Genomic DNA, 48,735 nt, shown 5'->3' with positions numbered 1-48,735 from the left:
GGTGCCTGGGACTCGCGCTTGCGAAGTTGTACGGGTGCACCCAGGAGATGGAGCTGCTCGAAGGGGCTGTGCGGATGGCACGGGAGGCAGCAGCACTCACGCCTCGCAGCCACCCCAACCGTCCGCAGACCCTCTCCACTCTAGGGGGCGTGCTCCGGCTCTGGTGCGCACGGACAGGGGAGTTGAGTACTGCTCAGGAGGCGGTTGAGGCTCTGCGTGAAGCGATCGCCACCACACCCCGTGATCACCCGGAGCGCTGTGATCGGCTGAACAACCTGGGGGCGGTCCTTCTACGCGTGTCCGAGCACACCCGAGAGAAAGGTGCAGCCGAGGAAGCAGCACGGGTTCTGCGGGAGGCAGTAGCCAGGACACCTCGCGACAACCCCGAGCGCTCTGATCGCCTGGGCAATCTGGGGGAGGCCCTGCTACGTGTCTCCGAGCACACAGGAAGGGCAGACGGAGCCGAAGCGGCAGCTGATGCCTTACGCGAAGCACTATCCGCCACAGACCCGGACGACCCGGGGCGCCCCCAGCATCTGGGCAACCTGGGGGCGGCCCTCATGCGCATGGCTGAGCACTCCGGACAGAGGGAGGTGTGGGACGAGGCAGTGCTGCTACAGCGAGAGGCGGTGGCCATCACCTCTCCGGACGACCCTGATCGTCCCGCGTACCTGTACAACCTGGCGAGCGCACTCGTGCGCATGGCTGAGGGCACCGTGGACACGGCGGTGGTGGAGGAAGCGGTGCGCCTCCATCAGGAGGCCGTGGACATAGCGCCTCCGAACGCTCCCCAGAGTCCCATGTACTGGAATGGCCTCGGATCTTCGTTGGTGGCGCTCTTCCAACACACCGGGAAAGTGGAGGTGTTGGAGGAGGCGGTCCGAATTCACCGGGGGGCCCTGGCAGTTACCCCCCACGACCATCCAGATCGACCAGTACGTCTCAGTAACCTCGGATCTGCTCTCCGAGAGATGTCGGACAGAAGCGGGCAGATGACAGTGCTGGAGGAAGCCGTCGGAGTATTGCGAGAGGCGACGGTTACCACTCCCCACGATCACCCCGCCCGCCCCTACCACTTGAACAGACTTGGGATCGCGCTCGACCGTCTGTTCCAGCGCACCGGCCGGATGGCGCTGTTGGAAGAAGCGATTGACGTCCTACGGCAGGCTTCCGAGACCGCCCCCCGCAAGCACCACGGCCGCCTCTCGCACCTGAACAATCTCGGGACCGTTCTTGTGGACCTGTTCAGGAGCACTGGGCGAATGGAGGCGCTGGAAGAGGCCGTCGGGGTCTTGCGGCGGGCCATCGAAACGGCCCCCGATGACCATCCCACCGTTTTGTTTAGCCTCGGGACCGCCCTCCTGAGCCTGTTCAGGCGCACTGGGCGAATGGAGGTGCTGGAAGAGGGGGTCAGGCTCTTACGGACGGTTGCAGCCAGTGTTCCCGACGATCACCCGACCCGACCCGTTCACTTGAACAATCTCGGGTCCGCTCTTCTTAGCCTGTTTGAGCGCACTGGACAGACGGAGGAGCTGCGAGAGGCGGTTGACGTCCTGCGGGCGGCCGCCGAAACCGAAGCAGACAACCACCCCAATCGCCCCATGTACCTGAATAGCCTGGGGACCGCTCTCAAGGACCTGTACGAGCGTACGGGGCAGTTGGAGAAGCTGGGCGAGGGGATCGAGTTCTTGCGGGAAGGCGCGGAGACCGCCCACCACGACCACCCTATGTGCTCCACGATCCTGTTCAACCTCGGGACAGCTCTCGAAAGCTCATTCGCGCGAACCAGGCGTACAGCCGTCCGGGAGGAGGCACGCGACTGCTACCGCCACGCCGCAGACAGCGCCACAGGTTCCACAATCAACCGTATCGAGGCGTACAGGCACCTTGCGCGCATGGCTACGGACCCCCAGGACGCACAAGAGGCGTTGTGCGCTATGGAATCGGCCATCGACCTGCTGACCGCCCTCGCTCCGGGGACTCTCATCCGTGCGGACCGCGAGCATCAACTCGGCAAAGTATCGCAACTGGCAGGTGAGGCAGCCGCGGCGGCACTGACCGCGGGCCGCCCCGATCAAGCTGTGGAACTGCTGGAGCAAGCTCGCGGCATCCTAGCCGCCGAGACCCTCGCCACGAGAAGCATCGAAACGGCTCGGCTCCGAGAGCAGCACCCCCATCTGGCAGACGAACTCGACCGACTGCGCAACCGACTCGCCATTTTGGATCGTCCCCACTCGGCGCCAGCAGAAGCCCCCGCGGTGCCCTCGCTCGAGGGATCTTGGAATGAAAACCGACGCCTGGCCGCAGAGCGCCAGGAGGCGCACCAGGCTTGGCAAGACCTGGTCGACCATGTTCGCGGACTCCCAGGCTTCTCGGACTTCTTGCAGGCACCTTCCGTCGACCAACTCAGGCGTCACGCGCATGACGGACCAATCGTGATCACCATCGCCACCCGAACCCGCTGCGACGCCCTCATCCTCACCGATACCCCCGGCACTCCGGTCCAGGTTGTCCCCCTGACCAGCCTGAGCTACCTCGCCGTCCTCGAACACGTGCTGCGTCTGCGCGAGGCACTACGCGCCACTACCGATCCCCATCTCCACCCAGCGGCGCGAGCCAAGGCACAGCAGGACATCCTGGCCACCCTGGGCTGGCTTTGGGACACCGTCGCCGAACCCGTCCTGACCCACCTCGGCCACACCGCCGTTCCGGCCCCGGGCGAGCCTTGGCCCCGCGTGTGGTGGTGTCCCGTAGGGGTCATCGCCGACCTCCCCCTCCACGCTGCCGGCCATCACGCCGAAAGCCCTGACGCCCCGATCGGTCGGCACACCGTCCTCGACTATGTCGTCTCCTCCTACACCACTACCGTGCGTGCCCTGGGCCACGCCCGCTCCCGTCAACTTGATACCTCTGACGTGGCGACGCTGATCGTTCCAGTCGCAGACGCCCCTGGCGCCACCCGGCTCGGAGCCGGTTACGAGGCTGCCGCGATCACCGCTGTTGTCCCGCACGCTCATTTGCTTGCCGAACCCACGCGCGACACCGTCCTCCAGGGCCTGCCCAATCACCAGATCGTCCACTTCGCCTGCCACGGCTACGTCGACTTGGACGATCTCGCCAACAGCCACTTGCTCCTCACTGACTACGCCACCAGGCCACTCACCGTCGCCGACATCCGTGACTTGAACCTAACCGCAGCTCTGGCCTACCTTTCCGCCTGCAGCACGAGCGTCACCGCGCCTCGTCTGGCCGACGAATCCCTGCACATCACCGGAGCTTTCCAGCTCGCTGGCTACCGGCACGTCATCGGCACACTGTGGCCAATCGACGACCGCACTGCCACCGACGTCGCCACCGACTTCTACGCTTATCTCACTGACAACGGCGCTGCTCAGGTCCAAACCGATATGACCACCCATGCCCTGAACTACGCCGTTACTCGTCTGCGAGCCCGTTACCCCAACACTCCTACGCTGTGGGCCGCGTACACCCACACCGGCATCTGAACGGGGCCCGTCTCCGGTACCGCCGATCAGCCTGAATGAAGATCCACCATCGTGAAGTCTGCCCTTGCCGAATACCTCATCCACGCAGGTGGGATCGGGTTTCGGCGTTGGCCGAGGCCGATCGAGTCGCCGGTGTCGCGCGGCGCCGGTTGGCGCGGCACGATGATCGGTCGTGCTGCTGAGACTGGCGTACCTGGGTGTGACGAACGCGTTCGCGATGCTGCGACTGCTGCCGATGAGCGACCGGGAGAAAGATGCCGAGATCCTGGCCCTGCGCCACCAGATCGGCGTTCTGGAACGGCAGCTGGACGGGCAGCAGGTCCGGTTCCACGCGAGCGACCGGGCGTTTTTGGCGTCGCTCCTCCATGGCCTGCCACGGGAAGTGCTGCGCCGGATGCGGCTGCTGGTGCGGCCGGACACGGTACTGCGCCAGCACCGCAACGTCATCGCCCGCCGACACGCTTCCCAGTCCCGGCCGAAGCGCGGAGGCCGGCCCCGCACCGTGCACTCGATCCGGGCGCTGGCGCTGCGCCTGGCCAGGGAAATCCACGTTGGGGCTATCGGCGCTTGCACGGTGAGCTGCTCGTACTCGGGGTGAAGGTGGCAGCATCCACGGTCTGGGAAATCTTGAAGGAGGCCGACGTCGACCCGGCGCCCGAGCGCGCCTCCAGCACTTGGGCGGACTTCCTGCGCTGGCAGGCCGACGCGCTCCTGGCGTGCGATTTCTTCGAGGCCGTCACTCTGTCCGGGGCCCGCTTGTACGTGTTCGCCGCGATCGAGCACGCGAACCGCCGGATCCGGATCCTGGGCGCGACCGCGCACCCGACCGCGTCCTGGGTGGTCCAGGCTGCGAAGAATCTCGTCATGGACCTCGAGGACGCCAGCTGCCGGGCTCGCTATCTGATCAGGGATCGGGACGGGAAGTTCCCACGGCCGTTCGACGAGGTGCTCAAGGACGCGGGTATCGAGGTGGTGCTCAGCGGCGTCCGGATGCCGCGCATCAACTCGATCATGGAGCGGTGGGTGCGGACCTGCAGGCGAGAGCTGCTGGACCGTACGTTGATCTGGAACCAGCACCATCTCCTGCACGCCCTGCGCGAGTTTGAGACGTTCTATAACGAGCACCGGCCGCACCAGGGTCTTGCGATGCCCGCCCCTCCACTCACTACCCGCTCCGATCGAGGCCCCGGACCGGATCGCCCATCTGGACATACGACGGCGAGCGCGACTCGGCGGCACCCTCCACGAGCATCAACATGCTTCCTGACCAGCATGGAGGAGGTATTCGGCAAGCGCAGGGTCCACGAGCCCCTGGCTCCGCCCACCGATCCCGGAGGTCACCAGGCCGTTGGCACGGTCGATAAAGAGGACAACTCCGTTTCCTTCGCGACCTGTTCGGCGATGAACCCGTTGGTGGACACTGTGCTCACGCATCGGGTGGGGGTGAGACCTTGGAGTGGCAGGCGCTTCTATCCGGTGCGCTGAGTGTGCTGGCTCCCGGGCTCGCGGGCGAATACGACCGACACCTCGGCGGGGAACCGCCAGGCTCGGGAGTTCTGGCGCGTGTCCGGGCGAAGTACGAGGCCCTCGGGCCACCGCCGGACAGGGTGGCGGAACAGCACCTGCCCCGGGGCTTCGGCGGTCGCGCCGACAACCTGCGGAAGCTGGCACGCGAGTACGCGGCCCAGGGCAGCCATGCCTTGGCGGTCCGTCTGTTCGAGCAGGCGCACGAAACGGCGCCCGCCGATCCCGACGCCCTGACGGAACTCGCCGACGCGCTCGCCGCCGCCGGCCGCCCGGCCGAGGCGGAAACGACGTTCCGGCGGGCGCTGGCCATGACGGCGGACCGCCCGGTCGCCCTTCGCCCCCTCACCGGGCTCGCGTGGCTGCTGCGGTCCCGCGGCAGGGCCGAGGAAGCCGATACGCTCCTTCGCCCGGGTCTGACGCAGGAGCGTCTGCATGAGGTGATGGACGCACTCGGACCCCCGGGGACTCCCGCCGCATACCGGCGGGGTGCGGAGGCCGCGGCACGGCCGCGGACCGCGACACCCGAGGCCGAGGCGGAGACCGTGGCACCAGAAGGCCTTGCGGGGGATGGGACGTCCGCCGCACCGCCTCGGGAAGCAGCTGCGGCGTTTCTGGAACCCGCTGGCCGGAATCAACAGCCGGATGGCTCGGACGTGCGCCTCCTGGAGGCCGAACGCAGCGCTCTCGAGCGCTCTGTCGAGAACCTTCGCGCCCTCGAACGCGAGTATCGGGCGCGGATGAAGGCATTTCTGGAGACCCAGTTGGGACAGTTGGACGGTCTGGACGCGGATCCGGAGCCGGAGGGACCCCCGCGTGTTCGGGAGCCGATTCTCGTGGGCTCCTCCACCTGGTTCTCGGATGCGCCCGACGAATTCGAGTCCCCGGGCGACGCCGGGGGATCGGGCCGGCATCGCTTTCGAGCTCAAGAAGCCTCGGCGACAGGATCTTTCGCCGTGCCGGACCGGCCTCCGGCCTCCTCAGCGGAGGACATGACGCCGTCCGGGCTTCCCCGCAGGGTCCCGCGCGCGAATCCGATTGCCGGTTCGGGCCCTCCAGGCGAAGTGCAGCACCCACTCCTGAACGCGTACGGCGAACAGGAGCCCTTGCGCCGGGCTCCCGCGGACGTGCGGGGACGGTTGACCAACCTGCGTCGCGGCATCGAAGCCATCAGGCGGCGGGAGGCACAGAGCACGTCGTCCGCGGCGCCGCCGCCCGGCGCATCGCTGAGCAGGCCGGAGAACAGTGGGGAGGAGGAGAGATAGTGGCCCGTCAATCGGCCAACCGCTGGAACGACATGCTCCCTCCGCCCAAGGCCGCTCAGGAGTGGGAGGCTCTCAAGCCTGGGTTGGCAGCGGAGATCTTCCGGGAGTCGCTCGCGGAGGAACGGCACCGACGCCGGATGGAGACGTTGCGCGCCGGTACGAAGATCCTCGGCCAGTTCCTCGCCCTCGGTTCGGTCGGGCTCATGGTGCTCTTCGCCAAGTACGCGCTGGACGCGGGCGAACCCATCGTCGCGGGCTTCGCGATAGGAGCACCGTCCGTCTCGCTCGCCGTCATCTTCGCCCTGTCACGTGCACCGGGGAGGCGGCTGGAAGAAGGGGTCGCGCGTGCCTCCCACCGGGGCATCAGCGCCGTGTCCGCCGCTCAGGGAGCTCAGCCAGGTATCCCCGGCCAGGCGCTCCCACCGCCGAGCATCTTCCCTCAGCCAGCTCCGGCACCGGCACCGGGCCTCCTGGCGCAAGCGACTCCGCCACCGGCCGACCCCGCCCAGACGATGTAGGCCGATTCTCGGCACACATCGAGTGGAGATCGGACATTGCGGGTGCCGATAAATCATCCACCCAGGTGGAGGCCTTGATCGACTGGCCTTTCAGGCCGCGCTCGTCAACAACTCCGATGTCTTCACGTGGACAGACGCGGACGGCATCATGATCTGTCGTGCTGCTGCGCCTGGCCTACCTCGCTGCGACCAACACCCGGTCGCTCCTGCGCCTGCTGCCAATGAGCGACCGGGACAAAGACATCGAGATCCTTGCCCTGCGGCACCAACTGCTCGTACTGCAACGCCAGGTCGGCAAGCCAACGTTCACAGACCGCGCTGTCCTCGCCGGCCTGCTCCATCACCTCTCGAGAGAGAAGCTGCGCCAGCTCCTGCTGCTGGTACGCCCGGACACGATCATGCGGTGGCATCGCAACCTGCTCAAGCGACGACACGCAGCCACCTGCGTGCCGAAGCGGCGCGGACGCCCGCCCACGGTCCGCTCCATCCGCGCCCTGGTCCTGCGCCTGGCTCACGAGAATTCCTCGTGGGGCTATCGCCGGATCCACCGGAAGCTCGCGGTGCTGGGCATCAAGGTCGCCGCCTCCACCGTCTGGGAGATCCTCCGCGAGCACGGCATCCCACCCGCGCCCGAACGGCAGAGCACGACCTGGGCCCACTTCCTGCGCAGCCAGGCCGGCGCGCTGCTCGCCTGCGACTTCTTCGAGACCTGCACCCTGACCGGGGCGCGTCTGTACGTCTTCGCCGTCATCGAGCACTCCACCCGGCGCATCCGGATCCTCGGCGCCACCGCGGACTGGGTCGTGCAACTCGGACGCGGTCTCCTCATGGACCTGGAGGACGCGGGCAGCCAAGCCCGATTCCTGATCCGCGACCGCGACCGCGACGCGAAGTTCACGCAGGCTTTCGACGCCCTGCTGGCCGACGCCGGACTGACAGTCGTCACCACCGGCATACAAATACCCCGAATGAACTCCATCGTGGAGCGCTGGATACAGACCTGCCGCAGCGAGCTCCTGAACCGCACCTTGATCTGGAACCAGAACCACCTCCTTCATGTGCTCCGCGAGTTCGAGACCTTCTACAACTGCCATCGGCCGCACCGAGCGCTGAACCAAGCCGCACCACTCCGATCGCTACCCGAACCGATCAGCGTGCCGGCGCAGAGCAGGTACCTGGAGGTCCGCCGACGAGACCGACTCAGCGGAATCCTTCATGAGTACCGACGTGCCGCGTGACCAGGCCAGATTTATCGGCATCCGCAACTTCGTCCGGTGGGCGGCGGTGATCTGTGTCACCTGCGGTGGGGCGCAACCTTCTGATGGTGCCGGAAGTCTCGTTTCCGGCCGCCCCGTTGTCTGGGCACGGTGCGTCATCCGGTCTCGCTCTCACACAGCAAGGACGTCACTGATCCGATATGGGTAGACCTCGATACCTCTGGGGTGCAGCTGTTCTGGCCACGGCGGGGATAGCCGGTGCGCTCGTCGTCCAAGGAGGCGTCGGCTGGCCGGCGGACGCCCCGAGCGGGGACAGTAAGGCCTCTCCGGTCCGCAGCCAGGTCCGTACGGCCGCGCTGAAGATCACCGACCAGGGTGCGGGGGCCGCGCTGACGCAGCGGGACACCGAGCGGTTCAGCATGCTCGGCGTCACCTGGACCGACCCGTCGGCCCGGATCACGGGGACCGTCGAGGCGCGTACCCGTGCCGTCGGGTCCGGGCGGTGGTCCGACTGGCTGCGGTTGGACGGCGACAGCGGTCAGGGCGAGTCGGCGGCACAGCGCGGCGGCACCGAACCCGCCTGGGTGGGCCTCTCGGACGGCGTGGACGTACGCGTCACCGCGGGCGGAAAGACGTCCGGCACCCTGCCTGCAGGGCTGCGACTGGACATGATCGACCCTGGCGGAGTCGGTCCTTCGGGCGACATGGAGCCGGCGGGGTTCCAGGCCGACGCCACACCGGAGACGACGCCGTCCACGGACCCCGGCGACTCGCAGACCAGCGAGTCGCCGACCGTGGAGAACGCCCCGAGTTCCACTGGCTCTCCGAGCGACGACACCACCGTCGGTCCCACTGAGCCCGAGACGTCGTCCGCCCCGGCGCCCACGAGCGAGGCACCGACCTCGTCCGCGCCGCCGTCCTCCTCCGCGTCGCCCTCCACGTCCGCGAGCCCGAGTGCCACGGTGCCCCCGGCGCCGCCGTCGACCGCCCCGCGCCCGGCCATCACCTCGCGTGCCGGATGGGGCGCGGACGAGTCCATCAGCCCCGAGGAACCGGGCTATCTGCCGGGCGGGAAGATCAAGGCAGTGGTGGTGCACCACACCGCCGAGAGCAACGACTACACCTGCGCCGAGGGCCCCGCTGTCGTGCGCGGCATCTACGCGTACCACGTGAATACGCTGGGCTGGAAGGACATCGGCTACAACTTCCTCGTCGACAAGTGCGGCACCGTCTATGAGGGCCGAAAAGGCGGCGTGGACCAGCCGGTGATGGGCGCCCACGCCTACGGCTTCAACGCCGAGACCACCGGTATCTCCGTCCTCGGCACCTACACCGACGTGGCGCCGAGCGAGGCCGCTTTGGTGTCGGTGGCCAAGATCGCGGCGTGGAAGCTGGGCCAGTACGGCGTGAACCCGACCGGCACCACCACGCTCACCGCGGGCGCGGACAGCACCAACTACTTCCGCAAGTCCTGGACCAAGGGCACCCATCTGAGCTTCCCGGCCATCCACGGCCACCGCGACGGCTACAACACCCAGTGTCCCGGCGACCAGCTCTACGGCAAGCTGGCCACGATCCGGAGCTGGGCCGCCGGGCCGGTCACAGGACTCGCGATCAAGTCGGTCACCGGCGCGGGCCTGTCGGGTACGACGTACTACACCAAGGCCAGCATCACGGTGAACTGGTCGGCCACCACACCGTCCTCGCTGATCTCGAAGTACGAGCTCCTCGTGGACGGCCAGACCGCGGCCACGGCCGCGGGCACCGCCACTTCGGCGAAGGCTACCCTGTCCGTGGGTACCCACCAGGTGCAGGTCCGCGCGACCCACCAGTCCGGCAAGACCGCCACCTCCCCGATCGCCACGGTCGTCGCCGAGACGACGGCCCCGACGTTCACGACGAAGCCGAGCCTGGCCCTGCGTACGGGGACGGTGAACACCACAGCGGTACCGGTGAAGCTGAGCTGGAAGGCGGCCGACAATGCCGCGCTGAAGGAGGTCAGGCTGACCGCCCCGGTCACCGCGACGTACGGTCCGACGACCACCGCCGCCAACCGCACCGCCAAGTCCGGCACGGCGACGACCTGGTCCATGACGGCGTACGACCAGGCGGGCAACACCGGCTCGGCCTCCGTCTCCCGTACGCCGGTCATCCTCCAGGAGTCCGCGGCCACCAAGTCCGGGACCTGGACGACGAAGTCCTCCGCCAGCTACCTCGGCGGCAAGTCCTACTCGAGCTCGGCCAAGAACGCCTCGCTGACGTGGACCTTCACCGGCCGTTCGGTGGCCTGGGTGGTCTCCCGGGCCGCCACCTCCGGCCAGGCGTACGTGTACGTCGACGGCACCAAGACGGCCACGGTCGACCTGAAGTCCTCGACGACCAAGTACCGGGATGCGATCTGGACCAAGACTTGGTCGTCGAGCGCCAAGCACACGATCAAGATCGTGGTCGTCGGCACCTCGGGCCGCCCAACGGTCACCACGGACGGCATCGTGTACCTCAAGTAGCGCCTCAGGCCGCTGTCGTCCATATTGCCGAATGCCGGAAAGCAGTCACGCAGGCCGTCTGCCGCCCTCGGTAGATGAGTACCCGTGTCCGGGCAGTCATCATGATGAGCCGGGGGCGGTCCCGGCGTTCCGGAGCCCGCCGAAGGCGAGAGGAGCGGCGGAGTGCTCGGGACCGTGACGGATGTGTTCGACAGGGTCGTGGACGTGCTCAGTGTGGCCTTGGGGCTGGGCTCCGTGTGGCTGGGATGGCGGGCAGTGCTGCGGCCGCGTCAGCCGCCGCAGCCGATCCAGGGACCTGTGTGGGTGGTCCGTGCCTGGGGGGTCGGCTATGTGCTGCTGGGGATCTCGCTCTCCGTCGATTCGGTGATCCTGATGGTCGGCGGGAAGCCTGACTGGCCGGTGGACGTGATCCGCTGGGTTGCCGGGCCGCTCGTGGTCGGCTCGCTCTTGGCGGCGTTCGGGTCCCGGTGGCAGGGGCGCTGTCGGGCCCGGGCCATCGCCAAGGGGCGGCAGGCGTGAGCCGGGCCGTTTCCTGGAGTGAGGCGGTACTCGTGGCCGTTGCCTGCTGGGCGGTCAGCGGCCTGGGATACGCAGTGCTCACCGCCCTGGACGAGCCGAGTCTGTCCGTTGCACCCCTCGTCGGCATGGGGCTCGTCCAGTGGTTCTGGGCGCGCCACCGCTCGTGGCCGACCGGGGTCGCGGCGGGCCTGGTGGGGACTGTCACCCTTTTCTGGCTCGTCGACGTACTACGTCCTCACCTGGGCCGGTACGTCGCGGGCGCACTGGCCACGGGTGCCGCGGCGACGGTCGCCCTGGCCGTCTTCACCCTGGTCGCGCGCGGAGGGGAACGCCGTTATGACGCGGCACGCTGACCCGTTCACGGGCGACCGCCTCAGCCTGCCGCCCGCGCAGGGTGCTGTCCGGAGACGTACCGTCTGGCACCGAACCTGGGGGCTGTGCGCGACCCTGCTCGGCATCGCGGCCCTCCTCCTCGGCGCCCTGTCACTGGCCGCCGTACCCGACCTGATCGAGGACGAGAAAGCATTCGGCGCCGCGACCGCGTGCACCGCCCTGTCCTCTCCCCACGACGACTGCCTGCGCTCGTTCGACGCGACCGTGACCCGCACAGTGATCAGGGAGCAGGCCAAGTCATCCGAGTACCTGCTGTACCTGAACGGCCCGGCGCAGGTACCGCACAGCATCGACATGAGCGACTCCGGGCCACTGCTGAAGCACCTGCAGCTCGGTGACGACGTGACGGTCACCATATGGCGGGACTACGCGACCACAGTGCAGCACGGGAAGATCTCCCAGGAAACCGCCGACACCCCGGAGGGCGAGCCAACCTTCGTGTGCGCGCTCGCCCTGGCCTTGCTGTCCGGCGGCGCGTACGGCCTGTACGCGGGAGGCACGGCCCTGTGCCTGGCCCGGCGCCATGCGGTGAAGGGCCTGCCCGCCACGCTCGTGACACGTGGCAAGGAGGCGGCCGGAGCGGCCCTGTGCGCGCTTCCGGCCCTGGTCGTGGGCGACTTCACGAACGTGCCGGTCATGCTGGTGGTGTGGCTGGGGCTGCTACCCCTCGTCCGGTGGGTCGTACACCGGCTGCAACAGCCCGGCAGGGGACGGCACGCCCGGCCGCCCGCGCACACGGCCTGACGGCCCCGCGGGACCATCGCAGTTCCGCTGGCCGTGGCCAGTGCCGCAAGGCACACCCACCCCGAGCCAGGCGTCCCGCTTCTGATCCTCGGACTGGCCGATCCCATCGCCAGCGGGCAGGCGCCTTTGGGCTTCCTCGACAGCCGGGCGCCGTTCGGCCGGTTCGGGTCCGGGCAGGGCCGTCCGGCGCAGTGCCGCTCACTCGTTCGGAGGCCCAGGCCGTGGGCCCGCGGCCTTCCCCGTGTCGATGATCCGATGATCATCACATGCGGCCGGGCTCGCCGCTCGATCGGACAGCACCGTCATACGCAGGGAGTTCACGGGTGTGGAGCACAGCGCACATGGTTGCGGCAGCGGTGGCCGGAGCTCTGTCCCTCCAAGGCTCCCCCGTGCCACCGGCGCCCGACGGGGACGGCCCCGCGCAGCCTGGAATGGCCCAGCCATACAGTGAAGAACACCTCGTGCACGTCACGCCCGACCATAGGGCCGCCACGCTGCGCACCGCGGACACCCGGCCGTTCAGCCTGCTCGGGGTCACCTGGGACGATCCCGCTACACCGCTCACCGGAACGGTGGAGGTCCGCACCCGGGGACGCCGCCACCGGGACGTGGTCCGAGTGGCGGCTGCTGGACAGCGACAGCTCCCGTGCCGAGGAGACCGCACGGCGGGGCGGAACCGACCCGCTGTGGGTCGGCCCCTCCGACGGCGCCGAGGTCCGCATCACCGCGGACGCCGACACCGTCTCCGGCCTCCCCGACGGACTGCGGCTGGACCTGATCGATCCCGGCCCCGGCGACGTCACGCCGTCCGCTCCCGCCGGCCTTGCGAACACCGCCGTTTCCGATGCGCCTGCGGTGGCGTCCGCACCACGCCCGGCCATCACCTCGCGTGCCCGGTGGGGCGCCGACGAGTCGATCAGCCCCGCAGCACCGGGCTATCTGCCCGGCGGGAAGATCAAGGCGGCCGTCGTTCATCACACCGCCGGCTCCAACAGCTACACCTGTACCGACGCCCCGGCCGTCGTACGGGGCATCCACGCCTACCACGTCGGCCAACTGGGGTGGAAGGACATCGGCTACAACTTCCTGATCGACAAGTGCGGCACGATCTACGAGGGCCGCAAGGGCGGCGTCGACCGACCGGTGCTGGGCTCCCACGCCTACGGCTTCAACTCACAGACCACCGGCATCGCCGTCCTCGGCACCTACACCAGCACCACTCCGAGCAAGGCCGTCCTGACCTCGGTGGCCAACCTGGCCGCCTGGAAGCTCGGCCAGCACGGCGTCAACCCAGCGGGCACGGCCAAGCTCACCGCAGGCGCCGACGGCACCAACTACTTCCGCAAGTCCTGGAAACTGGGCGCCAACTGTCGTTGCCGACCATCCACGGCCACCGCGACGGCTTCAACACCCAGTGCCCTGGAGACAAGCTCTACGAGAAGCTGCCCGCCATTCGCGATCTCGCCTCGGCCACCACCGGGTGAGCCGCGTCTTGCGCACCCGGCGGTTCGAACTGGAGCCCGTAAACGTCCACCTTGTGGTGAATCCTCTGTGTGGCACCCGACTTGTCGCCCCGCTCTCAGCAGGATGGAGCCTCGCCGCTCGCCTGCCGGGTCCCCGGCAGGCAGCGATGCCCCCCCTCACCGCGCGCAAGGAAACAGACGTTGACCGGACTTCCGCCCCTGACTGCCTACGCCCGCTGCATCGCCGCCCTCACGGCCTGCGGCTTCCTCATGGCCGGCCCGGCCCTCACAGCTGAAGCCGCTGCCGTTCCTACCACCGACAGGGCCAAGGGCACCGCCACCGCAGCGGCACTCCGCGCCGAGCTGGACGTCTCCCGCCTCGAGGCGACCGGAACGATGCCCTTGCGCGCCTCGCTCAACGAGGTTCAGGCGCGGGCAACAGCCGAGAAGAAGACCCTCGACGTCACCCTCGACGACGTCAACGGCGATCGCCCGGTCCATCTGCTGCGCGCCGACGTAGCCTTGGCCAGAGCCGACGTCGCCAAGGGCCGAGCGGAAGGCACGTCCCACCTCGTACGAGCCCGGATCCATCTGCCCGGCCTGCCGATGCTATCTCTGCTCGAGGTCGAAGATCTGACGGCGACGGCGACGTGCCTCGCCGGACAGGAACCCGCTGCCACATCCGAGGTCGTGGGCCCCATCACCGCCCTCGGCCAACCGGTCTCGCTGGCGCCCGACCACACCGCCACCGTCGAAGCCCCGGGCCTGGGCACAGTCCGGCTTTCCCTGTCCCGTAAGGAGGTGACCAGCAGCACGTCCGCCGCCACCTCACTCCAACTGCAGGTCTCCGCCGACCCCTTGAAGCTGGGTGTCGCGAAAGTGGAGGGCACTGTGACCCTGGCGCAGGCCACCTGCCGGTCTCCACAGTCGGCATCCGACAGCCCGGCACCGTCCGCCACAAAGTCGATCACCCCCGCGGTCACACACACCAAGGAGGACCACCTGGCGAAGACCGGCCGCAGCCGCCTCACGCCCTACATCCTGGCAACGGGAGCCGTCCTCGTCACCGCAGGGGCGACAGCCATGGCACTCACCCGCATTCGCCGCAGGCACAACCCCTGACCCAGCACGCGGTGATCCAGCCGCGGACAGCCAGCGGAGGCAGGAGCCAATGAAGCCTCGGCTGCGGTGACGGCGGCGAGCGGTGTCGAGGCCTGTCGGCGACGGGTGAATTCAACCGCCGTCGACAGAGGCCAACTCGCACGGCTTCCTGGCTGGTTGGTCCGGGCGAGAACGATGACCATCGCCGCCATCAACACGCACGCAGACCGCTCGCACACACCCTGAGCCGGCCATCGCCCTCGCGACCGCGATCCATGAGCCCGAACTCAACAGCCTCGGCCACGGTAAGCGGGAGTCGTTCGGCCCGCTCGAGCAGCGCCCCTCACGGCCTACCCGGCTCTGGGCCCGCGTGTTCGGTACGTTCTCAGACGCGCAGGTGGCCCGCCGAGGACGCACCTGGCCGTCGACACATCAACGCTTCGATGAACCCATGATGAAGATGCCGCTTCTACAGGTGAACGCCCTGGCGGGGATGGTCGTATCGAACGGAACCGGAACCAACTCACTGGCGGACCGGTGAGATGCACGGGGAGGATGAACGGTGTGACCCATCCTGCCGACATCATCATGGTTTTCGACCGGGACGATGAGCTCTCGGCGTTTCCCTCACTGCGTGCCGCGGAGACATGGCTGGAAGCGATCAACGTCGAGGACGGTGAGTACGTGGCCTACACCGCCGACGGACATGTGGTGGATCTCCTCGCACCGGCGGCGCGGAGGGCCCGGTCGTCGCTGCGCGAACCGACGACGAGGACCGGGCGGATCTTGAGCGCCGAGTCGCTCGCTACTGGTACCGGCACGCCGACCGGTCGGCTCTGGGGCCGGAGGAGACCGCGCGCCTGCTGCTGGAGCGCGGCCTGCGTCCAGCACGTCGCGGGCTGCGCTGGCTCACCGGGCTCTTCAGGCGCACTGGAGCCGCGGCCCGACTCGCTTGCCCCGGCGGGTTCTGACGGCCACGGGGCGCGATCGGACAAGATTTCTTCACCCTTCCTGCACAAGTCTCGATTGGGTGCGTTATCCTTCGCTTGGTCCTGCCGTCCCCCCGTCGGCGGGACCACCACCCGGCTCATCGCCCACAGCCTCGCCCTTTGCTCAGCCGCTTCCAGCCCTGCCGCCTTTCTCCAGGCGGAGCGGCTTGCATCTGTCGCCCTACCGGCACCGACTGAGGCCCGCTACGCGATAGAGGACCACCAGGCCGAGTACCGAACCCAGCAGCACGACGGGCCGCACCGCTCGGTGCCGGGGCTGGTTCAACAGCGGTATCGCCATCCCTGAGCCGTTGCAGCGCCGGAAGCACCGTTCACCGAGGTGCATTGCCGCGCGGCTCACCTGCGGGTGCCGATAACCCATCCGTGCAGGTAGGAAGCCTGCGAGCTGCCAACTTGAGCGTTCGCCGGATGACTAAATTGAACGCGTTCAACTATCAGCGACGAATCGTTGAGCGCGTTCAGTCTCTGCCTCCGCCACGCACCTGTACAGGCCGCTCCCAGGCTGCTGATCTGCGCGGATGAATTATCGGCACCCGCAAAGTCCACCACGCGCGCAGCGGCGCGGCTGCCTGCAGGGAGCGGTGGGTGCGGTGCTCGTTGTAGAACCGCTCGTACTCGCTCAGGGCATGGCGCAGGTGGTGAGCGTTCCAGATGAGGGTGCGGTCGAGGAGCTCGCGGCGGAGGCTGAGCACCCATCTCTCCATAATCGAGTTCATCCTTGGCATGCGGACGCCGGTGAACACGCTCTGGATGCCGACGTCGGCGAGGATCTCGTCGATCAGGGCAGGGTATTTCGCGTCGCGGTCGCGGATCAGGCAGGCGGCGTGCGCGCCCACGTCCTCAAGGTCCATGACGAGGTTCTTGACGGCCTGGGTCACCCAGCCCGCGGTGGGGTGCGCGATGGTGCCCAGGACGCGGATGCGGCGGGTTGCGGCTCGATGACGGCCAGGATGTACTGCCGCTGCCCGGTCAGGGGGACGGTTTCGACGAAGTCCATGGCCGGCAAGGCGTCGGCCTGGGAGCGCAGGAAGCCGGCCGAGGTGGTGGCGGTCCGTTCCGACGCCGGGTCGACGCCCTCGGCCTTGAGGCTCTCCCAGACAGTGGACGGGGCGACCGTGATGCCGAGCATGGCCAGTTCGCCGTGGATACGGCGGTAGCCCCAGCCGCTGTTCTCGCGGGCCAGGCGCAGGACCAGCGCCCGGATCGAGCGGACGGTGCGCGGCCGTCCGGGCCGCTTGGGGCGGCAGATGCGGGCGTGCCGCTGCTTCACCAGGTTGTGGTGCCACCGCAGCACCGTGTCCGGACGTACCAGAAGCCGGAGACGACGCAGCACCTGGCGCGGCAGCGGTGCCAGGAACGCGGCGAGAAAGGCCCGATCCTCGGGGGCAAACTTCACTTCACCCTTTTCGGGCCGAGTTGGCGCTCAAGGACCGTGATCTGGTGGCGTAGGGCCAGGATCTCGGCATCCTTGGCGCGGTCGCTCATCGGGAGCAGCCAGAGCGCGGCGAAGGCATTCGACACAGTCAGATAGACGAGACGCAGGAGCACGAGTGGTCATCATGTCGTGGCAACTGGCAGCGGCCGCAAGCGGGATGACCTGCGCGAACGAGATTCTCGGCACGCAAAGGGGCCGGTCACGTCAGGGGTGGACAGCCGCGATCTCGGCGGCCTTCTCCTCCGTCGGGCCGATACCCGTGTCGCTGCTCATGACGCGTATCAGCCGTCCTCCGGAGTCTGTGTTCACTCCACTCACAATCATGTCGATAACCTGCTCGCCCTGCTGCCCGCCGACCTGCTCGATTCCGTTGAGGCGTATCTCGGTTCTGCTCGACTGTGTGTCGGCCACCGTGATGTCATACGCCAGCGATGTCGAGTCGTATCCCATGGTGAGACGGGGACAGGCTTCCGCGGCGTGCTTCAGGTGGGACGAGAGGTTGCCCGGGTCTGGTACATCGGGTTGGTCGATGGCCAAGAGATAGGAGCCGGTTGTGGAATTACGGAATCCGATTGCGTGCGCGTCGGCGCCGTTGGCCCGATTCAGCAGCTGGAACAGGTCCTGGCATGCCGCCGGGCGGGCATCCCGGCTCTGAGATTCCATCCCTTTGATCACTGGTTCTTCGACCCATCCAGCTGCCGTCAACTCCTGAGTCATTGACTGCTCGGAAGATTCGGCGGTGCAGCCCGCAACCGAAACTGCGCAGAGCGACAGAGCGAGGCAGATTAATGGCCTCTTATTGCCCGCCATACAGGCCCCAGATACTCGGAGAGTTCCGATTCTTCGCGGCGCGCCAGTTCGACCAAGTCTGAATTCCGGAGGGCATCCTCTCCGGACGTCACGATCTCCTGCACTTCGTCGGACATCGGCAGCATCTCCGGTGAGAGCGACGCGGCCGCCGAGTCCTCCACTTCCTCCGCCGAGCGAAGGAAGTGGAGGATCAGCGCAGCCAACGCGACATCTCTGACTTCGAGTTGCTCAGCGTCTCGAAGCCTGGCAGCCTCCTGAGCCATGACCATGAGGTCGCGCGCGTCAGCCGTCATGTCTCTCATTGCACCCCTAGTGCACTCGTGTCAGCGTGCGGACCGGCGAATAGTAGGTCGGCAGCGACCATATATTCCCATGCTGCCCGAAGTGAGTGCCCTTGGTGCGGTACTTCCAGGTGCCAGGCCGTTTCAGGGTGTCATCGTTCACCTGAATGACCGCACCCTTGTTGTGGCTGACGATCGGGTCGCCACGGTCCTTCCAAGAGCCGTCATAGATCTGAATGTGCGCCTGCGTGTTGGCTTCGTCCAGCTTGTCCGTGCACCTGACTCGGACGAAACCCTTCACCGTCACGCTGTTGGGTGCCCACGGTGTTCCGACTCGTTTGTCCCACGAGCAGGTGATGGTGTGAAGTGGGCCTCCCTCGGCGGCCGCGGCTATCGGTGCCGGTCCGACAACGACGATGCCCAGAGCGAGCGGCGAAAAAACGCGGCAGCTCTAATCCGTGTGTGCATGGTTGACTCCCCGTTCCGACACGAGGGGAGTATCCGCCCCTGGCCGGGCTGACCCCTTGCAGATACTCAGAACGCTATGGTCAATTCCCAACGATCGCAAGTAAATTCGAAAAATAGGCAGAAGGAACAACAGGACCAGGAAGGCGAGTCCTGTCGTGCAGGACGCGCCCAGGTGGACCGCGTCGGCGACCGTCGGCGCGCAGGTGTTCGTCGGAAGTGCCCGAGTCGGTGGCGTCGCCAGCGCCGCCGAGCCGCGCGGCCAGCACTCCGTTGGCGACCGCTCCGAACAGGGCCGTGCCGGCTTCGGGGAACAACGAGGCCGCCTCATTGTTCCCCGAAGCCGCGTTCAACGCGAGTGGATCACGTCGCTGATCCCGGGTTGATGATGCGGGCTTCGAGGTCGGCGACGTGCCGGTCTTGGAACGGGCCCCGAGTCCACACCCCTCCCCCGGCCCCGCGGACCACTCCACGCGAGCGTCCCTCACACTCAGGTGACGGTAGGTAAAGTCCGTCACCCTCACACGCCAGAACGTCGGAGGGGCAACATCGCTGCCGAAGTCAGCGAGGACAGGCGTGACCCTCGGCACGGTGCCCATCCACACCGCCACGTCGCATACCCGCAGCGCACTCACCGTCTCCGGCAGCCCCGCAACCTGGCGCAGCGCCAGCAACTGACGGTGCAGGGAACGGTCGTCCGCGCGCAGCGCGGCACGCAGCGCCAGCCAGAACGAGGAGCGCGGGCGGCCCAGAGCGCACCGCACCACCGGGTCGTAGACCGGCAACAGCCGCGGACGCTTACGAGCCAAGAGCTTCCCGGCGATCACCGAGTCAATTCCGTACCGGGCGCAGAGGAGGTGCCGGGCCCGGTCCGCCGGCGAGCCCTCAGCCAAGACGTCCGCTTCGGTGTCGACCATCTCGATGTCCCTGGGAATGGCGCTCAGCAGACCAGACAACTGCGTGCGGAGGCGGCCCTCCAAAATGTCCAGCGCAATAGGCGCCGGAACGGTGACCGACAGGGCCTGCACCGCGATCAGGTCCTCCGCCGTGATCCGGTCGGCGATCTCCGACCGGTCACCCCCCAGGGGCCGTTGCATGATCACGTTTCGTCCGGAGTGCCGTGCTGGCCCGCCCTTGGAGGGGACATCCCGGTTCGGGCAGGGGGCGGAAGATCGAAAATTTTCTGCACCACGTCCGCGACCGCACGTTCCGCGAGGACGACTCCAAGATCCATGTCGGCTGTCTTCCGCGCATCATGGCCGGCCTGCGCAACCTCGCCATCGGCGTCCACCGTCAAGACGGCCACACCAACATCGCCGCCGCCCTACGTCACACCGTCCGCGACTGGCGAAGGCCCCTGGCCGCCCTCGGCCTCACTGGATGAATCCGGACAGACTTCGATCATGCAAAGGCCCCTGGGTCACCCCCACCGCGCAGATCCACAATAGCTCGAGCATCGGCGACGAAGGCGTGCAGCCGCTCCAGGAACAGCCGGGAAAGATCAGCTGAGGACACCATCAGCTCCGGTTCTGCACGGGGTTGCAGAGGGGCAGCTGCGCGGCATGGTCCGCGACAGCGCCACCTTGCTGGCGGCTGCGACACCGGACCGTTCTTCTCATCGGAGACGGTGCAGCAGGGCGTCGACGGTACGCCGGGCGCAGAGCAGCCATCGGCGTACCGCACGGCACGAGCAGCAGGCCTGTTATTCGGGATCCTCCTCGGGATCCTCGCGGGGTGTTTCCCTGACGGCGCTCACTGCGGTCTCCCCTTTGCGCCAGGTAACTGTCACCTTGAGCGTAGCCTTGCCTCCGGCCTCCGTCACGACGCTCACCAGCTGGCCGCTCTTGGCTGCGATTTCGATGCCGAATTCGAGCGTCACTTCGTCCGGAGCTGCGCGCCGCAGTCCGGACCTGACACTGCGCGTGACGGTCTCCAGGGTCTGGGGGAGATCGCCGAGCTGCCGTGATAGGCGGTCACCGAAGCCGGTGTCCCGGGGCCCCTCGTCTTCGTCGTTGACGCGCACCCATATCGAGGTTCCGTCCGGCATGACTGCCTGGACCGCATCGGACACGTGCCCTCCTTCTGTTAGCTCGTCAACTCTCCTGGGAAAGGATGCCCGTTTCCAGGACGTCCGGCGACCTGTCACCTACAATCACCTAACAGTTACGGAGGGGAGTGGTCATGGTCGACCAGCATGCCCGGTTGTCGTCAGAGAGGGTTTACCTCTCCGACGTCGAGATCCATCGGCAGTCCCCTATCGCAAGCGCCGAGGATCTCCGGGCACGTGTGCTATTCCACGTTCTACTGTCCGACACTCTGCTCGTTGGCGATTCGCAGTCGCTCAACACGCCCCTCTTCCGTGCTCTGGTGTCCTCTCAGGAAGCCGTCGGCCACGCCGTAAGATCGGATCTCGCGCCGCTCCTGGACAGCGGCCGCATCCGGGTCGCGTGCCGGGACGGGCAGACACTGACGGCCGTCCGGGATGCTCAAAAGCTGCGGCAAGTCGAACACGTGCCCAGTGCCGCATACGCGGAGCTGCTGGACCGCATGACGCATGCGCACACGGTCACCTACCGCCTTGACGCCGTATCGGCTGCCTTCAAGTCTGGAGTGATCCGGCTGCTGGAGGAGCAGACGCAAAACGCCACGGGAGAGACGCGCGCAACGGTTGAAGCCGCGCTGGAGTTCGTGAGGGGGCAGGAGCCGTTGTACTTCAAAACCATCAGAGATTGGGAGGAGTCCTTCCGGACCGGCTCGTCGGGAAGCACGGAAGTCCTGCTCGCCCTGGCCACCGTGGACCGTGCCGCGGGCGAGTCGTACCGCCAGGCACTCCCCCATGTGCTGGGAGCCGGGACCGCTGCCCCGCGCAGCGTCGAACTACCCGCCACCACTGCCGCCCGCACGGTCCTGGAGCGCACCACGCTATCCGCCGGCATTCTCGACGGTTTCTTGCTGGGCAGACTGCCGGTCGAGGTGTTCCTGGAGGCCACCGAGCAGCCGTCCCGCAGCGTCCTCGTTCGCCAACTGGGCTTGCTGCGTCGAGGCAGCCAACCAGACCTGTCCCAGCTGGTGGAGGCCATGGCCGAGTTCAGCACGCGGATGCAGGAGGCCTTCGTCCGTGCCTTCCGCGATACCGATGAACGCGCGCGGGCGGTCCTGGACGGCAACCATAACTTGATGCGCTTCGCCATCTCCCAGGACGCGCTGACCGGCGCACTCGGCGCCGGACTCGATGTGCCGGCGGCCGACGGGGACGAGGACTACCTCGACCTGCAGGTCGTCGACCGGAGTATGCCAGCTGCAGGCGGCGCTGCCGACATCGGAGAACTCGAACCACGGCAGATGCGGCAGCGCGTAATCACGGGTGCGTATGTCGGCTGAGCCGAATGCGGCTCACATCGGCGACCCGGAGCTGGTGCCGCAGCCATCTGCGATAGCAAGCGCCAGGGCAGCCAGCGTCACGCCACAGGTGACGCTGCCGCTCTGCAGCCACTTCACCACCTCCGTACGCGAGGCCCAGACCGGCTCGGCCACCGACTCCATGGCCTCCGGCTCGGCGGCCGACGGGGCGCCTGCCGATCCAGTGGGGTGGACTTCGGCGGCGAAAACGTGCACGTCCGATTCGATCAGGCCTGTCTCAGCGTGAATGACGCCCAGCGGGCGCAGCGCGGACGGGGCGCAGTCGAAGCCGGTCTCCTCCCGTAGTTCCCGTACGGCCGCCACTGCTGGATCCTCATCCGCTTCGCAACCGCCCCGGGGGAATTCCAGGGAGACCTCGCCGATCGGGTAGCGGTACGTGGGAACGAACGCGAGGCCGTCTGGCCCCATAGGGACGATCACCACTCCGCTGTGGGACCACTGCCAGCGCAAATAGCGGCCCTGTTTGCCCGACGGCGAGAGCACGTCATCGTTGAACAGCGCGCCGAAGCGGTTGCGGAAGACCTCCACTGCCCGCTGCCGCAGGATGGGTGGAGGTTCGGCGTGGGCAGACGCTTCGTTGTCCATCGGCGCCGGACCCCTCTCAGCTCGTGCGACCGTCCAGCACAGTCTTCATCTGCACCCATGATGAGCGTTCGTGTCTGAATTCGTCGAGTTCGTCACTGAGTTGGAGCAGCACCTGAAGCACCAGCGCCTGATGCTCACGCAGTCGCGGCGAGGCACGCAACGGTAGCACCGCGCGCTCCGTCGCCGCCCGGCTCAGCGCCTGGTAGGCCTCGCTGAAACGCCCGGCCCGGATCAGCCCGAAGCCATGGCGCTGCAGTGTCTCGGGCAGCCGGGCGAGATAGCGGCCAGGCCGGAGCCTGAGCAGCTCCTCCAACCGCTCGACCGCCTGCATGCTGGCGGTGAGCGCCTCCTCGGTCTTGCCTATGCGATGGCGGCACTCGGCCAGGGTTTCCAGGCAGGCGAGGTACACCTCGTCATCACGAGCTCCTTCAGGCACCTGTTCGCACCGCATGACGCCCTCGGCGGCATCACGGGCCGCCCCGTTGACCTGTGCATCTCCAAGGCGCAGCAAGGCCAGCATGCTCAGCGCACCCGCCATGTCCATGAGGGTGCGATGCCGCATATCGGGATTGCTCCAGATGAGCTGCCGGTACAGGGACACAGCCTCGACGCTGAGTTCCAACGCCGACTCCGTCTGCCCGGACCGGTGCCGCAGCAGGCTCAGGTTGTGCAACGCCGCGGCGTAGTCGGACCGATACAGCGCGGACCTGCGGACAAGATCGCGGCTGAGCAGAACCGCCTCGTCGGCTGCCCGCACGGCATCCTCCCGGCGTCCGCTCTCCTCCAGCCGCAGGCTGTACCTGCGCAGACGCCTCAGACGGACGTGCCGACTGGCGTCGTCGCTTTCCGCGTCAGGCAATTGGAGAAGCCGCTGGAGCACGAGCGCCGAGAGGGCGGAAAGGCCGGACGGATAGCCGGGAAGACGGGGTTCGACAAGGCAGAGCAAGTCGGTCTCGCAGGTCTCCAGCACTGGTTGGATCAGGTCCACCAAGGGCTCGGCGTGCGGCACGCGGGCACCGACGGTGACGAGGGCCGGCACCAGGATTCGGGGATTGTCGCGCACGACCTGCGCAAGCGCCCGGTCGATGACCGCGTGGGCAGGATGGTCCGTCACCCGGCCCACGGTCGTGCAGCCACGGGCCCGAGCCAGGACGTCGAGTGTCTCCAAAACGGCCCTGGTCCGCTGCCGCTTGTTCCGAAGCGTAGATACATCCAGAACAGCCCCGAGGTAGGCGACGACGTCACCTGAACTCTCAGGCTCCGCCAGCACGCGCCGCACCAGGATCTCGCCCAGCCGGTCAGGCTCAAGGGCCGCGACGTGGTCGTCTTCCGTTGCGGGATACAGCGCGCGAAAGCAGGAATGCACCGCGGGGGCGTTGACAGGCGGCTGCCCGGGGAAGGCAGTGCTGCGCACGGACGTCAGCAACGCGGTCAGCTCACCCCCGTCTCGCCGCTGGGCCAGGGTCGGCACCGGCAAGAGGCCTTCCGCCATCAGCCGTCCGGTACGCCCCGCCAGAACACCGCCCGCCCCGAGACGGTCCTCCAGCAGCGTGTACCACCCCGTGATCTCATGCTGACAGATCCGTGCCAGCGGATCGTCACTTTCCTTCCACTCCTCGCCCTGGCGCAGGGTAAGGACGGCGTCGAGGGCAGCCGCAAGCATTCCCAGAATCGAGTCCTGCTGGCCGGCCCGGCGCGCCAGAGACGGCGGCATGAACACCCGCGGGCATTCCAGCAGGCGCGCGAACTCCCCGAACGCCTCGGTGACCAGGGTGCCGGGATCTTTGGCGCTCAGCGTGTTGGGCAGCCTCTGTGAGCTCGCGCCCCTCAAAGCCCAGTCCTCGATGTAGCATGCTTCGAACTCCTCCTTCAGCGCACGCCACAACGGCTCCTCGGAACGTGCCAGCAGCAGCACACGCAGGGTGATGCCATCAGGTCGGTGCCGGCGGACACGCGCCATGAGAGCGCTGATGTCGTCGAGCCGTGCTTGGGCATAGTCGAACACCACCAAGCATGGGAAACCTGCGCCGAGCGCGGCGGTGAGGCCTTCCAGCCACTGGGGTCGGCACAGAGGGTTGCCGAGCAACTCCCTGTCTGCGAATCCGGCGATCCAGCCCATGTGCCGCAGTCGGTGGCACAGTTCGGCGGCCAGGCGGGTCTTGCCCGAACCGCCCGGCGCGTACAACAGGCGCAGCAACTGATCGTCGGGTTCATAGCACCAGTTCCGGAGCTCGCTGAGCTCTGGGCGGTCCACGAACGGCATTGCTCCGCGTGCCAGCATCTGCGCTGGCGTGTTCCTCGAAATCGGACCGCCGGGCTCGGGACCGAAGAGGTCTGCCTGCCGTCCCCTGCGGTTGCGGGCGAGATCGAACCAGACCGTCCCGGGCCGGTGCGCGGCATGGTTACGTTCCAGCAGCCCCGGCGAGAATTCCTCCACGGCGTCGACGGGAATCAGCCATCCCCCCGACATTGCCTTCTCGTGGCGTGACGCCTTGAGCACCCCGCACACACGCCCCGTCGTCGTATCGAGCACCGGACTGCCGCTGAATCCCTGGACCACCTGGTCCCACTGAAGCCGCACGAAGCGCCCGCTCCGACCAGCCACCGTGAGGTGCAGAGTGTCGGGCTGGACGCCCGGTTCCAACGTGTGCCCGCTGAATCCGTGGATGGACACAGACGCCGCCTGCGTTGGACCCGCACTACCAAGCCAGACCCCCTGCACATCGTGTGCGGGCTCGCTCAGCCGCACCTCGGCGAGATCCGGAAAGCCGTAGGTGCTTCCTCCACCCTTCGCCTCGGGCATAAGACGCATGACCTCGATCGCGACGGTGCGTCCCCCGACCGTCGCCGTCACGCTGCCCTCCTCGCGTCCGGCCACCACGTGCGCACACGTGAGGGCGGTGTCAGGCGTCACCAAGAACCCGGTCCCGCAGAAAGCCTCGCCAGCCCAGATGCCCACGACATTCTGCTCGGTCAGGATGCGCAGCCGCTCCAGTGCCTCACCGTCCAGGCCATGGTGTGTCGTCATCGATCTCCCCCGAGCGGCCTTGCACAACGGACTCATTGACGGGTGACTTTCCGACCCTATTCTGCCGTCCCGTCAGCTACGGCATCGCTTCGTTCTGCGCTTCGGCGTGCTGCGCCGGCACAGCAGAGCGTCGCCGGAACACCTTCGACGACATCGACAGCCAACCCAACCGCTGCAACCGACAGACCAAACCCATACCAAGCATCACGCACATGTACGACTGTCAATCCCCTCGCAGCGTGGAGACGATCTATGCGGCCAGTCCCTCGGCGAGGGTGGCTCGGTAGTCACGTTCGTAGTCGATCGGGCTCTTGACTCATCGGCAAGAGACGCCTCGGCATCCTGCGTTGTGCCATCGTCAACACCCTGCAGCAGCCCACCGAGCCCCTCAACAACTGAGTGACCGGGGCTGACCTGGCGCCGCGGGGCGCTGTCCTTGCTCGGCGTAGGTGTTGTCCCCTGCTGGCGAAGACAGTCCATCCGACGCAACACTGTGAAGGGCAGGATTACTCTGCCGTACTCGCTCCCCCTGAGGTGGCCCCTCAGGAGATCTGCCACGGACCAAATGGAGTCCGCCAGCCCGTGGTTCCCGTCCCCACCCACTCGCCCTCCCCATCCCTGGTGTACGTCCGCCACCTGGGCGTCGCTCATCGTCTCATCCGGCAGTGCGTTGGCGGGCGCTGCTGCGCAGAGGGGATGTCGGCCTGCCGACCACGCCCGGACCAGCGTGGTGACCTGCTGGTTGGCGGACAGGCGCAGGATTGGGTGCGGGCGGTTGTCGGATGGGTTGTCGCCGGGGATGTGGGCCTGGTCCACGGAGGTGTTGTCGCTTCGTGACCGTGGTCGGGCCTTCGTGGTCGGTGGTCCGGTCGGGGCCGGCTGCTGCCGTGACCGGTACGCGCGGCGCCGGGCAGGACGGCGTTGCGCCGGACGGGAAGCAAGCAGATCCGTGATGATCGGTGTGGACGCGCGCAGCGGGGTGGAGAAGTTACGGCCACAGCGATCAGGCGATGACGTCGAACGGCGCCGGCGTCGAGGCGGTGCGCCAGACCTCGGGGGCGGTCTCCCCCGGTCCGGACAGGGTCAGCCATGAGGGCCGTGAGGAAGGCGTCGGCAATGAAGGAGAAGAGGCCGTGGCGGCCTTGAGCAGGGCCTTGCTTCGGTCGGCCTCGGTGGCGTGTGCCGAAGCCCGGCGATCGGCCTCGGCCTGGCACGCGACCGCGCCCTGAATTGGCCTGTGCGAGCGCGGCCAGCCCGCCGGAGAGCGGGGCCGCAGGGATCAGCCCCAGCCGGGCGAGTACGTTGCCAGCAGCTGGGCGGCCCTGCGGGCTTGGGTCCTATCGGTCCTCGCAACACCCGACATCCGGGGACGCGATGGCTTTCGAGATCCGCAACCGCCGCTCGACGCAGGGACGCAGGAAGCTGGTCCGTGAGCGGGAGTAATTCCGGCTCATGGATCAAGGTGTAAGCGGCCCGGAGGCGTGCCGGATCGTCGGCGTCAACCGGCCGACCGGCAAGCGGTTGCGCAACGGCACGAACCCAATGGCCGCGGCACCGAACGCGTCCGCGACGCGCTGGTGGAGGCCATGATGAGGGACCTGCCGGCCCATCGCACACGCTCACTGACCGGGGACCAAGGACGCGAGAGGGGCCGACACCACGAGTTCACCACCGCCATGGACATCCCCATCTACTTCTGCGATCCGGCCAGCCCATGGCAGCGCGGTTCGAACGAGAACACGAACCGACTGCCGCGGCGGTACTCTCCGACTTGTATTGGCGTCAGTGGTGTCGTGATCGGGTTGGCCGCCCACGCAAAACACTCGGCTGCGAAACCCCGGCCGAGCGCCTGCGTCAACTCCTCTGAACCGGCACCCGCTGTGCTTGCCGGGCCTAAGGTGATGGCATGCCTGCGTCAGAATGGGAACGACTCACGCGCGCCCGTGGAATCGGGCGCCTGAAGTTCATCGCGCGGCACGTCTTCCGACGTCCCGTGTTGATCGCCGGCCTCGCCGGTCTGCTCATCCTGTTCAACCTGGTGAAAGACAGCTTCCCACTGGCCTACGGGCTTGCGGCACCGGCCGGAGCCGTTCTGATCATGGCGAGCATGGGCCGCTTCCGCACTCCCACCGAAGACCCCACACACGAAGAAGCTTCACTTCCCGCCGACCCCGACGGGAAGTGAAGCCGAAACGCCACAGCAGGCGCGCACCACTACCAAGGCGTTGCAACAACCGCTAGAAACCGCCGGTCCGCCGCGACCTGGTCAATGCAACACCCCTCAGGGTCTGGTGTTGCGACCACCTCTAGAACCCAAGCCCGGTCGGCGGGGCTCCTGCCGGGGAGCGCCGCCCGCCGGGGACGCCCTGTTGGACGCTCGCCGAGCGTCGGCCGGTTGCAGTGCGGCCGGCCCCGGCTCGGCCACGGCACGTTGTGTGATGCCCAGGTGAGGCATGCGCCCGACGGCGGTGGAGCACCGGGCTGCCCTCGTTCTCGACGGGACATCCAGCGCGCCCACTGGTCGGTGATGTCGCCCCCGACAGGCCGTGGCGGGGATTCCTGCTCACCGTCACAGCGCCTACGCCGCGACCGCCGTGGGCCGGCCCCCAAGCCTGGCACACGGCTACTGCACCAACCCACACCTCACCATGCTGCGCACGCTAAAGGCTCACCGTATTGGGAGTGGATCTTGACAAACGATTCCGCATGATGGCGTGTCAGTCGCGCTGCTCATGCCGTCCCCTTCCGGATGCCCAGGTGCGTGACGTAGGCGGCCTGGCCGTCGAGGAATCCGTCGGCGTACAGCTTCCGGGGTGTGAGCACCGCGGTCAGGGTCAGTCGCCATCGGAACCTCGCCACATCGTGGTCCACCAGGGAGTGGGTGGCTTCGGGGTATCGCGCGATCTTCAAGAACGGGGCCGGTATGACTTTGCGGTAGGCGGCCTCGGTCTCGGCGACATCCACGTTGGTGTCGTGTCCGGCCAGCACCAGCAGGACGGGCGTGCCGCGCATCGCCCTGAGGTCCGCGGTCGCGTCCGACCGGTAGTTCCTGGCGATGAACGACCACCGCGCGGACGTCATCCCGTCCACGTCGCCGACCGCGTCCCGGTACTCGGCGAAGGACGCGCCCCGCTCCAGCAGGCGCAGGGTGGCCTCCCGGCGGCGCAGCGCCGCTTCCCGCCGCTCGGAGGTCGCGCCGTCGCGGTCCAGCTCGGCGAGCAGGTTGTACCGGCCCTGGCGCAGCCAGTTGACCGCCGGGGAGACCGCGATGACGAACTGCAGGCGCGGATCGCGCGCGGCGACCTTGGGCAGCACCCAGCCGGCTTGGCTCGCTCCCCACAGGCCGATGCGCCGTCCGTCGATGTCCGTCCGGCCCCGCGCCCAGGCCACGGCAGCCCGCGTCTCTGCCGCCCGGTCCCCCATGCTCTGCTCCAGCCAGTCACCCTCCGAACCGCCCGTGCCGGGCTTGCTGAAGGACAGCGAGGCGTACCCCGCCCTGGCGAAGGACTCCCACATCGGCCGGTAGAACGTCTCGTTCGTGGCGTCCACCGGTCCGTCGCCGTGGACGAAGACGACCAGGCCGAACGGCCCCTCACCTCTGTCGGGCAGGGCGAGCACGCCCCTGAGCAGCGTCCCCTCGTGTCGCAGTGACACCGTCTCCTCCCGCAGCGCATAGGTGTTCTGCCATACCGCCGCTCCGGCCAGTGAGGCCGTCACCACCAGGGCGCCCACCAGCGTCCACACCACCCAGCGCCATCCGCGCCGCCTGGGCATTCGAACTCTCACGAACAGGCCTCACTCTTCAAATTGCTCATACATCAAACGCTCGTTGCTAAAATGAACGTACTGTAGGTGAACAGGCAAAGCGATCCTGCACAGTGATCGAGCGACGGGAGGAGCGGCATGGAGACGGCACAAGGCGGGCCGACGGCCAAGAGCGACCAGACGGTGGTGCGCCGGGCAGTGTCCGGAGGTGATGAAGCACGGGTGGCAGAGCTCTACTGGGAGGCGTTCGGGCGCAAGCTGGCCCCCGCGCTCGGCCCGCCGGAGACAGGGCGCCGGTTCATCGCCACACACCTCCACCATGACCGGGGCCTCGTCGCACTCGCCGGCGGACGGGTGGTCGGCGTGGCCGGGTACCGGCTCGGCGGCCGCGCCCTGACCGGCGGCGGCGTGAAGGACGTACTGAAGACCTACGGCCTGTTCCGGGGCCTGCCCCGCCTCGCGGTCCTCGCCCTGCTCGAACGCACCCCCGCCGAGGGCGAACTCGTCATGGACGGCATCGCCGTGGACGCGGCGCACCGCGGGACCGGTGTCGGCAGCCGGCTGTTGAAGGAGATCGCGTCCGTGGCGGCGGACCACGGCTGCCGACGGGTCCGCCTGGACGTCATCGACGTCAACACCCGCGCCAGGGCGCTGTACGAACGGCACGGCTTCACCGCCGTCCGCACCGAGCGGACCCCCTGCTTGCGCGGCCTCATGGGCTTCGGCGCGGTCACCACCATGCACCGCGAGGTCACCGCGGCGGACGCGCCGGAAGCGGGGAGTGCGCCGTGAACGCGCTCAACCCCGCCTCGCCTGCGGGCGATCCGGCCGGCGCGACGGAGATCCCCACCCGGCTGCTCGTGCACGCCCTTGTCCGTGCCGACGGCACCGTCGACGCCGACCAGCTCTACACCGTCGCCGCACTGCTGGGCATGACCGACCAGCAGGTCAGACTGTGCGTCAGACGCCTCGTCGGCGAGGGCCGCTTCATCCAGGAGGGCCGCGGCCGCAAGGCCACGCTGCGCGCCGTCGCCGACGTCACCGGGTCCCTGGCGCCGGATGCCGCCTACGTCCGCCACGCCTACCGTCAGGATGCCGGGCTCGCCCCATGGGACGGCACGTGGCACCTGTACGCCTTCGCCGTCCCCGAAGCCCTCCGCACCGCCCGCGACGCCCTGCGCGAGCACCTCCTCCATCTCGGCGCGGCGCCGGTCCAGAGCGGCCTGTACGTCACCGCCAACCCCGTCGCCGAGCTCGTCCGGGCCTTCGCCGCCCGCCTCGGCGTCCTCGACACGCTCACCTGCCTGACCACCACCGACCTGCGCATCGGCGACACCACCGAACCACGGGAGCTGGCCGCCACCCTGTGGCCGCTGGAGGACATCGCGGCCCGGCACACCCGCCTCGCGGCCTTCGCCGAGACCCGCCTCGACCGGCTTGCCCACGGGCCACAGCCCTCGGACCCGGAACGACTGACCATCACCGTGGAACTCGCCGCCCGCTTCACAACGGCGATGGCTCCCGACCCCCTCCTGCCTCCCGAACTCCTGCCCCCGACCTGGCCCGGCCGCCGCGCCCGCCGCCTGACCGCCGACTGCTGGAGTCGCCTGCGCACCCCCGGACCAGCCGGCCGCACCGCGGACCTGCGCCTGTTCGCGCTGTACGCGGACGCGCTGCACCCGGCAGACGACGTGTAGCTCCCCGGAGAGACCGCGAGTCGAAGAGACCGCTGGCCGCCCTGCGCCGCGGCGCAGAAGGTTCTCGCGAACCCTGACGCTTACGCACGCCTGGACACCCAGACAACAGGACTGGCAGCAGCGCTACTTCCATCGATTCCCTGCCCTCTACGTAATCGCTTGACTACTCCCGGAGCATGATGCAGCTCTTGCGCTCGCAACATCGCTGTCGGCGGACTACTCACGGACTCGACGGCCACCATGATCGGCGCGGTGATCATCGCGCCGCTGTCCACACCCGTCATAGGCATCGCCCTGGGATCGGTGCGGCGCCGCCCGCCGCACCGGATCGGTCGAGGTCGTCCTCCTCGCGTGCTTGCTGGTGACCGCGATCGGGATGGCCACGCCGGTGGCCCTCCCCGGTGACTACGACCCGCCGTCCAACAGCCAGAGCTCGTCACGGACGTCGCCGGGCCTGATGGACCTGATCACGGCCCTGGCGACCGGCTTCGCCGGTGCGGTGGCACTGGCCCGCCGGGACGTGGCCGCTGTGCTGCCGGGCAGCACGATCGCCCTTTCCCTCCTCCCGCCCTTGCTCGTGGCCGGAGTATGCCTGGGGCAGCTGTCGCAGTGACTGACGCCGGGCGCGCTGAAGCTGTTCGCGTCGAACCTCTTCGCCCCGGTTCTCGGGGGCATGGTGGTCTTCGCCTCGCTCGGCTGCGCAGTGCAGGCCGACAAGGCAGCCGGACGGCCCGCCCGAAGGGCATATGCGGCCATGATCCTGCTGTTCGCCGCCGTGTTCGTTCCGCTGGCGGCCAACACCGTGGTTACGCTCCTGCTCCACACGCGGACCGACCGGACCAAGGACGCAGCACAGCAGTCGGCCTGCCGACGTGCCGGGCACGTCCGTCACGAGCGTCGACGCGACGTCCCAGACGATGTACGTCCACGTCCGCAGCCCCGGTGACCTCCCGCCAATGGAGTCTCTGCTCGACCGGCGGAAAGGACAGTCCCGAACGGTATCCCCGTGGTGGACGACACGCCCGGCCGGCGCATCGACGCCGGAGTAGTCGGCGGCTCAGCGCCGCGCCGGGCCGGGCCGTCCATACCGTCCGCCGGGGCACAACGGTCGTGCCTCGTCCGGCACTCCGGCTCCCACCGCGCGCCGCCATCACCGCTCGGCGCACCGCCGTCAGCTCCCCGGAACGGTGATCGGGGCTTTCGCAGCCGCCTCGACCGCGCTCGCCGGTCGCCCCCGCGTGTCGCCACCAGGGCCGTCCGGTCCCGCCTCGGTCACCTGAAGGGGTGATGACAGCGCCGTGCGACGGCGGCTGGGGCGCGTCCGCGCCACGTCACTGAAACCGTGAGCCCTCCAGCCAAGCCACCGAAATCCGCCGACGGAACGCCCCGGCGGCACCCTGTTCCTGCCCGAGATATGGAGTTCTCGTGCGTCGTCGCACAGCTGCTCTAGTCACCGCTCTTCTGTCCTCCCTCGTCGTGGGGGCTTCGTATCCGGAGACCACGGGCGGATCATCACCCGGACACGGCACGCCGATTCAGCACGGCACCGTGCGCAGCGGCAGCCGGCCCATCGCAGCCGCCGAGGTGACGCTGTTCCAGGCCGGGGACCGCCTCGGCGCCCGTGCCCGGCCGCTGGCCCGCACACACACCGACACCGACGGTCGTTTCCGGCTTTCGTACCGGGCCCCGACCGACCCCGACGTCGTGCTCTACCTGGCCGCGGAGACGGGACCGGCCGGCCCCGGGCACCCCCGCACCGTGCACCGCGTGCGGCCGGTCCGGCTGGTCGCGATGCTCGGCACCGGCCGCCGTACCGGCAAAGTGGTGCTCAATGAGCGCACCACGGTCGCGGCGGGATTCGCGATGGCGCAGTTCACCCGCCAAGGGGAGGTGGCTGGGCGCAGCCCCGGGCTGCAGAACGCCGCGGCCGTCTCCCACAACCTGGCCGACATCACCAGCGGCAGGGCGGCCAGGACACTCGCCACCGCCCCGAACGGCAACCAGACGTCCACTCTGCGCGCCTTCAACACGCTGGCCGACATCCTGTCCGGCTGCACCGCCGGACAGACCTGCCGCAGCCTCTTCGACCTGGCAGGACATCCCGGGGCACCCGCACCCCGAGAGACCTTCCAGGCCGTTGCGGACATCGCCCGGTTGCCCGGCAACCACGTCACCGAACTCTTCGCGCTGGCCGACGGCCGCAGCACCTACCGGCCCAGACTGACGACGGCACCCGACGCCTGGACCCTCGCCCTGCGCTATGTGGGCAACGGCCGCGAACTGGACGGACCGGGCAACGTCGCCTTCGACGCGCAAGGCACCGCCTGGATCGGTAACAACTACGTGTACAACCCCGATCCCCGGCAGTCCGTCTGCGGTTCCCGCATCCTGTCCCGGCTGACTCCGACCGGCCACGACGTCCCCGGCTCCCCGTACCGTGGCGGGGGACTCTACGGCGTGGGATTCGGCACCGCCGTGGACCCCAAGGGCCATGTCTGGGCGGCCAACTTCGGCTTTCAGGGCACCGGTTGTCCCCTGGACGCCAGCCGCCTGTATCGCAGCGTCTCGCAGTTCACCGCCGACGGACTGCCCCTCTCCCCTCCCCAGGGCTGGCGGCAGGGCGACATCGTCCAGCCGCAGGGCATCGTGTCGGACCGTCAGGGCAACATCTGGGTCGCCAACTGCGGTGGCAGAAGCGTGACCCGGATCCCGGACGGGAACCCTCGAAGGGCCCGGAACATCGCGCCCCGCGGCGACAGTCTGATCAAGCCGTTCGGTATCACGGTGGACATTCGGGGACGCGCCTGGGTGACCGGCAACGGAAGCGACAGCGTCATGCTGCTGTCCCCGCAGGGCACACCCCTGCGTTCGATCACCGGCGGCGGGATCAAGCGCCCCATGGGTGTCGCCTCCGACAGCCTGGGCAACGTGTGGGTCGCCAACGGCGGCGCGGTGGTCGCACCCTGCGAGGGCACCACGCCCGCCATGGTCGCCGAGGCCATCGAGGACATCGTCACCCGGCACGTCGACGCCTCCGTCACCATGGTCCGTCCCGACGGCACCACTCCCGCCAAGCCGTTCGTCAACGACGGGCTGTTCCTGCCCTGGGGCATCGCCGTCGACGGCAACGACACCGTCTGGGTGGCGAACTTCGGCGGCCACCGCCTGGCCAACCTGTGCGGTGCCCGCCCGACCGCCTGCCCGCCCGGACTCCACACGGGCGAGCCGATCTCACCGGCCGGCACCGGGTACACAAGCGATGGGCTGGAACGCAACACGGCTGTCCAGATCGACCCCTCCGGCAACGTCTGGCTGGTCAACAATTGGAGGACGGTGCCGTTGCAGACCAACCCCGGCGGCCACGAGGTGGTCGTGTTCATCGGGCTCGCCGCCCCCGTGCGCACCCCACTGCTCGGACCGCCGCAGCACCTCTGACAGCCGGGACCCGGGGCCGGCTCCTCGACGCCCAATCGGCGTCCGCACCCGGCCCCGTTCCGGACTGCTCCCATCAGACACCGTTGTTCACCACCGCTGATAGGCCCGCCCAGCGGTGATGTATGACGGGAGCACCGGTCCCCGGCACGTCATCTGGCGGTGACGGCCGGGCCGTTCACGCCGGTGCCGCGGGCGGCGCCCAGCCGACCGCGCCGGCGAAGCGATGGACCGGTTGCGGGGATCCCCACACCGGGAGTCCATTGGAAGGCGAGGGCACGGGGCTGCGGTGATCCGGGCCCACAGCAGCGCGATCAGCGGAAGGGAACAGGAGGCAGCCCATGGGCGTAGGAGTCACAGGCATCGTCGCGGCGACCGTCATGGTCCGCGACCTCACGCGCAGTGCGCGCTGGTACTGCGAGGTGCTCGATCTGAGGTTCATCCGCGAGTTCACAGTCGACGGCACAGTGTGGGGAGTCGTCCTGCACGACCAGGATGCGGACTTCGTCATCGTCCTGCAGGACCTGTCGACCGTGCCCGGGGTTCGAGACCTGCACGGTAGCCGCCCCCTGGTGCTGAAAGCGCCCTCGCGGGAGACGGTGGAAAAGCTGGCCGGACGGTTCGCCAGGCTCGGGCTCGACCCACGCGGCCCGGTCACCGACCCGGACGGGACCGCCGTGGACATCGTCGATCCGGACGGGATCGTCCTGCGCGTCCGACACGTGACAAGCCCGCCGGACACCGGCTTCCAGGGTGTGGCATACGACGCCGACAACACAGTCACAGGCACCTACACCACCCCGGCCCTCGACGTGCCCACGCCGTCATCGGTGTCTCCCAGCAACACCGATGACGGGTGACAAGGCGCCAAACAAGAGTTCACCGGCCAAGCTGCGACCTCGGTCGCCTATCGCCACGCAGCATGGCGCAGACCGGCCTCGCCGCATCCCCACGCCACCGTAATGTCCGCTGTCCATCAGCGCGTCATGCAGGTCAGCTCGCTGAGGAAGCAGGCTCGAACGCGCAGTTCACGCTCCGGAGCGAGATCACGACTGCGCCTACGTGGCGGCACAAGACGAAGCTTTCCACGACGATCACCCGCGGGATGGCCTTCTGCGGGACAGCGGCACGCGCCGAAGCTGACGCAGCGCGGTACGGCGGGAAACGGGCGCGGCCAGCGGGCCGGCCAGCCGCGTGGGCACCCGGCCTCATAATTCCCGCGCCACCTGGGACATCTGCCAGGCAAGCCGCTCCGTGCGGCGCTGATCGTGCTCCAGCAGTCCGGGAAGCTGCTCGCGGAGGGGCTACCGCCGACAGCCCAGGACCGGACAGGCCGGCCGACGTCCGCACAGATGGACGACGACCTCGCGGCCATCGACCAGCACCTCCCCCACCGTTCGGCGCTGATGACCGTGCACCTTCGCCGTCGGCGGTCCGCACACCGGACACCGCGCCGCCACATCCCGCGTCCGGGCCGGGACCACCACGGCGTCACCGCCGTCCACCACGTCCTCGACGACCAACACCGAAGGCACCCAACACACGGTCCATACAAGGGAGTTCACATCCACCACAAGAACGTGAACAAGTCCGGCTACTCGACGTCACCACCGACCACGCGCCAAAGCCGCTCTTCTGACAGACCCGCCATCAGAGTCGCGGCATCCTGCTCACGCCTTCCGAGGAAAGCGTGATCCTGCACGCCGCAAGCCACGGCCCTCACCTGAGCCGCCCACGGTCGGCCGGCTGTCAAGGGCGGCGTCACCGACGCCCCTTTCGGTGATCTTTGGGCCGAGCACCTCCGGGCCGATCCGCCTCTCACCAGACTCATGGTCGTGGCCGACTCGAACTCTCACGACCGCGATCTTGAGGAACCAGCCCGGCGGAGCAGCCAGAACGTCTGCGAGAGCCCACCAGGTCCGCTTCCCGCTGGCACGATAAGTGCTCGCACCGCGCACGACGTAGCGGTCTCTACGCCTGGCCGCCGACTTCGGCGACGGGATGGACGCCAGGACCGCATGGGTGATGGCACGTCTGACTCATCAGCCGGACGAAGGCGGCCCCGGCCGACATCGCCCGGTGCCTCGGAATCGACGAGGGCGACCCGTGCATCCGTACCGCGTACGAGTTCCTCGCGAACGGCCGGCCCGCCCAGCTCTCAGTCAGCTGGGAACCGATGGCGATCACCGGTGACACGCCGATCGTGCTGCCCGAGATGGGACCGCTCGCCGGCCAAGGAGTCGTCGAGCGCATGCGGTTCTTCGGCATCGGCATCGCCACAGCCGTCGAAGTGCGAAGGCCGGCCAGAGCCCCCCCCCAGGCGCAGGCCAACCTGCTCGGCATCAGCATCGGCGACCAGGTCCTGGTCATCGAGCGGACGTACTACGACGGTGACGGACGCGCGGTGGAAACCGCCGACATCACCGTTCCCGACGTCCGGTGGGAAGTGGCCTACGAGTTCGCCGTCGACCCGCCTGAGCCGGCCTGAGAATGCCGACCCACGGTGCCCTGATTCCGCGCCCGCCGTGCGCAGATGCGGCGTGCCGTGTTGCTATCGGGCCAACAGCGGTCCGCCTGGCCTACAGACCGTCCAGAAACCTGATGAACGCGCTCATGCCCCGGTAGCTGCGGCGGCACGACCTGCTGCAATAACGCCGCCTGCGCCAGCGGCTCTCCAGCTGTACAACCGGCGCCTCGCACCACTTGCACGGCAGAGTCTCGTGCCTGGATCCCCTCACGCCGCACACCGTATTCGGGAACTCCTCGAACTGCGCAGGCGCTTGGACCGTCACGACGGGGGAATGAGCGACGGACCAAGCCACTCCACATTGCCACATCCACTGCCAATGAGCGTCGTCCCAGACAGGCATGAAGGTCGCGCAACTCTCGCTGCGTGGCTGACTTCTCCCTTGGTGGCTCGACTTCAAACGTTCCTCCCCTACGGCTGATTGTCACGGGCGGTGGCACCGGCGGGCACACGTACCCGGCGCTCACCGCGGTCCGGACATTGCAGAATCGGCTGGCGACCGAGGGCAGGGCCCTCGATGTGCTGTGGATCGGCACCGCCGAAGGCCTGGAAGCACGTGTCGCACCGGGCGAAGGCATCGCTTTCGCCACGGTGGCCACGGGGAAGATCCGCCGCTCGGCCAACCCCCTGAAGATGATGTCGGCGGCGAACATGCGGGACATGGCCCGGGTGCCGCTCGGCGTGGCCCCGGCACGCAAGGTGGTCGCGGACTTCCGGCCGGACGTGGTCCTCGCCACCGGCGGCTACGTCGCCGTCCCCGCGGGCCTGGCCGCGCGGATGTGCCGGGTGCCCTTGGTGCTGCACGAGCAGACGGTGCGCCTCGGCCTGGCCAACCGGAAACTGGCCGGTTCGGCGACGCGGATCGCGGTGTCGTCCGAGTCGACGGTGCCTCTCCTGCCGCAAGACGTACGTGGCGCCTCGGTGGTCACCGGCAACCCGATCCGGCCCGAAGTGCTGGCCGGTCACGCGGACAAGGCGGTGCAGGCTCTGGGACTTCACGGTTTCGACCGTCGCCTGCCGACCGTCTACGTCACGGGTGGCGCGCAGGGGTCTCAGCAGATCAACGGCGTCGTACGGGATGCCCTGCCCTGGCTGCTGCAGCGGGCGAACGTGATCCATCAGTGCGGCCCGGACAACGTCGGGGAGCTGCGGCAGCATGCGGCGGCCCTGCCGGCTGAGTCGGCCGGCCGGTACCGCCTCGCCGGGTTCGTGGGTCCGGAGCTGCCCGACGTCCTGGCGCTCGCGGACGTTGTCGTGTCCAGGAGCGGGGCCGGGACCCTGGCCGAACTCACCGCGCTGGGCAAACCGGCCGTGTTCATCCCGCTCGCCTCCTCCGCGGGGAACGAGCAGGCGCACAACGCCCGTCACTTGGAGGAGGCCGGGGCTGCTGTGGCTCTGCTCGGTGACGTCACTGCCGACCAGCTGCGAGACGCAGTGGGCCCGCTCCTCGCCGATCCCGCACGGCGGGCAGAGATGACGCAGCGGGCCCGGGCGCACGGCAGGCCCGATGCGGCGGACCGGCTCGTGGACGTGATCCTGTCCGCCGCATCCAACTGACCAGCCTGCGGCTATAGGCGGCGGTCGGTGTGCAACGCCGTGCCCGCCTCAATGGGCACGGCACAGTTGAACGCGGACTCTCCCTGGCCGATCGGGTCGGGGACATCGCGGCCTGGTAGGTAAGGCCCGAGTTTGTGCGCGTTGGCTTCGCTACAGGGATAGCCGGCCGAGGCCGACGGACCACTTCGCGCCCCCAGGTCCATGGCCAGGCCGTGCAGCTGCAGCGCTGCGAGGGCATCGACAATCTCCTCGTCGGTCGGCCGAGTGCACGGCGCGCCTCGGCCAGCGCCGGTGCGGGCTGGTGAAGGATCATTTGAGGCGGCGCACGGCGATGCGCCCTCCGGCCCGCCGCGCCCGCCGAGGACCGGGCACTCGCACTCTTCGCTGGAGGTACCGGATGACCGCCGGAGCGAACACCTCGCCCGCCGAGCTGGAGCGTGTCTGGGATCTCCATATGAACAGCGAGTTCGTCACGCTCGACGTCGACGCGACCATGGCCACGATGACGCACAATGCCCAGGTCCTCCATGTGCCCACCGCGATGGGCGCCCGCGGCCAGCAGGCCGTCCGCGACTTCTACCGGCGCTGGTTCATCGGCCACAACCCCCCGGACTTCAGTCCCACGACACTCACCCGCACCACCGGGCCCAACCGCATCGTCGACGAGATGCTCGTCTCCTTCACCCATGCCACCCCCGTGCCCTGGATCCTTCCGGGGGTGGCACCGACCGGCCGGCGTGTCACGGTCGCCGTCCTCGCCGTCGTCTCCTTCGACGGCGCCCTGATCGCGAGCGAGCACATCTACTGGGACCAGGCCGCGGTCCTCGCCCAAACAGGGCTCGTCGGGCCGGAGGCGATGGCCGGGCTGCCCGTTGTGACCGACCAGCACGCCACTCTGACCGACGGGCCCCTGAACCGGCTGGCGATGACGGGTGAGGACAAGCGCAGATGACCCTCAGCGACAGCACGGCCCCGGCAGCCGCCCCACCTGCCCCTTCAGGAATGACTTCTTGGCGCTCCAGCTGACCCATACCACGGCGAGCGCGGCTCGGCGGCACCCTCCACGAGTATCAACATGCCGCCCGACCAGCATGGAGGAGGTATTCGGCAAGCGCAGGGCGGGGTTGGCCGACAGTTGTTCGGGAGGTTGCTCACGCGCGGAAGCGCAGTCAGCACGCCCGCGCCCCGTTGGGGAGCTAATCAGCGCTCAGCGCCAGCGGGCGGCGATAGGACTGATCACGTTACGCCCTTGGATGCCGACGACGGAGATCGGCAGCCTCGCCTTGTTCACCGCGTACGGTCAGCAACTGTGCCAACTGTTCCGCCGCGTCCGTTTCGCCTTCGGCCAGCGAGCGGCGAGCGGCGGAAGACGCCCTCGGCCTCTTCGAGTCCGCCCCGTACTCGCAGCACCACGCCCAGGTTGAACAGGGCATTGACGTCCCCGGCGTCGTCCTGCCGCTGCTCGGCCTCAGCCACCTGCTAAAGCCAAACTCTAGCCTCCTCGTACGCACCGCGCCGGGCAAACAGGACACCCAGACTGAACTCCGCCTCCTGGTGCCCCTCTACGGCGGCCTGCTGAAACAGTTCGGCGGCCTCGTTCTCGTTGCCACGGTCGTAAGGCAGGCTGCCCAGCAGCCACACGGCAGTGGTGTCCCCGTCGGCCGGTCGTCGGCGAGGTGAGGTGTCGTTTCCCTCGGCAAGGTGCCGGTTGCCGGTGGTTCACCGATTCGGCGGGGCGGCGACACCGAGGACTGCGAAGGCGCTGTTGGTGCGGCGGGCGGGTGAATGGAACGTCCGCGCCGAGCCGAGTTCCGTGACCTGGTAGGCGTACCTGCGAGGATGGACACGCTGGAAGGAGGCCGAAGCCATGACGAGCGACGCCGGGCACGGACAGGCACCTGCCCCAGATGGCCTGCGGACGACCGCCAAGGGCTGGCAGGGCGTCCAACTGGCCGTTCTGGGTTTTGTCGGCCTGTGCGGGGTACTCAAGGACAGCGGCCCGGCGGGGGTCCCGTGGAGCATCCAGGTAGCGGCCGGGGTGCTGGCGCTGAGCGCCCTGGCCGTCGCCTGCTGCGCGGTCTTCCTCGTCGGCTTCGCTGCCTGGCCCCTGTACCGGATCGCGGCCCGCCCGGTCGCCCCTCAGCGAATCAGCCGTGCCCTGCGCACCGGAATCGCCCTGACCTTCACAGCCGTCGCACTGCTCGCTCTGTCGGCAGCCGCTTCCTGGTGGCCCGTGAAGGCGGATGAGGTTGACAACACGGGCAGCGTGACGCGGAGTCTTGTCCGCGTGAGTACCAAGGCCGGCACTGTCTGCGGGCCTCTGAGCGACAGCGACTACGGGTTCTTGACCCTGAAGGCGGGCGGTCGGACCGTCACCATGGCGCTCAGTGACGTCACGGTCCTGCAGCCTGTGTCGTCCTGTGGTTGACCGGGGAGCAGGAACCGGCCCTCAGTCGCCGACCACCTCGCTCACGGGGGCGCGGGCGGCGGCCTCGTCGACGAGGTTCTTGCCGGTGGCGCACGCGGCGGCCAGGGCCTGCAGGGACAGGTTGTTGACGGCCCGCGGGTAGCCGCGCGAGGTGGTGTGGATCAGGGCGAGGGCGTCCTCGGTGAACAGCCGGTCAGGCCGTCCGGCGATCTTCAGATGGTGGGCGACGTAGCTGATCGTCTCCTTCGGGGGCATGCCCGGCATCGTGTAACGCAGGGCGGTCCGCTGCTCCAAGGCCGCCAGAACGGCAAGTTTCATCGTCCGTCTCAGGGTGGGCTGGCCGACCAGCAGGCAGGACAGCGGGGAGTCCTGGTCCATGCCCTGATTCGTCAGCATCCCTATGGATTCCAGCTGTTCGTAGGACATCAGGTGGGCTTCGTCGCCGACCAGGACGGGGGTGCGTCCGCGTTCCTCCCGTTCGGACAGCAGGGCCCTGCCGGTCTGGACGGTCAGCCGGGATCCGAGGTCGGCGGGGGTCTGCCCGAAGGCATGCACGATCTGCTCGTGGATGCCGCGGACCCCGATCGCACCGACGCGGAAGAGAGCCTACGGTCGCCATCCGCTGATGGGGGTTCGTCGACCACGGACCGGGCGGCACCGGTGAGCCGGTGGCAGCCCTGCTCAGGCCGGGGAAGGCGGGCTCGAACACGGCCGCCGGCCACATCACCGCCACCCAACTGGACCTGTCTCAACTGCCGAAGAAGTACCGGCGTGGACGTCAGACCCTTGAAGGTTCCGGCCTCGGCCTGGACGCCCGCCGTCGAGGCCGAGGGCGAGATCTGTGACGGCGTCTGGGTCGCCGAATTCACCGGCGATGTCCTGGACGGCTGGCCGAAGGGCATGCGGCTCATCGTTCGGAAGGAACGGCCGCACCCTGGAGCTCAGTTGAGATTCACGGACGCGGACGGCATGCGGCTGACCTGTTTCGCCACCAACATCTGCGGCCGACCGATCGCCGGGCTCGAGCTCCGCCACCGGCTGCGGGCCCGGGCCGAGGACCGCATCCGCGCCCGGGCCACCGGCCTGCGGAATCTCCCTTTGCACCGCACCGCCCAGAACCGGATCTGGCTGGAGATCGTGCAGATCGCACTGGACCTGCTGGCCTGGGTGCCGATGCTCGCACTGACCGGCAAGGCCAGGCTCTGGGACCCCGCCGACTGCGGCTCCGTCTTGTCGCCATGGCAGGACAACTCGTGACCACCGGCCGTCGGCGGATCCTCCGCCTGGCCCGGCACTGGCCCTGGACCAGCCACATCACCACAGCTCCCGAACGGCTCGCACTCCTGCCGAACCCGGGATGACCAACGGATTCCCCGTCCCTACGACAGCAGCCCAACACTCGGAGCAGTGGAACCCGGCGCCAGCCCGGGGCGACATTCGGGCCCTGGGCCTGCACACCCTTCGCCCACGGCATGAAAACGGTCCCCCCGACTCCGTCGCCGGGCCGTCACGAAACCTCGAGGCAATGGAGGCCGGGAGCGTTTTCAGCGCACCAAGAGACTGATAGCGACCGCCAGCCGTTCGAGGTAGAACTCCCGGGATGCGGCCTGGTGCTTGAGGCCGATCGATGCGCTGATCATCGTCTGTGCGACAGGGAGGGCCGCCTCTCGTCCTGACTCGACGGCGATCGCGTCTGTGATCAGTTCCTCGAAACGTCGCGGCGTGGTCTCGACGATCTCTCCGAGGATGTCGGGATTGTCCTCAACAACTGTCGCGACATCGCGCGCCAACGGGCCGATGTAGCGGCCCGCCCACTGGTCGAACGCTTCGAGGAGGCGCTCCGTAAGGGGGCGGACGCTGTCGGCCAGGACCTGCTCGACCGCGGTGATGTCGCGATCCAAGGCCTGGGTGACCGCGGCACGGAACAGAGTCTCCTTCGAGGAAAAGAGGAAGTAGAGCCCGGGCCGGGAGATATGCGCCGCCCGCGCCACCTCCTCCATCGAGGTCTTCCGGTAACCGAATCGCGCGAACGTGGCCATGGCGGACTCCAGAACCATGGTTCGACGGTCGGTATCAGCGACTGTCGACGGCGGGTGGCCGGCTTCGGGACTACTCATGAGGCGAGCATATGAGCGAGAAACGAACTATACAAATTGAGTCTAGTACGTATAGTTGCCGCCATGGTCACTGGCAAACTCATCCGCACACCCTTCACCTCCTCCAACACCGCGGACGAAGCGCTGCGGGACATCGACCTCACCGGCGTCCGCGCGATCGTGACGGGAGCTTCCTCCGGACTCGGGATCGAGACGGCTCGTGCGCTGACCGCTGCCGGGGCGGAAGTGACGCTCGCCGTCCGGAACACAACCGCGGGTGACGCCGTCGCCAAGACGATCGGAGAGTCGACCGGAGGGATCCAGCCCCGCGTCGTCCGGCTCGACCTGGCCGACAGGGCCTCCGTCACACGGTTCGTCGAGGCGTGGGACGGCCCGCTTCACCTGCTGATCAACAACGCCGGCGTGGTCACCGGTGGCCTCGAACGGACGCAGGAGGGCTGGGAGCTGCAATTCGCGACGAACCATCTCGGCCACTTCGCGCTGGCCACCGGTCTTCACCACGCCCTGGCCCGGGGAGCGGCCGACCGCGACGGAGCACGGATCGTCTCCGTCAGTTCGACGGCGCACATGCGGTCCGGCATCGACTTCGACGACCTCCACTTCGAACGCCGCAGCTACGACGCGCAGATCGCCTACGCGCAGTCGAAAACGGCGAATTCCCTCTTCGCCGTCGAAGCGACCCTCCTATGGGCGTCCGACGGTATCGTCGCCAACGCGGTGAATCCCGGCGGTATCGCAACGGGACTGCAGCGGAACTTCACGCCGGAACAGAAGGCATCGCTCGACGCGGCCGAGGCCGCCGGAGTCTTCACATACAAAACGGTTGAGCAGGGGGCCGCAACCAGCATCGTCGCGGCCGTCGCCCCCGAGTTCGCCCATTCCGGCGGCCACTACCTGGACGATGCACAAGAGGCCTACGCCGTGCCGAACGACGCCGACCTCGCGCAGCACCCGCACGGTGTCAAGGAATGGGCGCTCAACCCCGCAACCGCCAAGCGCCTCTGGAGCATCTCGACCGACCTGCTCCGCGTCTGACCTCTTGACGCCACAGCAAGTTGCACCGAGGCAACCTATCGCACGCCCGTGAGAGTGATCCGCTAGAGAAGACAAGCCACCCGCCTGACCAGCACGAACACCCAGACCCCGCAGACATGCGTCAGAATCCGTCGGCACGCACCATGCCCCTCAACCCACCGCCCACATGGGCATCTTGAGCATCGTTGAACAGACAGGACTCGCTTCCACGACCTCAGGCACTGCTCACCACCACGATCGGGCGGCTCCGGCACGCACGACCCGAAGACCCTGGACCGGCTCGCCTGTGCACGCCCCGAGCGCGGTCGGCTTCGGATGGATGCACGACCGGCGACCTCACATCATCGGACGTCGGGGGTGCGTGGCCGACGGCACCCCGGGTCGCCGTGATCTTGTGAGAGGCGCTCGCGTCACCCCTCACTCGTTCGGCTTGACGTCGGTGCAGTAGACGGTCCTGCTCGGCAGGCGGCCGGTGGTCAGGAAGCCGACGGTCGCCTTGTCGGCGCAGGCAGAGCCTTCGTCGTAGACGTAGTGCCCGCCGTTGTCCACACCGACGAAGGCGGAACTGCCGCCGAGGGCCTTGTGCAGCCCTGTGCCGCCCTCCCACGGCGTGGCGTTGTCCCTGCGGTTCTGGAGGATCAAGGTGTTGCGCGGGCCTTCGTCAGTCACGGTCACGGGCTGCTCTACCGGCTCCTTCCAGAAAGCACACGCCCAGATGTTGGCCGGCATCCCGGCGGTAAGAGGCCACGCCTCGCGGTCGGCAGCGGTGCGCGTGGCGTAGCCGTCGGTGTCATGGGGCCATTCGGCGTCGCCGCACAGGAGAGCCAGGAACATGGTGGCCTGGTTGTCCTCGGGGACACCCGGCGTCGGCGGGGTGTCGGCGAGGGTCTGTTCGAGAACCGTCTGGTCCGCGTCAGTGGCGCCGCCGTCGGCCAGGTCAGCAGCGGCTTTCCAGAAACGGGCCAGCGGTGCAAGCGTGTTGTTGTGCTGAAGCATGCCGTAGGTGACGGTCCGCAGCAGCGCTCCGTCCAACGACAGCGACATGCCAGACACCGGGACGGGCTCACGGTCGAGCCGCTCGGCGAGGGCGAGGTACCTCTGGGTGACCTCCTTGACGCTGTCGCCCAGCCCGAGGGTGCTGTCCTGTGCCGCAGCGACAGCAGCCGCGTCGGGGAACCGCTCGGCCATGCCCTTGCCCCAGCGGTCCGCCACTTCGTCGGCCCACACATTGGTGGGGTCGACGTTGCCTTCCAGAACCACCCGGTCGGTCCGGTCCGGGAACAGGGACCTGTACACGGCTCCGAGGTAGGTGCCGTAGGACTGACCCCAGTAGGAGATCTTCCGCTCCCCGAGCGCCTGGCGAACGCGATCCATGTCGCGGGCCGTGTTGGCGGTGTTGAAGTACCGCAGCCGGTCGCCCGCGGTGTCGGCGCACGTCCTGGCGTCGGCCCTGGCGCGGGCCACGTTCCTGGTGATCGAGCCGTCCGCGGCGGGATAGGGGAAGAGCCCGGACACACTGCTGTCCTTCAGACCGCAGCTCTGCGGCGTACTGTGGTCGACGCCGCGCGGGTCGAAGCCGATCAGGTCGTAGCGGTCCAGCACGGACTTCGGCAGCGTGGCCGCCATCGTTGCGGGCATGTAGAGACCGCCCAGGGCCGGCCCGCCAGGATTCAGCAGCAGGACGCCGTGCCGCTTCCCGGGTGCGGCGGTGGCCAGGCGCGAGACCGCCACCTCGATCTTCGTGCCGTTTGGATCCCCGTAATTCAACGGGACCTTCAGCATCCCGCAGGTCAGACGAGGATCTCGGATCGTTCCCTCGGCCGGCTCCGGGCAGGTGCCCCAGTCGATCCCGGTGCGCTCCGCCCTCTGCCCGGCGGCCTGGGCCCGCGGCGTGTCCGCTGCGTGTCCGTCGCATGCTGCCAGCCCGGTTCCGGCCAGCGTCGCCACGGCCAGGGCCGTGGCGAAACGGCGGGCACCGGGAACATCGGACTTCCCGGACCTGAGCATCATCCTCATGTAGGCGGCCTCCTGCTGTTCGGCACGGTCGGATCGTCTGCCCGACCGCTGCGTTGACAGTCACGGAGTCAACAGGCGGCCGCCGGTGCCGCGCTTCACCCCTGAGTGGACACCTCGTGTAGCTCGCTCGGGGGACAACGCCCGTCGAGGACAGGCCTCGGCGGTCTCGCACCCGTCGAACCGGACCGTCAGGCTCGGTCACCACGCCCCGTCACCCCTGCCCGGTGTGCCAGAACCACCGCCTGGACGCGGTCGCGGAGGTTCAGTTTGGCGAGGATGCGGGAGACGTAGGTCTTCACGGTCTCGGGGCTGATGACCAGTTCGGCGGCTATCTCGGCGTTGGACAGCCCCTCGCTGATGAGAAGAAGGACCTCGTACTCGCGGGGGGCGAGGACCTTGAGGCGGTCGCGTTCGGGGGACGCGGAGAGGGCGGAGGGACGTACCCGTTCGGCGAAGCGGCCGATCAGGGCACGGGTGACAGCGGGGGCCAGGAGGGACTCCCCGCGGGCAACAGTGCGTACCGCGTTGACCAGTTCGTGCGGTGCGGCGTCCTTCAGCATGAAGCCGCTGGCACCGGCGCGGAGGGCCTCGTACACGTACTCGTCGACGTTGAAGGTGGTGACGACCAGGATCTTCGCGGGACTGAAGGAATCGGGACCGGCCAGGTGGCGAGTGGCCTCGATTCCGTCGAGCAGGGGCATGCGGATGTCCATCACGACGACGTCAGGCTTCAGTTCCTCCGTGCTCCGGATCGCCGCTCTGCCGTCCACGACCTCCCCCACGACCTCCATGTCGGGCTGCGCGGACAGGATCGTGACGAAGCCGGCGCGTACGAGGGCCTGGTCCTCACAGACCAGCACCCGGATCGAGGAGGGTGGAACACTCACGCGGCACCACCCGTGGGGATACGCGCGTGCACGCGGAAACCGCCGTCGGAGCGGCGCCCTGCCGCGAACTCCCCGCCCAGCATCTCCACACGTTCCCGCAGCCCGGTCAGGCCCCGGCCTCCCGGGACGTGCGGGCCGCTGTCGCACACGGCGGCGGACTCGGCCGCGCCGTCGGCCGTCGAGGCCGTGGTGACCTCGACCTCCGTCCAGCCGGGAGTGTGCGCGAGCCGTACCAGCGTTCGTCTGCCCGCGGCGTGCTTCACGGCGTTCGTCAAGGATTCCTGCACGACGCGATACACCGTCAGGTGGGCCGCTGCAGCCATGTCCGGCGGCGCTCCGTCCTCGACCAGTTCGATCGGCTGGCCGCTCGCTCGTGTCTGCTCCACCAGGTCGGGCACCCGGCCCGGCATCGGTGTCCAGGACGCCGAATCGCCGGTCGCCTCCAGCACGCCGAGCAGGAGACGGAGTTCGGCCAGCGCGCGGCGGCCGGTGCCGTTGATGGCGACGAGGGCCTCGCCCACACGGTCCGGCGACTCGGCGACGTACTGGGCCGCGCCGGCCTGCACCACCATCGCGGTCACATGGTGGGTCACCACGTCGTGCAACTCCCGGGCCATGCGGCTGCGTTCCGCGGCGACGGCCGCCCGGGCGGACAGGAGCCGACGCTCAGCCTCGTGCCTGCGCCGCTCGCGGACCTGGACGCCCAGGGCCCACATCGCCGCCAGAGCCAGGTAGTAAACCAGATAGTCGGTCAAACCGTTGGGTGATCCCAACGCGCGCAGGACGACGCAGAGGACCACGTATCCGCCCGTCGCCGCCAGTGGAACGACCCGCCTCAGACGTTCCTGGTGAGCCCCCACCGAGTACAGCGCGACATACAGGCCGAGGCTGGCGAAGGTCGGCGGGCAACCGAGGGACTCGTGGAGTGCGAACGAGGTTCCCGCCACCGCGAGGCAGAGGGCCGGCCACCGGGTGCGCACCGCGAGCGGGAGGGCCTGCCCCAGGGTCAGCAGGACACTCGCGACGGACGCGTCCCGAGCGGGAAGAGCACCGAACTGCGCCCCGATCCGCGACAGTGGCGCCACGAACGACAGCACCGTGACGATGCACGCGAACACCTGGTCCCTGGTGGCGGGGGCGCGTGATTCCCACCATCGTGACAGCAGGCGGGGCCAGGAGGCCGCAGCGGACACCGGGCCCGCGCGTGCGAGGACCGCCGGGGTGGGGAACGCAGAGCCCGAGGACTCACAGGCTGCTTGATCTTCCACCATCCTCCATGATTCCGCGGGTCCAACCCTGAGCGGACCGCGGACCCGGCCACGGCCGTCCCGCGAGCCGCCCGTTCGGTTCGCCCCCTCCGGCGTCGCACCACACCGTACGGCAGCGTCGGACAGCCCGGTGCTCCGACCGGGATGGCCCAGCGGGCCGCAGTCGCAGCGACGGGCCCGGGACCGATTGGATACGGCCCCACAGGCCGTCCCAC

Annotated in this window: 39 protein-coding genes and 5 pseudogenes; 27 read left to right on the top strand and 17 right to left on the bottom strand. The window is 68.5% G+C overall.

The annotated features are described in order from the left end of the window. Nucleotides 1-992: 992 nt before the first annotated feature. The 12 genes and pseudogenes from AC3ETA_RS43130 (at nt 993) to AC3ETA_RS43075 (ending at nt 16,053) form a co-directional block, all read left to right on the top strand. A complete protein-coding gene (locus tag AC3ETA_RS43130; protein WP_432198375.1) occupies nt 993-3,506 on the top strand; it encodes a CHAT domain-containing protein in 2,514 nt (837 codons plus the stop codon). Nucleotides 3,507-3,678: 172 nt separating this feature from the next. Continuing rightward, a pseudogene (locus tag AC3ETA_RS43125) lies at nt 3,679-4,773 on the top strand (integrase core domain-containing protein). Nucleotides 4,774-4,957: 184 nt separating this feature from the next. Continuing rightward, complete coding sequence (locus AC3ETA_RS43120) at nt 4,958-6,295, top strand: tetratricopeptide repeat protein (protein WP_432198374.1); 1,338 nt, start codon at nt 4,958-4,960, stop codon at nt 6,293-6,295. Next, the gene (locus AC3ETA_RS43115) at nt 6,295-6,813 is read left to right on the top strand and encodes a hypothetical protein (protein WP_432198373.1); all 519 of its coding nucleotides are present in this window, start codon (nt 6,295-6,297) and stop codon (nt 6,811-6,813) included. Before AC3ETA_RS43120 ends, AC3ETA_RS43115 begins: the two co-directional genes overlap by 1 nt. Before the next feature lie 158 nt (nt 6,814-6,971). Further along, nucleotides 6,972-8,051 carry an integrase core domain-containing protein gene (locus AC3ETA_RS43110; protein ID WP_432198372.1) on the top strand — a complete coding sequence of 360 codons (1,080 nt, stop codon included), beginning with the start codon at nt 6,972-6,974 and terminating at the stop codon, nt 8,049-8,051. Between the two features lie 179 nt (nt 8,052-8,230). After that, nucleotides 8,231-10,537 (top strand): peptidoglycan recognition protein family protein, encoded by a 2,307-nt coding sequence (locus AC3ETA_RS43105; protein ID WP_432198371.1) that lies wholly within the window; start codon nt 8,231-8,233, stop codon nt 10,535-10,537. Nucleotides 10,538-10,699: 162 nt separating this feature from the next. Further along, nucleotides 10,700-11,056: a hypothetical protein gene (locus tag AC3ETA_RS43100; RefSeq protein WP_432198370.1), complete on the top strand. Its 357-nt coding sequence runs from the start codon at nt 10,700-10,702 to the stop codon at nt 11,054-11,056. Next, complete coding sequence (locus tag AC3ETA_RS43095) at nt 11,053-11,409, top strand: hypothetical protein (protein WP_432198369.1); 357 nt, start codon at nt 11,053-11,055, stop codon at nt 11,407-11,409. Before AC3ETA_RS43100 ends, AC3ETA_RS43095 begins: the two co-directional genes overlap by 4 nt. Beyond that, on the top strand, nt 11,393-12,193 hold the full coding sequence (locus AC3ETA_RS43090; RefSeq protein ID WP_432198368.1) for a hypothetical protein: 801 nt from the start codon (nt 11,393-11,395) through the stop codon (nt 12,191-12,193). The genes AC3ETA_RS43095 and AC3ETA_RS43090 overlap by 17 nt, the downstream gene beginning before the upstream one ends. 447 nt (nt 12,194-12,640) lie before the next feature. Next, nucleotides 12,641-13,861, top strand: a complete 1,221-nt coding sequence (locus tag AC3ETA_RS43085) for a peptidoglycan recognition protein family protein (protein ID WP_432198367.1) — start codon at nt 12,641-12,643, stop codon at nt 13,859-13,861. Beyond that, nucleotides 13,858-14,778, top strand: coding sequence for an SCO1860 family LAETG-anchored protein (locus AC3ETA_RS43080; RefSeq protein ID WP_432198366.1), 921 nt, complete (start codon nt 13,858-13,860; stop codon nt 14,776-14,778). Before AC3ETA_RS43085 ends, AC3ETA_RS43080 begins: the two co-directional genes overlap by 4 nt. A 534-nt stretch (nt 14,779-15,312) precedes the next feature. Next, nucleotides 15,313-16,053, top strand: coding sequence for a hypothetical protein (locus AC3ETA_RS43075; RefSeq protein ID WP_432198365.1), 741 nt, complete (start codon nt 15,313-15,315; stop codon nt 16,051-16,053). A gap of 172 nt (nt 16,054-16,225) precedes the next feature. On the opposite strand, the pseudogene AC3ETA_RS43070 reads toward AC3ETA_RS43075, so the two are convergent. The 5 genes and pseudogenes from AC3ETA_RS43070 to AC3ETA_RS43050 form a co-directional block, all read right to left on the bottom strand. Then, a pseudogene (locus AC3ETA_RS43070) lies at nt 16,226-17,315 on the bottom strand (integrase core domain-containing protein). 91 nt (nt 17,316-17,406) lie between these two features. Further along, nucleotides 17,407-17,919 (bottom strand): hypothetical protein, encoded by a 513-nt coding sequence (locus AC3ETA_RS43065; RefSeq protein ID WP_432198364.1) that lies wholly within the window; start codon nt 17,917-17,919, stop codon nt 17,407-17,409. Between the two features lie 68 nt (nt 17,920-17,987). Next, nucleotides 17,988-18,305 carry a hypothetical protein gene (locus AC3ETA_RS43060; RefSeq protein ID WP_432198363.1) on the bottom strand — a complete coding sequence of 106 codons (318 nt, stop codon included), beginning with the start codon at nt 18,303-18,305 and terminating at the stop codon, nt 17,988-17,990. 16 nt (nt 18,306-18,321) lie between these two features. Further along, a complete protein-coding gene (locus AC3ETA_RS43055) occupies nt 18,322-18,594 on the bottom strand; it encodes a hypothetical protein (RefSeq protein ID WP_432198362.1) in 273 nt (90 codons plus the stop codon). Nucleotides 18,595-18,841: 247 nt separating this feature from the next. Then, nucleotides 18,842-19,855, bottom strand: a complete 1,014-nt coding sequence (locus AC3ETA_RS43050; RefSeq protein ID WP_432198378.1) for a DUF6308 family protein — start codon at nt 19,853-19,855, stop codon at nt 18,842-18,844. Nucleotides 19,856-19,878: 23 nt separating this feature from the next. Between AC3ETA_RS43050 and AC3ETA_RS43045 the strand changes: the two genes are divergently transcribed. Then, nucleotides 19,879-20,142, top strand: a complete 264-nt coding sequence (locus AC3ETA_RS43045) for a hypothetical protein (RefSeq protein ID WP_432198361.1) — start codon at nt 19,879-19,881, stop codon at nt 20,140-20,142. 318 nt (nt 20,143-20,460) lie between these two features. Here the strand turns inward: AC3ETA_RS43045 and AC3ETA_RS43040 are convergent, their stop codons facing one another. Both AC3ETA_RS43040 and AC3ETA_RS43035 read right to left on the bottom strand, forming a co-directional pair. Next, entirely contained in the window at nt 20,461-20,829 is a 369-nt protein-coding gene (locus AC3ETA_RS43040; protein WP_432198360.1) for a CU044_2847 family protein, read from the bottom strand. Between the two features lie 851 nt (nt 20,830-21,680). Then, on the bottom strand, nt 21,681-21,929 hold the full coding sequence (locus AC3ETA_RS43035) for a hypothetical protein (RefSeq protein WP_432198359.1): 249 nt from the start codon (nt 21,927-21,929) through the stop codon (nt 21,681-21,683). Between the two features lie 6 nt (nt 21,930-21,935). On the opposite strand from AC3ETA_RS43035, the gene AC3ETA_RS43030 reads away from it, so the two are divergent. Then, complete coding sequence (locus tag AC3ETA_RS43030; RefSeq protein ID WP_432198358.1) at nt 21,936-22,139, top strand: hypothetical protein; 204 nt, start codon at nt 21,936-21,938, stop codon at nt 22,137-22,139. Between the two features lie 12 nt (nt 22,140-22,151). On the opposite strand, the gene AC3ETA_RS43025 is transcribed toward AC3ETA_RS43030, so the two are convergent. The 3 genes and pseudogenes from AC3ETA_RS43025 to AC3ETA_RS43015 form a co-directional block, all read right to left on the bottom strand. Continuing rightward, entirely contained in the window at nt 22,152-22,763 is a 612-nt protein-coding gene (locus AC3ETA_RS43025; protein ID WP_432198357.1) for an NUDIX hydrolase, read from the bottom strand. Between the two features lie 16 nt (nt 22,764-22,779). Further along, nucleotides 22,780-25,791 (bottom strand): trypsin-like peptidase domain-containing protein, encoded by a 3,012-nt coding sequence (locus AC3ETA_RS43020; RefSeq protein ID WP_432198356.1) that lies wholly within the window; start codon nt 25,789-25,791, stop codon nt 22,780-22,782. Between the two features lie 468 nt (nt 25,792-26,259). Then, nucleotides 26,260-26,442 (bottom strand): annotated as a pseudogene (locus tag AC3ETA_RS43015) (type I restriction-modification system subunit M N-terminal domain-containing protein); the annotation flags it as partial. A gap of 911 nt (nt 26,443-27,353) precedes the next feature. On the opposite strand from AC3ETA_RS43015, the pseudogene AC3ETA_RS43010 reads away from it, so the two are divergent. After that, nucleotides 27,354-27,658, top strand: a pseudogene (locus AC3ETA_RS43010) (transposase); the annotation flags it as partial. Nucleotides 27,659-27,697: 39 nt separating this feature from the next. Further along, entirely contained in the window at nt 27,698-27,976 is a 279-nt protein-coding gene (locus AC3ETA_RS43005; protein WP_432198355.1) for a hypothetical protein, read from the top strand. A 545-nt stretch (nt 27,977-28,521) separates the two neighbouring features. Here the strand turns inward: AC3ETA_RS43005 and AC3ETA_RS43000 are convergent. Then, nucleotides 28,522-29,565, bottom strand: coding sequence for an alpha/beta hydrolase family protein (locus AC3ETA_RS43000; RefSeq protein WP_432198354.1), 1,044 nt, complete (start codon nt 29,563-29,565; stop codon nt 28,522-28,524). A gap of 129 nt (nt 29,566-29,694) precedes the next feature. Between AC3ETA_RS43000 and AC3ETA_RS42995 the strand changes: the two genes are divergently transcribed. From AC3ETA_RS42995 to AC3ETA_RS42975, 5 genes are all read left to right on the top strand, one after another. Further along, nucleotides 29,695-30,348, top strand: a complete 654-nt coding sequence (locus AC3ETA_RS42995; protein ID WP_432198353.1) for a GNAT family N-acetyltransferase — start codon at nt 29,695-29,697, stop codon at nt 30,346-30,348. Continuing rightward, entirely contained in the window at nt 30,345-31,253 is a 909-nt protein-coding gene (locus tag AC3ETA_RS42990; RefSeq protein ID WP_432198352.1) for a PaaX family transcriptional regulator C-terminal domain-containing protein, read from the top strand. Before AC3ETA_RS42995 ends, AC3ETA_RS42990 begins: the two co-directional genes overlap by 4 nt. 361 nt (nt 31,254-31,614) lie before the next feature. After that, nucleotides 31,615-31,866, top strand: a complete 252-nt coding sequence (locus AC3ETA_RS42985; protein ID WP_432198351.1) for a DUF389 domain-containing protein — start codon at nt 31,615-31,617, stop codon at nt 31,864-31,866. 935 nt (nt 31,867-32,801) lie between these two features. Continuing rightward, entirely contained in the window at nt 32,802-34,688 is a 1,887-nt protein-coding gene (locus tag AC3ETA_RS42980) for an NHL repeat-containing protein (RefSeq protein ID WP_432198350.1), read from the top strand. Between the two features lie 338 nt (nt 34,689-35,026). Next, nucleotides 35,027-35,545 (top strand): VOC family protein, encoded by a 519-nt coding sequence (locus tag AC3ETA_RS42975; protein WP_432198349.1) that lies wholly within the window; start codon nt 35,027-35,029, stop codon nt 35,543-35,545. Between the two features lie 444 nt (nt 35,546-35,989). Here AC3ETA_RS42975 and AC3ETA_RS42970 read toward each other — a convergent pair whose 3' ends face one another. Then, entirely contained in the window at nt 35,990-36,220 is a 231-nt protein-coding gene (locus AC3ETA_RS42970) for a hypothetical protein (protein WP_432198348.1), read from the bottom strand. A 506-nt stretch (nt 36,221-36,726) separates the two neighbouring features. Here AC3ETA_RS42970 and AC3ETA_RS42965 point away from each other — a divergent pair. The 4 genes from AC3ETA_RS42965 to AC3ETA_RS42950 all read left to right on the top strand — a co-directional run bounded on the left by AC3ETA_RS42965 (nt 36,727) and on the right by AC3ETA_RS42950 (nt 41,197). Continuing rightward, the gene (locus tag AC3ETA_RS42965; RefSeq protein WP_432198377.1) at nt 36,727-37,173 is read left to right on the top strand and encodes a UTRA domain-containing protein; all 447 of its coding nucleotides are present in this window, start codon (nt 36,727-36,729) and stop codon (nt 37,171-37,173) included. Nucleotides 37,174-37,578: 405 nt separating this feature from the next. Beyond that, nucleotides 37,579-38,769, top strand: a complete 1,191-nt coding sequence (locus AC3ETA_RS42960; RefSeq protein WP_488187667.1) for a UDP-N-acetylglucosamine--N-acetylmuramyl-(pentapeptide) pyrophosphoryl-undecaprenol N-acetylglucosamine transferase — start codon at nt 37,579-37,581, stop codon at nt 38,767-38,769. 397 nt (nt 38,770-39,166) lie between these two features. Then, entirely contained in the window at nt 39,167-39,721 is a 555-nt protein-coding gene (locus AC3ETA_RS42955; RefSeq protein ID WP_432198347.1) for a nuclear transport factor 2 family protein, read from the top strand. A gap of 915 nt (nt 39,722-40,636) precedes the next feature. After that, the gene (locus AC3ETA_RS42950) at nt 40,637-41,197 is read left to right on the top strand and encodes a hypothetical protein (RefSeq protein ID WP_432198346.1); all 561 of its coding nucleotides are present in this window, start codon (nt 40,637-40,639) and stop codon (nt 41,195-41,197) included. A gap of 21 nt (nt 41,198-41,218) precedes the next feature. On the opposite strand, the gene AC3ETA_RS42945 is transcribed toward AC3ETA_RS42950, so the two are convergent. Then, nucleotides 41,219-41,752 carry an ExeA family protein gene (locus tag AC3ETA_RS42945; protein ID WP_432198345.1) on the bottom strand — a complete coding sequence of 178 codons (534 nt, stop codon included), beginning with the start codon at nt 41,750-41,752 and terminating at the stop codon, nt 41,219-41,221. Between AC3ETA_RS42945 and AC3ETA_RS42940 the strand changes: the two are divergent. Further along, nucleotides 41,664-42,558: pseudogene (locus AC3ETA_RS42940) on the top strand (transposase); the annotation flags it as partial. The gene AC3ETA_RS42945 and the pseudogene AC3ETA_RS42940 sit on opposite strands and share 89 nt — an antisense overlap. Nucleotides 42,559-42,741: 183 nt before the next feature. On the opposite strand, the gene AC3ETA_RS42935 reads toward AC3ETA_RS42940, so the two are convergent. Next, complete coding sequence (locus AC3ETA_RS42935; protein ID WP_432198344.1) at nt 42,742-43,254, bottom strand: TetR/AcrR family transcriptional regulator; 513 nt, start codon at nt 43,252-43,254, stop codon at nt 42,742-42,744. A gap of 123 nt (nt 43,255-43,377) precedes the next feature. Here AC3ETA_RS42935 and AC3ETA_RS42930 point away from each other — a divergent pair, with 123 nt between their 5' ends. Further along, the gene (locus AC3ETA_RS42930) at nt 43,378-44,349 is read left to right on the top strand and encodes an SDR family NAD(P)-dependent oxidoreductase (RefSeq protein WP_432198343.1); all 972 of its coding nucleotides are present in this window, start codon (nt 43,378-43,380) and stop codon (nt 44,347-44,349) included. 417 nt (nt 44,350-44,766) lie between these two features. On the opposite strand, the gene AC3ETA_RS42925 is transcribed toward AC3ETA_RS42930, so the two are convergent. The 3 genes from AC3ETA_RS42925 to AC3ETA_RS42915 form a co-directional block, all read right to left on the bottom strand. After that, the gene (locus tag AC3ETA_RS42925) at nt 44,767-46,365 is read right to left on the bottom strand and encodes an alpha/beta hydrolase (protein ID WP_432198342.1); all 1,599 of its coding nucleotides are present in this window, start codon (nt 46,363-46,365) and stop codon (nt 44,767-44,769) included. A gap of 188 nt (nt 46,366-46,553) precedes the next feature. Then, on the bottom strand, nt 46,554-47,252 hold the full coding sequence (locus AC3ETA_RS42920; RefSeq protein ID WP_432198341.1) for a response regulator: 699 nt from the start codon (nt 47,250-47,252) through the stop codon (nt 46,554-46,556). Then, a complete protein-coding gene (locus AC3ETA_RS42915) occupies nt 47,249-48,370 on the bottom strand; it encodes a sensor histidine kinase (protein WP_432198340.1) in 1,122 nt (373 codons plus the stop codon). The genes AC3ETA_RS42920 and AC3ETA_RS42915 overlap by 4 nt, the downstream gene beginning before the upstream one ends. Between the last annotated feature and the right edge of the window lie 365 nt (nt 48,371-48,735).

This window comes from Streptomyces sp. bgisy027 (assembly GCF_057710365.1).
This window is presented reverse-complemented; position numbering and strand designations above follow the sequence as displayed.

What these genes read in the sequence shown, in the direction of transcription:
- AC3ETA_RS43130 (WP_432198375.1), top strand. Translation starts at nt 993, where the DNA reads ATGACAGTGCTGGAGGAAGCCGTCGGAGTATTGCGAGAGGCGACGGTT.
- AC3ETA_RS43105 (WP_432198371.1), top strand. Translation starts at nt 8,231, where the DNA reads ATGGGTAGACCTCGATACCTCTGGGGTGCAGCTGTTCTGGCCACGGCG.
- AC3ETA_RS43090 (WP_432198368.1), top strand. Translation starts at nt 11,393, where the DNA reads ATGACGCGGCACGCTGACCCGTTCACGGGCGACCGCCTCAGCCTGCCG.
- AC3ETA_RS43075 (WP_432198365.1), top strand. Translation starts at nt 15,313, where the DNA reads ATGAACGGTGTGACCCATCCTGCCGACATCATCATGGTTTTCGACCGG.
- AC3ETA_RS43065 (WP_432198364.1), bottom strand. Translation starts at nt 17,919, where the DNA reads ATGACTCAGGAGTTGACGGCAGCTGGATGGGTCGAAGAACCAGTGATC.
- AC3ETA_RS43060 (WP_432198363.1), bottom strand. Translation starts at nt 18,305, where the DNA reads ATGACGGCTGACGCGCGCGACCTCATGGTCATGGCTCAGGAGGCTGCC.
- AC3ETA_RS43050 (WP_432198378.1), bottom strand. Translation starts at nt 19,855, where the DNA reads ATGCAACGGCCCCTGGGGGGTGACCGGTCGGAGATCGCCGACCGGATC.
- AC3ETA_RS43035 (WP_432198359.1), bottom strand. Translation starts at nt 21,929, where the DNA reads ATGGTTGCCGTCCAGGACCGCCCGCGCGCGTTCATCGGTATCGCGGAA.
- AC3ETA_RS43030 (WP_432198358.1), top strand. Translation starts at nt 21,936, where the DNA reads ATGCGCTTCGCCATCTCCCAGGACGCGCTGACCGGCGCACTCGGCGCC.
- AC3ETA_RS43025 (WP_432198357.1), bottom strand. Translation starts at nt 22,763, where the DNA reads ATGGACAACGAAGCGTCTGCCCACGCCGAACCTCCACCCATCCTGCGG.
- AC3ETA_RS43020 (WP_432198356.1), bottom strand. Translation starts at nt 25,791, where the DNA reads ATGACGACACACCATGGCCTGGACGGTGAGGCACTGGAGCGGCTGCGC.
- AC3ETA_RS43005 (WP_432198355.1), top strand. Translation starts at nt 27,698, where the DNA reads ATGCCTGCGTCAGAATGGGAACGACTCACGCGCGCCCGTGGAATCGGG.
- AC3ETA_RS43000 (WP_432198354.1), bottom strand. Translation starts at nt 29,565, where the DNA reads ATGCCCAGGCGGCGCGGATGGCGCTGGGTGGTGTGGACGCTGGTGGGC.
- AC3ETA_RS42995 (WP_432198353.1), top strand. Translation starts at nt 29,695, where the DNA reads ATGGAGACGGCACAAGGCGGGCCGACGGCCAAGAGCGACCAGACGGTG.
- AC3ETA_RS42975 (WP_432198349.1), top strand. Translation starts at nt 35,027, where the DNA reads ATGGGCGTAGGAGTCACAGGCATCGTCGCGGCGACCGTCATGGTCCGC.
- AC3ETA_RS42955 (WP_432198347.1), top strand. Translation starts at nt 39,167, where the DNA reads ATGACCGCCGGAGCGAACACCTCGCCCGCCGAGCTGGAGCGTGTCTGG.
- AC3ETA_RS42950 (WP_432198346.1), top strand. Translation starts at nt 40,637, where the DNA reads ATGACGAGCGACGCCGGGCACGGACAGGCACCTGCCCCAGATGGCCTG.
- AC3ETA_RS42935 (WP_432198344.1), bottom strand. Translation starts at nt 43,254, where the DNA reads ATGGTTCTGGAGTCCGCCATGGCCACGTTCGCGCGATTCGGTTACCGG.
- AC3ETA_RS42930 (WP_432198343.1), top strand. Translation starts at nt 43,378, where the DNA reads ATGGTCACTGGCAAACTCATCCGCACACCCTTCACCTCCTCCAACACC.
- AC3ETA_RS42925 (WP_432198342.1), bottom strand. Translation starts at nt 46,365, where the DNA reads ATGAGGATGATGCTCAGGTCCGGGAAGTCCGATGTTCCCGGTGCCCGC.